This is a genomic window from Wolbachia endosymbiont (group B) of Protocalliphora azurea, from assembly GCF_947251865.1.
Lineage (GTDB): Bacteria > Pseudomonadota > Alphaproteobacteria > Rickettsiales > Anaplasmataceae > Wolbachia.
Window position 1 is genome coordinate 1,441,785 of record NZ_OX366394.1, and the last position, 57,671, is coordinate 1,499,455.

General features: G+C 34.3%; 45 protein-coding genes, 4 tRNA genes, 1 other RNA gene and 4 pseudogenes (2 of these 54 cut by a window edge). 17 read left to right on the top strand and 37 right to left on the bottom strand.

Annotated features, from left to right (window positions below):
• The 3 genes from OPR35_RS06870 to OPR35_RS06880 form a co-directional block, all read right to left on the bottom strand.
• Positions 1-381 carry the 5' portion of a hypothetical protein gene (locus OPR35_RS06870; RefSeq protein WP_265024827.1) on the bottom strand. It extends 63 nt beyond the left edge of the window, so 381 of the gene's 444 nt are visible here — the first part of the coding sequence; it begins with the start codon at positions 379-381; the stop codon falls past the left edge of the window.
• The gene (locus tag OPR35_RS06875) at positions 368-1,714 is read right to left on the bottom strand and encodes an IS110 family RNA-guided transposase (RefSeq protein WP_265024826.1); all 1,347 of its coding nucleotides are present in this window, start codon (positions 1,712-1,714) and stop codon (positions 368-370) included. Before OPR35_RS06875 ends, OPR35_RS06870 begins: the two co-directional genes overlap by 14 nt.
• Positions 1,715-1,932: 218 nt before the next feature.
• Entirely contained in the window at positions 1,933-2,811 is an 879-nt protein-coding gene (locus tag OPR35_RS06880; RefSeq protein ID WP_265024825.1) for a hypothetical protein, read from the bottom strand.
• 65 nt (positions 2,812-2,876) lie between these two features.
• Between OPR35_RS06880 and OPR35_RS06885 the strand changes: the two genes are divergently transcribed.
• Complete coding sequence (locus tag OPR35_RS06885; RefSeq protein WP_264686125.1) at positions 2,877-4,289, top strand: IS4-like element ISWosp2 family transposase; 1,413 nt, start codon at positions 2,877-2,879, stop codon at positions 4,287-4,289.
• Here the strand turns inward: OPR35_RS06885 and OPR35_RS07410 are convergent.
• Positions 4,210-4,431, bottom strand: a pseudogene (locus OPR35_RS07410) (hypothetical protein); the annotation flags it as partial. The gene OPR35_RS06885 and the pseudogene OPR35_RS07410 sit on opposite strands and share 80 nt — an antisense overlap.
• Positions 4,432-4,730: 299 nt before the next feature.
• On the opposite strand from OPR35_RS07410, the gene OPR35_RS06890 reads away from it, so the two are divergent.
• The 3 genes from OPR35_RS06890 (at position 4,731) to wmk (OPR35_RS06900) (ending at position 7,775) form a co-directional block, all read left to right on the top strand.
• A complete protein-coding gene (locus tag OPR35_RS06890; RefSeq protein ID WP_264704331.1) occupies positions 4,731-6,398 on the top strand; it encodes a recombinase family protein in 1,668 nt (555 codons plus the stop codon).
• Positions 6,352-6,717 carry a hypothetical protein gene (locus OPR35_RS06895; protein WP_265024824.1) on the top strand — a complete coding sequence of 122 codons (366 nt, stop codon included), beginning with the start codon at positions 6,352-6,354 and terminating at the stop codon, positions 6,715-6,717. The genes OPR35_RS06890 and OPR35_RS06895 overlap by 47 nt, the downstream gene beginning before the upstream one ends.
• A gap of 125 nt (positions 6,718-6,842) precedes the next feature.
• A complete protein-coding gene (wmk, locus tag OPR35_RS06900) occupies positions 6,843-7,775 on the top strand; it encodes a WO male-killing family protein Wmk (protein ID WP_264730434.1) in 933 nt (310 codons plus the stop codon).
• A 66-nt stretch (positions 7,776-7,841) separates the two neighbouring features.
• Here wmk (OPR35_RS06900) and OPR35_RS06905 read toward each other — a convergent pair whose 3' ends face one another.
• Positions 7,842-8,759, bottom strand: a complete 918-nt coding sequence (locus OPR35_RS06905) for a patatin-like phospholipase family protein (RefSeq protein WP_264730432.1) — start codon at positions 8,757-8,759, stop codon at positions 7,842-7,844.
• Here OPR35_RS06905 and OPR35_RS06910 point away from each other — a divergent pair.
• Positions 8,758-9,279: a phospholipase D family nuclease gene (locus OPR35_RS06910; protein WP_264730430.1), complete on the top strand. Its 522-nt coding sequence runs from the start codon at positions 8,758-8,760 to the stop codon at positions 9,277-9,279. The two genes, OPR35_RS06905 and OPR35_RS06910, sit on opposite strands and share 2 nt — an antisense overlap.
• Here OPR35_RS06910 and OPR35_RS06915 read toward each other — a convergent pair whose 3' ends face one another.
• Positions 9,280-9,495 carry a hypothetical protein gene (locus OPR35_RS06915; RefSeq protein WP_264730428.1) on the bottom strand — a complete coding sequence of 72 codons (216 nt, stop codon included), beginning with the start codon at positions 9,493-9,495 and terminating at the stop codon, positions 9,280-9,282.
• A 150-nt stretch (positions 9,496-9,645) separates the two neighbouring features.
• On the opposite strand from OPR35_RS06915, the gene OPR35_RS06920 reads away from it, so the two are divergent.
• Entirely contained in the window at positions 9,646-10,878 is a 1,233-nt protein-coding gene (locus OPR35_RS06920) for an IS256 family transposase (protein WP_265024688.1), read from the top strand.
• Positions 10,879-10,911: 33 nt separating this feature from the next.
• On the opposite strand, the pseudogene OPR35_RS07415 reads toward OPR35_RS06920, so the two are convergent.
• Positions 10,912-11,046: pseudogene (locus OPR35_RS07415) on the bottom strand (DNA repair protein RadC); the annotation flags it as partial.
• A 104-nt stretch (positions 11,047-11,150) separates the two neighbouring features.
• On the opposite strand from OPR35_RS07415, the gene OPR35_RS06925 reads away from it, so the two are divergent.
• A protein-coding gene (locus tag OPR35_RS06925) for an IS630 family transposase (protein WP_230608967.1) occupies positions 11,151-12,153 on the top strand; the annotation gives its coding sequence in 2 pieces (ribosomal slippage) (positions 11,151-11,660 and positions 11,662-12,153; 1,002 coding nt in all).
• A 165-nt stretch (positions 12,154-12,318) separates the two neighbouring features.
• Here the strand turns inward: OPR35_RS06925 and wmk (OPR35_RS06930) are convergent.
• From wmk (OPR35_RS06930) to rnhA, 3 genes and pseudogenes are all read right to left on the bottom strand, one after another.
• Positions 12,319-13,257 carry a WO male-killing family protein Wmk gene (gene wmk, locus OPR35_RS06930; protein WP_264377092.1) on the bottom strand — a complete coding sequence of 313 codons (939 nt, stop codon included), beginning with the start codon at positions 13,255-13,257 and terminating at the stop codon, positions 12,319-12,321.
• Between the two features lie 68 nt (positions 13,258-13,325).
• Positions 13,326-15,116 (bottom strand): DNA mismatch repair endonuclease MutL, encoded by a 1,791-nt coding sequence (gene mutL / locus OPR35_RS06935; protein ID WP_264377091.1) that lies wholly within the window; start codon positions 15,114-15,116, stop codon positions 13,326-13,328.
• Between the two features lie 92 nt (positions 15,117-15,208).
• Positions 15,209-15,632, bottom strand: a pseudogene (gene rnhA / locus OPR35_RS06940) (ribonuclease HI); the annotation flags it as partial.
• A gap of 416 nt (positions 15,633-16,048) precedes the next feature.
• Between rnhA and OPR35_RS06945 the strand changes: the two are divergent.
• Entirely contained in the window at positions 16,049-16,942 is an 894-nt protein-coding gene (locus tag OPR35_RS06945) for an Rpn family recombination-promoting nuclease/putative transposase (RefSeq protein ID WP_264686103.1), read from the top strand.
• A 356-nt stretch (positions 16,943-17,298) separates the two neighbouring features.
• On the opposite strand, the gene OPR35_RS06950 is transcribed toward OPR35_RS06945, so the two are convergent.
• Both OPR35_RS06950 and OPR35_RS06955 read right to left on the bottom strand, forming a co-directional pair.
• Positions 17,299-26,529, bottom strand: coding sequence for an ankyrin repeat domain-containing protein (locus OPR35_RS06950; RefSeq protein WP_265024828.1), 9,231 nt, complete (start codon positions 26,527-26,529; stop codon positions 17,299-17,301).
• A 202-nt stretch (positions 26,530-26,731) separates the two neighbouring features.
• The gene (locus tag OPR35_RS06955; protein WP_264686106.1) at positions 26,732-27,979 is read right to left on the bottom strand and encodes a hypothetical protein; all 1,248 of its coding nucleotides are present in this window, start codon (positions 27,977-27,979) and stop codon (positions 26,732-26,734) included.
• A 723-nt stretch (positions 27,980-28,702) separates the two neighbouring features.
• On the opposite strand from OPR35_RS06955, the gene OPR35_RS06960 reads away from it, so the two are divergent.
• Positions 28,703-29,575, top strand: coding sequence for an ankyrin repeat domain-containing protein (locus tag OPR35_RS06960; RefSeq protein ID WP_265024829.1), 873 nt, complete (start codon positions 28,703-28,705; stop codon positions 29,573-29,575).
• A gap of 268 nt (positions 29,576-29,843) precedes the next feature.
• Positions 29,844-31,523 carry a recombinase family protein gene (locus tag OPR35_RS06965; protein ID WP_149168752.1) on the top strand — a complete coding sequence of 560 codons (1,680 nt, stop codon included), beginning with the start codon at positions 29,844-29,846 and terminating at the stop codon, positions 31,521-31,523.
• On the opposite strand, the pseudogene OPR35_RS06970 reads toward OPR35_RS06965, so the two are convergent.
• Positions 31,503-31,985, bottom strand: a pseudogene (locus tag OPR35_RS06970) (O-methyltransferase); the annotation flags it as partial. The gene OPR35_RS06965 and the pseudogene OPR35_RS06970 sit on opposite strands and share 21 nt — an antisense overlap.
• A gap of 251 nt (positions 31,986-32,236) precedes the next feature.
• On the opposite strand from OPR35_RS06970, the gene OPR35_RS06975 reads away from it, so the two are divergent.
• A complete protein-coding gene (locus OPR35_RS06975) occupies positions 32,237-32,515 on the top strand; it encodes a DUF2671 domain-containing protein (RefSeq protein WP_007302334.1) in 279 nt (92 codons plus the stop codon).
• Positions 32,516-32,543: 28 nt separating this feature from the next.
• Here OPR35_RS06975 and OPR35_RS06980 read toward each other — a convergent pair whose 3' ends face one another.
• From OPR35_RS06980 to ssrS, 3 genes are all read right to left on the bottom strand, one after another.
• Complete coding sequence (locus OPR35_RS06980; RefSeq protein WP_012481954.1) at positions 32,544-33,275, bottom strand: thioredoxin domain-containing protein; 732 nt, start codon at positions 33,273-33,275, stop codon at positions 32,544-32,546.
• Between the two features lie 14 nt (positions 33,276-33,289).
• Positions 33,290-33,751: a type II toxin-antitoxin system RatA family toxin gene (locus OPR35_RS06985; RefSeq protein WP_265024831.1), complete on the bottom strand. Its 462-nt coding sequence runs from the start codon at positions 33,749-33,751 to the stop codon at positions 33,290-33,292.
• A 17-nt stretch (positions 33,752-33,768) separates the two neighbouring features.
• Positions 33,769-33,930: non-coding RNA, 6S RNA (gene ssrS / locus OPR35_RS06990), on the bottom strand.
• Between the two features lie 117 nt (positions 33,931-34,047).
• On the opposite strand from ssrS, the gene OPR35_RS06995 reads away from it, so the two are divergent.
• Both OPR35_RS06995 and OPR35_RS07000 read left to right on the top strand, forming a co-directional pair.
• The gene (locus tag OPR35_RS06995) at positions 34,048-34,632 is read left to right on the top strand and encodes an MlaC/ttg2D family ABC transporter substrate-binding protein (protein ID WP_007302336.1); all 585 of its coding nucleotides are present in this window, start codon (positions 34,048-34,050) and stop codon (positions 34,630-34,632) included.
• On the top strand, positions 34,629-35,939 hold the full coding sequence (locus OPR35_RS07000; protein ID WP_265024832.1) for a bifunctional folylpolyglutamate synthase/dihydrofolate synthase: 1,311 nt from the start codon (positions 34,629-34,631) through the stop codon (positions 35,937-35,939). Before OPR35_RS06995 ends, OPR35_RS07000 begins: the two co-directional genes overlap by 4 nt.
• A gap of 5 nt (positions 35,940-35,944) precedes the next feature.
• On the opposite strand, the gene OPR35_RS07005 is transcribed toward OPR35_RS07000, so the two are convergent.
• The 3 genes from OPR35_RS07005 to OPR35_RS07015 form a co-directional block, all read right to left on the bottom strand.
• A complete protein-coding gene (locus OPR35_RS07005) occupies positions 35,945-36,331 on the bottom strand; it encodes a hypothetical protein (protein ID WP_007302338.1) in 387 nt (128 codons plus the stop codon).
• Between the two features lie 351 nt (positions 36,332-36,682).
• Positions 36,683-37,156, bottom strand: a complete 474-nt coding sequence (locus OPR35_RS07010) for a hypothetical protein (RefSeq protein ID WP_265024833.1) — start codon at positions 37,154-37,156, stop codon at positions 36,683-36,685.
• Positions 37,157-37,217: 61 nt separating this feature from the next.
• Positions 37,218-37,302, bottom strand: a tRNA-Leu gene (locus tag OPR35_RS07015).
• A gap of 62 nt (positions 37,303-37,364) precedes the next feature.
• Between OPR35_RS07015 and tldD the strand changes: the two genes are divergently transcribed.
• Complete coding sequence (gene tldD / locus OPR35_RS07020; protein WP_264684884.1) at positions 37,365-38,795, top strand: metalloprotease TldD; 1,431 nt, start codon at positions 37,365-37,367, stop codon at positions 38,793-38,795.
• 450 nt (positions 38,796-39,245) lie between these two features.
• Here tldD and OPR35_RS07025 read toward each other — a convergent pair whose 3' ends face one another.
• The 8 genes from OPR35_RS07025 to OPR35_RS07060 form a co-directional block, all read right to left on the bottom strand.
• Positions 39,246-39,404 (bottom strand): hypothetical protein, encoded by a 159-nt coding sequence (locus OPR35_RS07025; protein ID WP_019078626.1) that lies wholly within the window; start codon positions 39,402-39,404, stop codon positions 39,246-39,248.
• 366 nt (positions 39,405-39,770) lie between these two features.
• A complete protein-coding gene (gene petA, locus OPR35_RS07030) occupies positions 39,771-40,370 on the bottom strand; it encodes a ubiquinol-cytochrome c reductase iron-sulfur subunit (RefSeq protein WP_006014178.1) in 600 nt (199 codons plus the stop codon).
• A gap of 94 nt (positions 40,371-40,464) precedes the next feature.
• A complete protein-coding gene (gyrA, locus tag OPR35_RS07035) occupies positions 40,465-43,167 on the bottom strand; it encodes a DNA topoisomerase (ATP-hydrolyzing) subunit A (protein WP_007302341.1) in 2,703 nt (900 codons plus the stop codon).
• A 51-nt stretch (positions 43,168-43,218) separates the two neighbouring features.
• A tRNA-Val gene (locus OPR35_RS07040) sits at positions 43,219-43,291 on the bottom strand.
• Between the two features lie 64 nt (positions 43,292-43,355).
• Entirely contained in the window at positions 43,356-44,222 is an 867-nt protein-coding gene (locus OPR35_RS07045) for a tetratricopeptide repeat protein (protein WP_012481956.1), read from the bottom strand.
• A 27-nt stretch (positions 44,223-44,249) separates the two neighbouring features.
• Entirely contained in the window at positions 44,250-45,932 is a 1,683-nt protein-coding gene (locus OPR35_RS07050) for a recombinase family protein (RefSeq protein WP_265024834.1), read from the bottom strand.
• 322 nt (positions 45,933-46,254) lie between these two features.
• Positions 46,255-46,653, bottom strand: coding sequence for a DUF1284 domain-containing protein (locus OPR35_RS07055; RefSeq protein ID WP_029237639.1), 399 nt, complete (start codon positions 46,651-46,653; stop codon positions 46,255-46,257).
• Positions 46,650-47,177, bottom strand: a complete 528-nt coding sequence (locus tag OPR35_RS07060; protein ID WP_214303151.1) for a biotin transporter BioY — start codon at positions 47,175-47,177, stop codon at positions 46,650-46,652. Before OPR35_RS07060 ends, OPR35_RS07055 begins: the two co-directional genes overlap by 4 nt.
• Before the next feature lie 96 nt (positions 47,178-47,273).
• Between OPR35_RS07060 and OPR35_RS07065 the strand changes: the two genes are divergently transcribed.
• Positions 47,274-47,846, top strand: a complete 573-nt coding sequence (locus tag OPR35_RS07065; protein ID WP_052264977.1) for a nitroreductase family protein — start codon at positions 47,274-47,276, stop codon at positions 47,844-47,846.
• Here the strand turns inward: OPR35_RS07065 and OPR35_RS07070 are convergent.
• Complete coding sequence (locus OPR35_RS07070) at positions 47,822-48,967, bottom strand: glycoside hydrolase family 5 protein (RefSeq protein ID WP_265024835.1); 1,146 nt, start codon at positions 48,965-48,967, stop codon at positions 47,822-47,824. The two genes, OPR35_RS07065 and OPR35_RS07070, sit on opposite strands and share 25 nt — an antisense overlap.
• 72 nt (positions 48,968-49,039) lie before the next feature.
• Here OPR35_RS07070 and dapF point away from each other — a divergent pair, with 72 nt between their 5' ends.
• Positions 49,040-49,834: a diaminopimelate epimerase gene (gene dapF, locus OPR35_RS07075; RefSeq protein WP_012481958.1), complete on the top strand. Its 795-nt coding sequence runs from the start codon at positions 49,040-49,042 to the stop codon at positions 49,832-49,834.
• Between the two features lie 6 nt (positions 49,835-49,840).
• Here the strand turns inward: dapF and sucD are convergent, their stop codons facing one another.
• The 9 genes from sucD to hemF all read right to left on the bottom strand — a co-directional run bounded on the left by sucD (position 49,841) and on the right by hemF (position 55,420).
• Complete coding sequence (gene sucD, locus OPR35_RS07080) at positions 49,841-50,722, bottom strand: succinate--CoA ligase subunit alpha (RefSeq protein WP_007302348.1); 882 nt, start codon at positions 50,720-50,722, stop codon at positions 49,841-49,843.
• 3 nt (positions 50,723-50,725) lie between these two features.
• Positions 50,726-51,886 (bottom strand): ADP-forming succinate--CoA ligase subunit beta, encoded by a 1,161-nt coding sequence (gene sucC, locus OPR35_RS07085; RefSeq protein WP_007302349.1) that lies wholly within the window; start codon positions 51,884-51,886, stop codon positions 50,726-50,728.
• Positions 51,887-51,916: 30 nt separating this feature from the next.
• A complete protein-coding gene (gene rpsU / locus OPR35_RS07090; RefSeq protein ID WP_007302350.1) occupies positions 51,917-52,117 on the bottom strand; it encodes a 30S ribosomal protein S21 in 201 nt (66 codons plus the stop codon).
• A gap of 198 nt (positions 52,118-52,315) precedes the next feature.
• A tRNA-Pro gene (locus OPR35_RS07095) sits at positions 52,316-52,389 on the bottom strand.
• 122 nt (positions 52,390-52,511) lie between these two features.
• Positions 52,512-53,207 (bottom strand): 16S rRNA (uracil(1498)-N(3))-methyltransferase, encoded by a 696-nt coding sequence (locus OPR35_RS07100; protein WP_007302351.1) that lies wholly within the window; start codon positions 53,205-53,207, stop codon positions 52,512-52,514.
• 32 nt (positions 53,208-53,239) lie between these two features.
• Positions 53,240-53,311, bottom strand: a tRNA-Glu gene (locus OPR35_RS07105).
• A gap of 60 nt (positions 53,312-53,371) precedes the next feature.
• On the bottom strand, positions 53,372-54,109 hold the full coding sequence (locus OPR35_RS07110; RefSeq protein ID WP_265024836.1) for an ankryin: 738 nt from the start codon (positions 54,107-54,109) through the stop codon (positions 53,372-53,374).
• A gap of 96 nt (positions 54,110-54,205) precedes the next feature.
• Entirely contained in the window at positions 54,206-54,454 is a 249-nt protein-coding gene (locus OPR35_RS07115; protein ID WP_019078621.1) for a hypothetical protein, read from the bottom strand.
• Between the two features lie 141 nt (positions 54,455-54,595).
• Complete coding sequence (hemF, locus tag OPR35_RS07120) at positions 54,596-55,420, bottom strand: oxygen-dependent coproporphyrinogen oxidase (protein WP_265024837.1); 825 nt, start codon at positions 55,418-55,420, stop codon at positions 54,596-54,598.
• Between the two features lie 159 nt (positions 55,421-55,579).
• On the opposite strand from hemF, the gene OPR35_RS07125 reads away from it, so the two are divergent.
• Positions 55,580-57,671 carry the 5' portion of a response regulator gene (locus OPR35_RS07125; RefSeq protein ID WP_007302355.1) on the top strand. 389 nt of this gene lie beyond the right edge of the window, so only the first 2,092 of its 2,481 coding nucleotides appear in the window; its start codon is at positions 55,580-55,582; its stop codon lies off the right edge, out of view.

The window sequence follows — 57,671 nt, forward strand, 5'->3', positions numbered from 1 at the left end:
CTTAACTGATATAAGAGTATCTGGCCTCTGTGCACGATCATTCCATATGGCATACGATAAAACTACTGTGTCTCCATCGGTAATACGCTTATAACCTCTACAATGCATATAATCATCTAGTTGGTTATTTGCTTCCCGCTTTTTACGCTGTAATTCACCAGCACCAGCAAACTTCAACTCTATTCCTATTGGGTGAACACCATCTCTACTGTCTGGAGACCGTAATAATACCAGATCTAATCTCTCTCCTCCTCCCAGTTGAAATTCAATAATTACCCTAGCTGGATTATCACAAGCGTAAAATAATCCATGCAGTATGGAATGAAATCCAGCCTCTCTAGCGTTATCCCTATTTACTATCCACCTCCTAAGAAACTCCATTAATCAACTCTTCTTGTTGAACTAGTGTGTAGCCAAACTCCTGCGCTTTTTTGATCAAATTTTTCACAATTTTCTCTTTGTAGCGTGTTTCATAATAACTCATTCCTTTTTCCACATACTCTTGTCCATATTTCAACATTTGGTAAAAAATACATGCTAATTTTCTTGCTGTGGCAGTAATTGCTTTTATTGCTCCTAGCCGTCTTTTTAATCTCCTACAATATGCACCTAATGCACTTTTGCTATTTCCCACAGCATAAGCAGCCATTCGCAGGGCATTTGTAGCGCGATTAATGACTTTACGAGTTTTTGTCCCAAATACTTTTTCTCCTGTGATCTTGTTAGCAGGGCTAAGTCCTAACCATGAAGTAAAGTGCTTTTCTGATTGCCACTTATTATGGTTAATGCCAACTTCTGAAATAATAGTTTGTACAGTTAGTATATCAAATCCAGGAATTTTAGTAAAATCTATTCCGGTTATCCTATACAATTTCTCACGCAAGGTGAAGTTTGGTCTGCCTTTTCTAGACTTGTTTTTTTCCTTACCTAACTCTTTACTCTCATCGGACTTTGTTTCAAATGTTTTATAGTAATTTTCTATGCTTTTATCACATTCAGTTATTTGCTCTTGAAAAAAAGTATATGCTGTATATTCTTGTTTCAGTACAAATAAATGTTCTTCTCTATAATCGCCTGTTAATGCTTTTGCTATAGTAGCTTTATCGTTCTTCATATTCACACTTCTGAATTCAGCTAGCTTCTCGGGATTCTTTTCACCTTCTACTATTGCTTTAATAATTTGCATTCCTGTGACGCCAGTGATATCGCTTATTACTTTATGTAAATGAATATTCATTTGTACCAACACCTTTTGCATACGATTAATATGTGTAGCAGCATTTTCAATTAAGTTTTTACGTTGCCGCACATAACTACGCAATACACACATTTGATTATCTGGCCTAAATGATCCTTCGATTAACCCATAACTGTGTAGTTGTTGAAGCCATTGGCAGTCCTGGACATCTGACTTTCTTCCAGGTACATTTTTTACATGTCTTGCATTTGCAAGTTTTACTTCAAGTCCATATGATTCAAGTACTTGAAACAAAGGAATCCAGTACACTCCGGTTGACTCCATGGCTACTGTAGTAACTTCACACTTTTTTAGCCATTTTGCTATGTTATGAAGATCCTCTGTAAAACAGCTAAATTTTTGTATATGCTGTTCATCACTTCCTTCTGGCACACACACATAATGTATAGCTGAACCAACATCTATTCCTGCTGCGTTAGGGTTCATTATTTCTAATTTACTTTTTGTTTTTTTCATGGTAACTCCTTCATATAATTTATAGCAGGGAAACACTTCAGCTTGGGACGGTTGATATAATACAATCTCCTAACCGAGGTAGTCTAAGGACTCCATCAATGATTTGACCGTTCCTCCAAAACCATGCTAAACGACGGGCACTTATGGCACCAGTGAAGATTCCGGTTATAACTGCATGAGGCGCTTCCTTCACAACTATACTTAAAACTACTAGAAACTTAAATTGATGAGTTTCTTCCTGGTTTGACAGATTCATTTTGTTCGATGCTTAACGGAAATAGCACATTAGAAATTGCTTGAAACATTTGTGCATGACGATTTTGTACTTGCCAACCAGTATTCATCATTATATCTGCAATGCTGTGCACGTTACTGACACCACCTATCTGTGAAAATTCACCTAGAAAAGATCCACCTACTTTACTTTGTAAATAGAGGGCAGGTGAGTGAAATAGTGTTACACCAACAGTTAAACCAAGATCATCCTCAGCTCTTCTTGCCGGATCCAATTCACATACTACTTCATACACTCTAGTGTCTGGCCAATGTGATAGATCTAGACCTTGCTCTGGAAACTGGTGAGTTGCTAACATATGACGTACATTAAGTACAATAACTCTTTTCTCTCTTCCTAATGATGCATATAAAACCATAGTTAAGGCACGATCTCCGACATTTACCTGTGTGATCCCTCCTTGCGGATCTAGCATTTCATCGTCATCATGATAGTGGAATAAGTGTTTGGTTACATCTACCCAATTTCCTCTTGTTAACATAATCCTTTTTTTTGCAAATGCGGTATTTCCAAAGGTAAACCCAGTTGTGTAGAGGAATATTCTCCTATCTCTAGCACTAACACCACCCCTATTTCTAACACCAGGTACAGCAGGTACACCGAAGGCTGGATATAGTAAATAGTCTCTAACGCTCTCTTGAATTCTGGCCACAGACCCATTAAATAGCCTTTCCATTAAAGAAGATTCTCTTTCCAAAAAGTTTTGAGTGCTAAGCTGCAAACGTTCGTTGTTGTCTAAATCAAAATTTAACCCTACACAAACAGCATCCTCCGACGAGGTGTGTATCTTACTATTACCCACAAATATAAATGGACATAAAAATAAAGTATTACAACATTAAAGTTTGCAAACATTGAGGGTAAAAAATGGCAAACAGGAATAATGAATGGGCTGAAAATGAATTTGGAGATGCTGTACTTGGAGATAAAAGGTTAACTGACCGATTAGTAAATATTGCTGATAGTTTTACAAGTTTACCTGAAAGCTCAATCAATCAGGCGTGTGGAAGTTGGTCAGAAGCAAAAGCAGCATATCGTTTTTTTCAAAATGAGAACGTGAAAGAAGGCGATATTCTAGCTTCACACGTTGCTAAAACAGTTGAAAGAACAAAAGCCCATAAAAAAATTTTTGTGATCCAAGATACAAGTTATATTTCATACACAGACCATGAAAAAACAAGTGGATTGGGAGTTATTACAAGAAAACATAGTCAAGGTATTATAATGCATACAGCTCTAGCTGTTAGTATAGAAGGTTTGGTACTAGGGATACTAGATCAAAAAATTTATTCAAGACCTGAAGAATCTGAAAACATAAAAAAAAAGAACAATGACAGTATCCGCATTGAAGATAAAGAGAGTATAAAATGGTTAGAAACTTTAAGCAACACAAACAACATTATTGATTCAACTCAAACTGAGACTATAACTATATGCGATAGAGAAGCAGATATATATGAGTTTTTTGAGCTTGCACATAATCTTAATTCGGCAGTGTTAGTTAGAGCTTCCAAAGATAGGGCAGTAAATAGAAAATCTCGATATCCTGAAAAAGGTGAGCAGAAGTTATGGGAATTTATTAAATCCTCTCATTGTGCAGGTACGGTAAAAGTTGAAGTTCCTGCAAAAGATAATAAGCCAAAAAGAACAGCACATTTGGAAGTTAGATTCGGAAAGTTTATTATGCATCCATCTAAGAATAGTATTAGGCATAAGAAAGAAGAATTACTTAAATTACCACACTATGCAGTTTACGTTGTTGAAAAAGACTTTCCTTCTGAAACAAGTCCGCTAGAGTGGATGCTTTTAACAAATCTTCCAGTCAATACCTTTGATGAAGCTGTTGAAAAAGTTAGGTGGTATTGTCTTAGATGGAAAATAGAAATATTACATAAAATTTTAAAATCTGGTCTCAAAGTTGAAGAATGTAGGCTTGGAACAGCAGAAAGGTTGATGCGATATTTAACAGTAATGAGTATTATTGCTTGGAGAATTTTCTTTATTACAACAATTGCAAGAACTGATCCAACATTACCGTGTACTACCTTATTAGCCGAAGAAGAATGGAAAGTTCTATATGTAAAAATACATAGAAAACCATGTTCAAATGCAACTCCTACTATAAAAGAAGCTGTTTCATGGGTTGCTCAACTTGGAGGACATTTGGCTAGAAAAAATGATCTAGAACCAGGACCCATTACTATTTGGAAAGGATGGAGACGTCTCTTTGATCTAGCAGAAGGATGGCGACTTGCTCACGAACTTTATATTTGTGGGTAATAGTAAGAGTAGGAATCAATATGGAGAAATATTTTTTTTCATCTGACAATCTATCGTTAAACTCTCTCATAGCATGCCATGACTTTTCTGATACTTCTTTTGGAGGAGATTCTAAAAATACTGTATCAAATAATAGAGTGTTTACACTACCGACAATGTTGCAAAAAACATAAAAATAAAACTAGAGAAAACCATTTCTCGAAAACTTCTGTGTCCAGAACCAAGAGTCCGATTTACTTATAGCGCTAATAATCAATTAACCATCGGCTTTAAGGAATGATATGAACATATTATTTCAAGGAAAAGTCATGAGAAACAAGAGATTAGCTATCCAAATTAGCTGTAGCTATGAACCTAATCGGTTAGCAGAACAATGCTTATCAGATGCTTATGAAAAGGTAGTGTCAAAGGAAATAAGTCAAAAAAACTTAAAACATAAAAATGGGATTCAAGGAGGGTCAAATGGTAACAGTATGTTTATATGCGAGAGTTTCTTCGGGGAAACAAGTAGAAGGAAATACGATAGAAAGTCAAATTGCAGCTTTAGAGAAGCAAATTAATCTGGACGGATACAGATTGTTAAGTGAGTATAAATTTATTGATAACGGCTACAGTGGATCTCATTTAGTCCGCCCTGATTTAGAAAAATTACGTGATAAAGTAACAGAAGGTAAAATTGATAAGATTTACATTCATTCTCCTGATCGTTTATCTAGAAAATATGCATATCAAATGGTGCTGATTGAAGAATTTGAAAAAGCAGGAGCAAAAGTGGTTTTTTTAAATTATGAGATTAACGGTAACCCAGAATCTCAATTACTGTTACAAATGCAAGGTATGATAGCAGAATATGAACGTGCGAAAATTATGGAACGAAGTCGTCGTGGTAAAATCTATGCAGCTAACAAAGGCTATGTAAATGTAATGGGAGGAGCTCCTTATGGTTATCGTTATATAGATAAGCATATGGGAGGAGGACAAGCTTTATTTGAGATTAACGAAAAAGAAGCTGATGTCGTTCGTAAAGTATTTTTGTGGATAGGCAGAGAAAGAACAAGTATTGGGGAAGTATGTCGTCGGCTAAATACTATGTCCATTAAGACACAAAAAGGAAAAGAACGCTGGAATAAAGGTACAATTTGGAGTATGTTGAAAAACCCTGCTTACAAAGGACAAGCAGCTTTTGGTAGAAGAAGGTTAGGAGTAAGATTAAAGCAAGTAAGACCACAGAAAGGCTCTTGTGAGCAGCCAAAAAGTAACCACTCTGTCTATCCTGTTGAAAAAGCAAATTGGATTTATATTAAAGTGCCAAATATAGTAGATGAAGATATATTTGATATTGTTCAAGAACAATTAGCTGAAAATAGAAAAGTAGCAAGGACAAGAAAAAGAGGAGCAAAGTACTTACTACAAGGTTTAGTCATATGTAAGCGTTGTAATTACGGATGTTACGGAACTTGCATGAGAAGTAGACGAGAAGAAGAAGGTGGTCATTATGCATATTACCGTTGTAGTGGTAAAGATTCTTACCGTTTTGGTGGTAATAAGATTTGTGACAATAAACCCATTCGCTCAGATGCATTAGAAACAGCTGTGTGGGAAGAGGTTAAGCAGTTATTGAAAAATCCAAACAGGATTTTAGAAGAATACAAGCGTAGGCTTTCAGAACTAAAAAAATCATCATTGGATCAAAAAAGTGACCTGCTAGAGAAACAAGAAAATAAATTAAAACGTGGTATTGCTAGACTTATCGATAGTTATGCTCAAGAATATATCAATCAAGAGGAATTTGAACCACGAATTAAAGCAATGAAACAAAGCTTAAAAACAATTAAAGAAGAGAAGAAAAAGATATTTTATCAAAAGGAATTAGAACAGGAGGTAACTCTGGTTGTGGCCAATTTAGAAGACTTTTCTTCCAATATTACGTTAAACCTTGATAACGCAGACTGGTTAACTAAACGTGATATTATCAGAACATTGGTCAAGAGAATTGAAATTAACCTTGAGGACGTAAATGTGGTATTTCGCGTAAAAGAGCTACCGAACTCTTCTGGACATAATGGAAAGGAAAATAAAAATTTGCAACATTGTCGTAGGTGTATTTGAGATAACATTTCCTACAAGTATTGGTAGCCTAAAAATTGTAGTATACCATAATGCGGAAAATGACAGTCAAGTAGAGGTCAGAGTAGCAGATAAAGAAATGTGGTCTGAACTACAAAAAAAAGGGGAAAATATAGGAAAAGGTTGCTTTTTTGGAGGAATGACAGTCACAGAAGCGGTAGAAAAAGGAAGTTTCCCTAGGAGTGGCAAGTGGAATAAAGAAAAGGCAAAAGAAGAAATAAAGGCAATTAGTAATAGTGAAACATTATCATGGGTTGATAAGGTGTGTGGAGGTAGTAAAGAAACTTCCCGGAAACTTTAAACAATGAGGAGGGGAGGGTTTTCTTCCCTTCTTACTTACAACCACAAAATTGCAACTTCTTTATAAGCTAAATTTTAGGTTATAGTAAAATAACAGATGGTTTATTTCGGTAAAATTGTTACGATATGGCAAATATCTCTATAAGATATAAAATAGCACAAAAAGTAAGAAGCTGGAGATTAAAACAAAAGTATACCCTAAAAGATTTAGTAGAGAAAACAGGCATAAAATATCATACATTACTAAGATATGAGCAAGGAACATGTGGCATTCCAACTGAAAAATTAAAAGTCATAGCGGAAGCATTATCAGTTCACATTGGTAGCTTATTTCCTAGACAAAAAGTACTGAGAGAAAGTTGTTCTTTTAACAAAGAATGGATGTACAACTTTATAGCAAAAATAAAGGGACAAGAATCATGCAAGTTGATTCGCGACTTAACTGGGTTTATTCAAGCTGAAGAGGAAAATAATGTAAAAGCTGCAAGGGTAAGCATGGCCAAGAACTTAGCGAAAGTAGGGTTTGATACTGATATTATCTATCGGGGAACTGGTTTGTCAATTGATGAATATGATGAGGAAAAAGGCTCTGAGCATTCAAACGAAGGACAAGAGATAAAAAAATGGAGAATAATAAGAGGGTATACTCAAGAAGAATTAGCAAAAAAGCTAGATGTAGGACCCTCACAGATACATCACTATGAACAAGGGAGTGCTACTATTTTAAGTGAAAGATTATGGGAAATAGCAGAGAAGTTATCAGTGAATGCTGAAGATCTGATGAAGAAGTATGAAGAAGATAATTGCAAAGCAGAAAACGAGCTATTAAGTTGGGTGAAAGAGTCTAAAAAAATTGACAATCAAGAATCACGAGATGAACTAGGCATATGGGTAGAATTTTTATCGCAAAGAAAGCAAATTTATAAAGAAAAGATTTACAAAGCAGAGGCAATAAAAGTTGCGAATAATCTACGTATGTTGGACGTTTCTATTGATGCTATTTCTAAAATAACAGATTTATCTATTGAGGAGCTTGAAAATTATGCTTTCAAAACTTAATCTGGGTTAAAAACAGCAGTAGTTTACTGACTCATAAATAATATATTAAAATATTAGAGAGAATAGTTATATATTTAATATTTCTATACAGAATTTTTCTATCACTTTTTGATTGTCCTCTACCATTGCCTTTGCCTCCTCCTGCAGAGATTTGATATTTTTTGATGTAATATTATCCATGTCAGGTGATGCTATTTTCAATTGCGATTGTATGCGTATATATTTATCAGCTATAACTTGATCAAGTTGGTAATTTACTGCATCTAAACTTGAAGCAAACATCACATGTAGTAGTGGCTTGATCCATCCTATTTTTCCAAATCTCCTTGAATTAAAATACTCTATGCTTCTATCTGTTCTGCCAGTACCAATTGATAAAATTATAATATCATCATTTGGAAATAACCTCTTACCACTTGCATATGCACAAGCCGCTGGATTATTTGCAAATACTCCGCCATCCACTAATACCATTTCCTTTTGGTTGATTTTAAGATATTTAGGTGCAAAGTAAGTAGGTGCTGCAGTTGTAGATCGTAATGCATCTTTCAATTTGATAAAATTTCTATCTTCTCTCCAGCTTTTAAAGAAGAAGGGATAATTGTTCTTAATATCGTAGCTTGTAAGCATTAAATTATTTGTTGCATCTGCAAGAGTAGAATCACCAAAATATCTATTCAGAACGCATTCAATATTTTTGCATGAATACTGTGCACAATTTAGCCAGGAAAATATTGATCTTCTGAAAAATGAAGACTTAAAGATATGTGACCCGTCTTTCTGATAGAGATCAACTAAGTCGAGAGCAGAGTATTGTTTATTACATAATCCGGCAACGATAATACCACCTGTAGAAGTTCCGACCATTAAGTCAAACATTTGAGAGATTGGCTTTTTTGTTCTATACTCTATTTCAGCTAGAACAATAGCAGGTATAATACCTCTTATGCCTCCACCGTCGACTGAAAGAATATATTTGGCCATGTTTAGATATTTATTGATTTTTTTAACTTGTTTGCTTTTATCAGGTTGTGTTTCTTGTCCAAGTACTACTGTATGTTTCACTCCTAGAGAAAATTGCACCAATCTAATAATTGATTCTGTGGGTCATGCTAAAAAATCCGTGTTGGTTCAGGCATACCAATTTACCTCGAAGCCTATTGCTGAATCCTTGGTTCAAGCTAAAAAGCGTGGAGTTGATGTCATGGTTATTCTCGACGAATCGCAAGTTAGCTCAAAGTATAGTGTTATCAATGAGCTGTTTGAGCAAAAAATCCCAATTTGGGTAGACTTTAAACCAGCGATTGCTCATAGTAAAATAATGATTATTGATGATAACAAAATAATAACTGGCTCTTTTAATTTCACCTATGCAGCTGAATCAAGAAATGCTGAGAATCTACTGATTATAACAGGGGATCCTCAATTAGTTGAGCAATACATCGAAAACTGGAAGGATCGTCAATCTCAATCTGATGCTTACACACCAAAAGTAGAAGAATAATTACTTTAAATCAGCTTTAAGTTCATCCAATTCCTCAGAAAGATTCTTTACCCGTTCTTCCAGACGATATACCGTAACGGCCAATCCATTGTTCTGCTCTATAAATTTATCATGCATGTGTACCCGTAAGTCTAGCTTGGCGAGCCACCAAATTGTTGCTATGGTCTGTATTACCATCGTTATTATTACTGTGATTGGGATTTTTTGTTTTTGCATGCTTTTCCTGATTGTATAATAAAAGACTTTCAATTATTTCTTGTTTGGTAGTGTTCATAAGCGTCAAGTTAAGTGCAAGCGGGAATGTTCAAAAAAGTGTGTCAAACCGAAAAAAAAGTAATAAATTGATATAAAAAATGGAGGTTTGATATGAGTCAAGCAAATAGAACTACTGGTTTGGTAGATTATAAAGAATTAGAAACAAATATCCTGTCATCTATACGAGAAGGAAGACCATTGACAGGAAGAGATGGAGCATTAACACCGTTTATAAAAAGGCTGCTAGAGGCAAGTCTGGAAGGTGAAATAGAAAGCCACATGTCAGCTAAAAGTGAAGAAAATAACCGAAGAAATGGAAGGAATGCAAAAACTTTACGTACAAGTTCAGGCTCATTTGAACTATTAACACCAAGAGACAGAGAAGGAAGCTTTGAACCGCAAATAGTCAAAAAAAGGCAAACAAGCCTACATCCAGAACTTGAAGCAAAGGTCTTAAGTACATACGCCAGTGGCATGGGATACAGAGACATAGCTTCACACGTTGAGGAAATATATGACCATAAAATATCAGCAGCAGAGATATCCAATATTACTGATAAACTGCTACCAATAATCAATGAATGGCGCAGCCGTCCATTGCAATCAGTGTATCCAATAGTGTTCATGGATGGCATGTTTTTTAAGGTCAAGGAGGACGGACATTGCGTAAGTAAATGCATGTATAATATATTGGGTATAAATCAAAATGGCAGAAAAGAAGTATTAGGTTTTTATCTGGCTGAAAGTGAGGGAGCTAACTTCTGGTTGGGAGTTTTAAATGACCTCAAAGAAAGAGGAGTAGAAGATATTCTGATTGCATGTGTAGATGGGCTAAAAAGCTTTCCTGCAGCCATCAACAGTGTATTTCCCAGTGCAGAAGTGCAGCTATGTATAGTACACCAAATAAGAAATTCTCTGAAATATGTATCCAGTAAAGATGTAAAAGTTTTCATGAATGATCTGAAAAAAATATATCGTGCTTCAAGTAAAGAAATTGCTGAGAATTATCTGCTTGAGCTGGAAGAAAAATGGGGAGAAAAGTATCCTTTAGTTATAAAATCCTGGCAGAACAATTGGGAAAACTTATCCAGTTATTTTAAGTATTCTGGGCCAGTTAGGAAGCTGATTTACACCACTAATCCAATTGAGGGGTTGCATAGACAAATCAGGAAATTTACTAAAACTAAGGGTTCATTTACTAGTACAAATGCCTTGTACAAACAGGTATATTGTGCTATAAAAAAGGTAGAGCAAAGGTGGATTATGGCTCTCCCTAATTGGGCTTTAACTATGTCTCAACTTGATATTTTCTTTCCAGATAGATTGAAAATTGAGTTGAACTAAAAATGCGGCTTGACACACTTTTTTGAACGTTCCCATAATTCGAGCTTCTTCCCTGTCATGCACTGCACTTAGAAACGTTTCTATTACTTCACGATCAAGTAGAGCTTTACCGTTGCTTTCTAATGCTCTGAATTCTATTTCTTCTCTACGATCTTTCTTATTATTCATAAAAATTACCCTTCACTAATAATACCAATTCCCACTATGCAAAGAACAGATAGACAATAATGGGAAAGAAGTGATAATAAAGTAGATAAAATAGAGAGGTATAAATGGCATTAAGGTCAAAACTATTAGACGAAAAAGTTGTAAATTTGGCGAAAGAAATGTTAAAAAAGGTCAGAAATAACGCATATGTTTCAAAAAAGTTACAAGCGGTGATAGCAGGAAAAGAAAGTAGTATAAGCGCTGTGGCAAGAATATGTAAAATTTCAAGGACTGCTTTGACTGAATGGATAAAGCATCTAAAATTTGGTAGAGTAGAAAGATTATTTGCCCCGTCTCAGCGGCGAAGAAAAAGCAAATTAAAGAAAAATCAACGTGAGCAAATTGAAATATGGGTAGAAAGAAATCCAAATATTACTATTAAGGAAGTGCAGATAAAAATCTCAGAGGAATTTGGCCTAAACATTAGCAAATCAACAGTGCACCGTGAGATACAAAGGATGAAATTTTCTTATATAACACCGAGGCCAATGCACCATAAACAAGATAAAAACAAGCAAGAAGAGTTTAAAAAATACTTCAATAAAATAGTCAATTCCCACCCTGAAAAAGAGGTGTTTTTTTGATGAATCACGATTTGGAACTCATTCAAAAATCGGACACGGATGGTTTAAAAAAGGGGTCAGAACGCAGGTTAAAATGAAAATTGGTAGACAAAATTTCTATATCTACAGTGCGGTAAATCCAAGAAGTGGTAAGAAAATCAGCCTACTTGCTCCATATGTAAACACTGATTGTATGAATATATTTCTGGAGCAGATGTCGAAAGATTTAGGCACGAAAAAAGCCTTTCTTGTAATGGATTGTGCAAGTTGGCATAGATCAAAAAGTTTGAAATTTCAGGAAAACATTACCATTATATACTTGCCTCCTTATTCACCGGAACTGAATCCTGTTGAGAGGTTGTGGCAATATATCAAATACAATACTTTACGTAACAGAGTCTACGATACCATAGGCTTACTTGCAGATGTTCTGTGTAATTTTATTGTCAGTATTTCCAGCACTACTATTAAACGAGTTTGTAATGTTTCTTATTTGTTCGATTAGTAATGGAATTTGGTATAACAAAATGTTTTTATATATTTACTGCCATTTTTTAGCAGTCTTGGCATAAGGCCATAGCTTTTGAGTGAAGTCAAATCAATTTTTCAATCTTTTTTACTTATTTTTTCATCAAAAAGTAAAGATATTAATAGATACTGATTTTTTATTTTAAATTTGTTGAATTTCGTCTAAAGAGATGCCTACTGTTTTTAAAATAATATTGATAGAAATTCCTTCCTTAACTAAATTCTTTGCAATTTTCATCCTTTCTACTCTCTCCACTTTCTCTTTGCAAACTTGTATACTTTCAAACAGAGATTTTATTAGTACATTACGTAGTTCTTGGCTTTTAATCTTTTTGTATTCTTCTATTAACTTTGATAGCTCTGCTTCACTATTCTCATTTTCTGTTGTTTCTGGAAGTAGGTCTGTAATACTAATTGATAGTACCTTTGCTATTTCATCTAACATTTCAAGTGAAACAGCAGCTCGTCCTTGTTCATATTCATATATTCTTTGATTTATTATACCCACTTTACTTGCTAAATCTTCCTGAGTGTATCCTCTTCTCAACCTCCATTCTTTTATTCTTTGACCTACTTTATACGGAATAGAAATTTTTTTCTCATCATTATCATATTCATCAATAGATAAATTGGTTGTTCGAGAGATAACATGAGCAGAAACTCCTTCCTTAACTAAACCCTTTGCCACCTCTACTTTTACTGCCTTTCCACTTTCTTCCTCACTAATACGGATGAATTTGGTTAATAAATAAAACGTTTCACGTAATTCTTGATCCTTAATCTCTTTATGTCTTCTTACTAGATTTAATACCTCTTCTCCCTCGTACTTTTCCTCATTTGATACTTCTTGTCCGCAAGCTAGATCTCTAGCAGTTGTTGATAATGCTTCTGCTAATTCATATAACTTCTTAATTGAAATTCTGCGTGTTCCTTTTTCATATTGCAGTATTACCTGATATGTTGTATCGATTTTTTTTGCTAAATCTTTTTGAGTATAGCCCTTTGCTAATCTACGATTTCTTACTTCCTGTCCTATTACTTTGTAATCTAAAAAATTAGAGCATTTATTCTCTTTTTTCACATTTTATACTCCATAACCAGAAGAGCTGTTACGTATACTTAATTGGCAACCTTTTTGACAAACTGAACTCATCTCCTTTCAAACAATTTTTCTATATCACTTAGTTTCATTTCTATATACGTTGGTCTTCCGTGATCAGAATATGGAGTTTTCTCAATTTGTCTTAGTATCTCATTCATCTCTTCCAATTTCATTTTTCTTCCTGCTCCGTGGCAAGCGATTATGGATGATATTTTGTTCACCTTATCCTCTATTGGTAGCGTATCTTCTATTTCCATTAACTTATCTACTATATCAACTAGCATCTCTTTTATATCTATTGTTCCCAAGATTGCAGGTATTTCTTTTACCCTTACTTTATCTTCTGATTCTATTTCAATACCAAAACCCATTTCAAAAAGCTTATCTTTATAAGTTTTAACCATCTCCATTCCAGCTTGGTTTTTAATTTCAACTATTTCAGGAATGAGAAGTTTTTGTCTTTTTATGCTTGTTAAGCACTCGTATATCAATCTCTCATAGGCTGCATGTTGATCTACTATAATCAGCCTATCTCCAGCCTCAGCAATAATGTAAGTATTGTAGACCTGACAGCGTGCATATCCTAGAGGGTGATCCTCTATCAAATCAATTTGCTTCTTTTCTAGAACCATCGTTCCCTTTTGGGTTGGAGATTCTCCATATTTAAACGTTTCTGGTAAGCTTTGCCTTCTTTCATCTGGTGCATTGAATTCTTTCATTAAATGATTTTCTAAAAGACTTGGCCTCTTTTCATAAAATTCTTTTTGATCTTTTTTCTCTTGACTATCAACCTGCTCTTGGCTTTTACTATCATTAAAAATTAGCTCCTCTTCAATACCTTGATCACCCGCTGCAAATCTCGTTGATAGTGTTTTTATTATCCCTCTTCTCACTATTTCATATATTAGCCTTTTATTCTGAAATCTTACTTCCGATTTATTTGGATGCACATTTACATCTACTTGGTCATATGGTACTTCTAAATGCAACACTGCAAAAGGATACCTATTGTTTGGAATAAAATCGTGATACGCATATCTAATTACACCAACAAGTAGATTCTCTTTTATTGGCCTTCCATTAACAAACGTATAAATTTGAGTTGAGTTGCCACGATTGACATTAGGTTTACAGATGTGTCCCTTAAGTTTGATGCCTTCTTCTTCCTCTTTAACTTCCAGTGAATTGCTTTGAAATTCTTCTTCTATTTCACATAATCTGTTGAACAGCGAAGTTTGCTTAACATATTTTAAGAGCTTTTTATTACCAGAAGTGAGAGTAAACCCAATACTATAATTAATCATCGCTAAGTTATTCACAATATCAACAATACTTTGTGTTTCTGCCCTTTCGGTTTTTAGAAACTTTAGTCTATTTGGTGTAGCAAAAAATAAGTCACGAACTTCAATATATGTACCTTGCAACAAAGAACAAGGGGTAATCTCTCTTATTTTTTCTCCTCCCTCATATCTTATAGACCATGCTTCCTTTGCTCCACTTGCCTTAGACGATAATTTCATTCTACTTACTGCTGCAATTGAAGGCAAAGCTTCTCCTCTAAAGCCAAGATGTTTGATTTCTATTAACTCACTATCGCTTAATTTTGAAGTAGCGTGGCGCATAAACGCAAGTTCCAAATCTTCCTTTTCTATTCCATTTCCATCGTCTGTTACAGTTATAAGATTACGCCCACCACTTTCTATTTTGATCTCTATCTCTGAACTTCCAGCATCTATTGCATTTTCTACTAATTCCTTTACTACACTCGCTGGCCTTTCTATTACCTCTCCCGCTGCTATACGATTTATAGTTTTTGTGTCTAAAAGAATTATTGCCATAACACTCCCTCCAATCTATAAAACTTAGAGCTCCCTCTATTTTTTTGTGATTTCTTGATCTCACAATCTCTATATTTTAGCTTTTTAGATTTCTTTCTAGCAAGTCTATCTGCTTCTTTATTATAGGTATTACCACTGTGAGCCTTAACCCACTTCCAGTTAATATCATGCTGCAAGACAATTTCATTCAATTCCTTCCATAATTCCTTGTTCTTTACTGGCTTTTTATCAGCTGTCTTCCAACCATTTGTTTTCCACTTGTTGATCCACTCTGTTATACCTTGTTTAATATACTGACTATCAGTGTGTAAAACAACTTTGCAAGAAACTTTCAACATCTTTAGCCCGTTAATCACAGCCTTTAACTCCATTTTGTTATTCGTTGTGTTTTCTTCACCTCCAGAGATGCGTTTTTTGATAAAGATACTTTTATTTTCATACATCACCACGGCTGCCCATCCACCAGGCCCCGGATTTCCATCCATCTGTATATATTATAACCTTCTTTTTGTCCATATTGACAGGATATAGATTTAACATAAATTTGCTACTGAAATGTTGACACTAAGTTTCAAGATCTTTATCATGTAAAGGTGTGGGAGATTAATGAACCTGTCCTCACGATATTAGGTAAATCGTAATTGAGCTTTTGGGCTTGTATTTTTATTAGGAGGTTAATCTCTCACACCCAAAATAAGTGTTTTTAAAGCTCTTTATAGCTCATGAATTCATTTGCTGGGGTTTATGGAGGGAGTTGTAAAAGATGATAAAATAAACAGCTAAGGTGCGCAGTAGCATTCTATGGTCATCTATGAAGGTAGTTTTTTGCCAACTCTTGAAATTTAGCTAACTTTAATAGACTTTAGCACAAAAACGTTGAATATTTCTTCACAATTGTGTATAATTATTAATGCTTTTTAAGTCGATTCCCTATGGCTCTTTCAAAATTTTTAGATCCTAAGCTTGATTTAACATTTAAGAAAATATTCGGTACTGAAAAAAATAAGAATATCCTTATTCACTTTTTGAATGATATTTTGGGGTTTACTGAAATAAATACTATACAAGAAGTTGAATTCCTTAGCACCATTATGGACCCTGAAATTGCCTCTGATAAGCAGAGTATTGTTGATGTTCTGTGCAGAGATTCCACTGGGGCCAGATACGTGATTGAGATGCAACTCGCTCGTGATAAAGGCTTCGAAAAACGGGCTCAATTATATGCTGCTAAGGCTTACTCAAGGCAGGCTGATAAAGGTGGTAAGTACATTGATTTAAAGAAGGTTTTCTTTATTGCTATTTCTAATTGTAATTTATTTCCTGATAAGCTTGATTATATATCTAGCCATACCATAAGAGATGAAAAAACTAATGAGCATGACTTAAAAGATTTTCAATTTATCTTCATTGAGTTACCAAAGTTTCCCAAAAGTAGAGAAGAGCAGCTAGAAAATGTAGTAGATCGTTGGCTATTTTTCTTTAAATATGCAGAAGAAACAACTGATGAAGATTTAAGAAAAATAGCAGAAAAATCACCAATAATAAAGCTAGCATATGATGAATTAGATAAGTTCCATTGGAATGAGAAGGACCTATTAGCTTATGAAGAAAGGGTAATGGATTTACAGAAAGAAGCTGCTATCTTGGAACAAAAACTTGATGATGCTAAACATGAAGGCATCCAAATCGGCCATCAAAAAGGTAAAATTGAAGGTAAAATTGAAGTAGCAAAAAACTCGCTCAAGGCCGGTGTTTCTATAGATGTTATAGCTCAAATTACTGGTCTCTCTCATTCTGAAATTTCACAACTCAAAGAAAAAACATAATATCCCTACTTATTCACTTCAACATTGATGAAAATCTTTCCTAAGTTAGACATATCCCCTAATTAAGAATCTAGTGAACTGTCTAAAATGGCTATAAAGATTGCACATAGAATTATATAAATTACTATCATAACATTACCCAAACTTCTATATCAAAGCTACGTGCTGTAAGTTCAATATGGAAAACACATTAACCACTTATTTACCAATTCTAGTCTTGTATTTCTTATTCCTATTTCATCCATTTTAGTATTGGGATCATCAAACTTAGTCTGGTATCCCTAATTATTTTGGCTACCCTCACTTTAAATTTTCCACTACTTGGCATATTATAGCTCCACCTCTTATATTATAACCTACCTATTGAGATTACCTCCAAGTTTGGTTACTCCTATCTCAGAAAGACAATTTGATACTTCTGAATAGCTGTGAACTGAAGCATTACTTAAATAACTTTGAGGCTCTAAATTCATTTGCTTTGCACCATCAACTTCTAATCTACCATCTCCGTTGTGTAATATCTGCTCTATTGATTGACTTAGCAGCCCATTATTAAATTGAGCTATAAACTTGTCAAACTTTTTAGAACTTAATTTACCAGGACATCCTGCTTCTCTACTAGGACATGCTTTCTCTAAATACGAGCTTAAAACTCCTGAGATCTCATTAAATTGACCTCTTACGACTTTTCTAACAATATCTTTCTGCATTCCCATATAATCAATATTTAATCGATGCATTGATACACCACTTTTTAATCCAGCTTGCTCTACTACTTTCTCAAATCCCTTTGTAATATTGAGTGCATAGCCCTGTGCTTCTAGTGGAGATATAGACTGATCTACTGTAGAAATATACTTCTGACCTGTAAATCTTCTAATCAATAAGTCAAATAAAATTATTGTACCATTAAAGTCAACCTGTGATAGATAGTGATCTCCCATTTCTAATATTGTATTTCTACCCTTAGGCTTAAATTTAACAGGTGCTTGCCTTTCACACATTCGTTTTAGATTTGCATTTACATAATCGACGTTGTCTCGAAAGAAACCTCCATTTTTTTGTCTTTTATCTGTATCATCAGATGGTAATGTGGTACCTGTGAGACTACTATTACTTATCGACGCTTTGGCAAATTGCCCATCAAATTGTGATACTGAACTTGCAGTCCCCTCAGATTGAGAACTCAATAATCTACCTACAGAGCTTTTCACCAAAGAAATACAATAATTTATCCATGAAAATGGTCTTATACCACTGCTTGCTGCTATTTCAGGTTGATTACTTGAATTTATAGCAAGAGGTTTACGTGATAAGTGATGACGACTATGATCTCCATGATGATGACGGCGTTTGCGTCCTCCTCTTCCTTCACTGAGCTTTTCTTCTAAATATTCCACAATCTTATTGTGCCCCTTATCTTTAGCAATATCTAGAGGTGCTCTACCGTCAGCAGTTAAAGCATTGACATCAGCACCCTTTTCAACAAAATATTTAACTACATTTAATGAACCCAATTGAACAGCCCAATGAAGAGGTGTCCAACCTTCATTATCTTTGACCTTAATATCAGCACTGTTATCTAAAAGAAGTTCAATTATATTAAAATTATTCTTTTGAATGGCCCAAAATAAAGGAGTCCAACCCTGCCTATCTTGAATATTAACATTAGCACCTCGTCTGATACTTTCTCTCACTTTTTCAAGATCTCCTTTTTCTGCAGCAATTAATAATTCTTTATCTAGATTTAATTGTTTTTGTTTCAAAACTTCTACTATATCTTCGTAACCCTTTTGAATAGCTAGGTCTAAGGATGTCTTGCCGTACATGTCTGTAGCCTTTAAGTTAGCACCCCTGTCAAGAAGTAGATTTACTACATTCAACCTGTTTACATCAACAGCAATATGCAAAGGTTTCCTATTGTATGCATCTTGAGCCTCAATATTAGCACCTTTGTCAAGAAGAAATTGAACCATATTTGAATTACCTTCTTGAGCTGCAAAGTGCAAGGGTGTTCCTTGATATGTGATCTCATTATTAAACTTGGCACCCTGAGCTATAAGGAACTTGACCGCATCCCATTTACTTCCCTGAGCGGCATAGATTATAGGTGTCCAACCATTATTACTATCTTGAGTATCTAAGCTAGCGCCTCGAACTACAAAATCCTTAACTTCATTAAGATTACCACCTTGTACTGCAGTTAACAACTGCCTATCTAGACCTAATTGTGTTTGTTGTAAGTATTCTACAACATTATTATATCCTTTATCTCTAGCAAGATCTAGCGGTGTTTTACCATTCCTATCTTTAGCATTGACATTGGCTCCCTTACCTACCAGGTATTCTATTATATTAAGATGGCCATTCCAAGAAGCCCAGTGCAGAGACATCCAGCCGTCTTTGTCAACCTCATTAACACTTACTCCTTTATTAAGAAGAAGTTCTATAATATTTTTATTATCGTGCTCAGCAGCAATGTGTATAGGCTCTCTGCCATAAACGTTTTGAGCATTAATACTAGCCCCTTTGTCAATGAGAAACTTTGCAACTTCTAAACAGCCTTTCGACGCTGTATAATGTAGCGGTGTCCAACCATAGTTACTGGTATCATCAACGCTTACCTCCTTACCGAGAAGGAACTCTATAATATCTTTGTAATTCTTTTCAGCAGCAATGTGTATAGGTTTCCTACCAAAAATGCCCACTTCTATAGCATTAACACTAGCACCCTGACCAACAAATTTTTTGACTTCAGAGAGATCTCCATTTTCTGTGGCAGTCAATAATTTTTTGTCTAATTCTGTTTGTTTTAAAAATCCTACTATGTCTGTATAATTCCCTTGAATAGCCAAGTCTAAAGGTGTTTTTCCATCGCTAGTTTTAGCTTCAATATTAGCCCCTCGACTTGAAAGTACTCTAACTATATCAAGCCTGTCTTTGAAAACTGCATGATGTAAAGGTGTCTGGTCATCTTTGATTTTAGCTTCAATGTTAACACCTTTATCTATAAGAAATTCAATTATTTTAGGTGTAGTATTATTGTGCTGAATAGCCACATGCAAAGGTGTTAAACCATCATTAGTTTTAGCTTCAATGTTAGCCCTTTTATCTATAAGAAGCTCAATTATTTTCAATTGACCATAAGCATTTGCTATATGTAACGGTGTTTCTCCAATATTAGTTTTAGCCTCAATATTAGCATTTCGATTTAAAATTGCCCTGGATGTATCAAGCTTATTATCGTTATCAGAAGCATAGTGCAAAGGTGCCCAACCACGCCTATCTCTAATATTAACATCTGCACCCATACTGAGAAGATTCTTAACTTCACTAAGATTATTTCGTCTCACAGCATCAAACAGTTGCTCTGTAGATAGAATTGCTTTTTCTTTATTAAATTCCACTATAACATCTTCTGAGTTACAAATAGAAGCTATACACTTTGAGTTAGAAACTATTGCATCATTAAAAGCAAACATCATTTCTCTTGCCGGTTGATAAGTATTCCAGTTCTCTACTTTTACAAGAGTGTTATTTTTATGTGATAGCAATAAGGTATCATTTATAACTCTCATATTGAAATCTAATATAGACTTATCTTTCAAATCAACTAAACCAATATCATTCTTGTTAACAGGTTGATTATGATAAATCTGTAACCCTTGCTCATCTGGCTTATAATATCTGAAAGAACTAAATTCATCAGCTCTTTCTCCAAATTCTTCTGGTTCCATAATTTTGTCGCTCAACTCTATGGATAAATCCCAGTTTTTATGAACAGAAGAATAGTAATCCGATATTGATAATGCTCCTCTATCTGATAACAATAGCAAATCATTATTTAGCTTCAAAAAAAGAACTTTTTCTGAGTCAAATGTGAAACAATTATGATGATTTAAAAGGTTAGTACCATTAACACTAAATCTTCCATCTACTTTTAAGCTATGAGAGCAATAATCTCGCTCTAATTCTCCATTCTGAAGTTTGTAATATTCTTCCCCATTAAATGTAACTGTAACATCTTTATAATTTGATAGCAGGGTTATATTTAGGCCATTTTTGTTAATCTTTATTTCTCCTTTATTATCTTCTATAAATGGCATATCATTTAACGTACTATTTAGTAGACTAAAATCTAATATACCATTTGCTTGAGCAATCATAATATTAGCGTTTCTGTTATCGAAAAGATAAAGATGGCTTATATTACTTGGAGCTTTCCAGTAAAAATTATGGTGATCCTCATCAGGGTAAAAAATATGATTACTAGAACTACCTACAACACCATGATAATTAGTGTTTAATAATTGCTTTGTAATATTAAAGTTTGAATTGTCCATTTTTTGCAGATTATCCAACTTATTATCTAATTTTGTTATGTGCACATTTGTTACTCTATCAGTATTAATGTCTACTTTTGTTGGAGTTACAAACAAACCATCTGCTGTTTTTACTGATGTTTGTTTATCTACACTTATAAAAGCTCCACTTTTATTGTAGATATTTGTTATATTATTAGCATGAGTCATACTACCTATATCACTAAAATTTATTGGCAATAACACCAACCCTTTTCCACGAATAGAGTCACCAAAATAACCTTTTATTGTAGTAAAGTTTTTTGCTGTTATTACATCATTTCCACCTTTACCGTCTACATAACCTGCATGAGAAACTTCTATATGATTAGCTTTGCTACTTCCAATGACAGAGTGTATATTCTCTGAATCTGCAAAATTACCTCGTGTTACAACTATATTATTTTGTCCAGTAGAAGATCCACCTAAATTACATACAAAATTATCCTTTGCTATGTAGAAGAAATTTGTTCCTTGTTTATGAATATCACAATTACTTAACTGATCTGTAAAATAATACCTGTTCTGTACACTAGACCCCTGATTATCGATTCCATAACTATTAAGTAGTATATTCTTACCATTAAAAATAACATCAATAGTATAATTAGAAGTCACATTTATAAAAGCATCATTATTAGGTATGTAAAACAACATATTTGCAGGCAGCCTAGAAGAACTGCTTTTACTATACATAATTGCATTCTGGCAACCAGGCAGATACTCTTTTAAAGAAACTTTTTTCACTGTTGTAGACAATACCATATTCTCATACTCTGATCTGTAACCGCATTGTGCCACACCTTCTACTCTTTGTAAGGTTTTTTCACTTATCACTGTTAGATCAACATCATCCCCTTTAGGACCACAAATAGCACTATAATTTTTCATTGTACTTGGAAGAAGCCTGCTAATATGGTTGTTACCACTCTTTACATTGAGAGAGATATCTGAAACACGTGTTATCAATCGAAAATCAAATTTATTATCAACTATTCTTGTGTGACGGAAACAAGGAGTTATTCCCAAATACGCAGAAGCATCATCTGATTGCATCACCTCTCTTTTTCTCCTGAAAATAGACCCATCAAGGTATTTTTCTTCTGTAAGAAGTATAGAAGGTAATGATATGGCTATTTTATCATAACTACCCTTAAATTGATCTAAGATCTTTGATATATACTGTTTATATATTTCTTCTGCTTGCAGATCATTTCCTATATAATCTGGTAGTTTTTTACTAAGAAAGAAATCCCAATAAAGATCATGCTTTTCCTGATCTGTAAGACTCATTTGTTCTGTTAACTTTTCTACTTCAAGCTCTGCTTCTACAAATTGTGATATGATAATAACAGCAACTGAAATAGCAGCTCCAACCGGACCGGCAAATTCTCCTATTACTCCAGCTTCCATACCTATAGCCGACATTGTTTCAGTAACAACTGCAGGTACATCTGCAGCTATAAAAATGGAATTAGTTGCGATGTTTAGGTCAGCAATCTTTACATCTACAGGATCTGTTGCATTTTCCCTTGCTTTTATCGACTCCGCTAACCCTAAAAATGCTGCAAAGTTACCTATAGCACGTCCCATAACTGGAGCAAATCCCTTTAGCATCTGAGAATCAAGCTTTGTTCCTAACTCTAACATTTTTCCAGAGATTTTTTCACCAATCTTTGGCATTACCCAGAGATTTAATGCATCATAACCTAGCCCTTCTACATCTCCATTTGCTATATGTTTACCAACTAAAAATACCGTAAAGGCAAGACCTGCACCTTCTGCTACTTTCCCTATTTTTTCTGCTACTCCAGACCTTCTCAGGATATTTTTCATTTCTTCTTTATTTTCTATGTTGTCCTTCATCTCCTTCACAATATCCCTAATCTCTGGATCTATTGAACTTAGATCTATATTTTTAACTTTTGCGATAAATGCTTCTTCAACATTTTGGTCTATAGTTTCACCTCTAGATATTCGCTCAGAAACCTTGAAAAGCTGATCATAAAACTCAATATTCTTTACTCTTTCTGCTACCTTGTCAGCATTAAACAACTCTTTGATACGTTGTTCTTTTTCCTCTTCTGTAATCTCTTCTTCATCAAACGAATCCTTGCAGGCCATATTTACACTTCTTTCTCTTCTTGGTTTTTTACTTGGTGGATACTCTGGTGATGAAGGTTCTCTTTTTTCTCCTTTAGAACACTGCCCTACAGTAGGTAACATATGAACTGAACTATGAACTACACCAACAGGAATAAATCCTTCCTTAGCTGTCCTACTTGTTAAAATAAGTTTATTTGGATTATTAGATCCTTTATCGAAAACAACACCGATAAATTTCACCTCATCACCATCTGTGAGTGTTTTATAGGTAACGCCCTCTTTATACTCTTCATTTATTTGATCATTTGCTTCCCTCAATAAAGCTTTAGCTCCTTTGCCCTGCCTTGATGTCTTAAGTTCTAATCCTATTGGAGTGTACTCCTCAGCATTTCCACCTTGAGCTACAAACTTAATACCATGAACTAGCATATCAATGCGTTCCCCTCTACCAGTTTGAAACTCAGTTAAAACTAATGCTCTAGTTTCTGGTGATTCTTGTAATTTTAGGTCGCTATAATAACTAAATACTCCATTCAATATTCCCTGGAAATGAGCTTCTTTATTAACGAGACTCTTAAAAGGGAATATTCCTTCTCCAATTTTTTCTAATAATCCACTATATCCTTTTATTGATAAGGATTGGATATCTAGTGCTTTATCAAATGTTTCTTTTAACTCATTAGGATAAGGAACTTCTTTGAAAGTACCTTGAAATCTCTCAGCTCCGTTGTTGTACTCTTGTAAAGAATTATATTTTTCAGTCCAAATAGTAAGATATCTTCTAAAATCTGACTTGTATCTAGTATCAAAATTAAGATTTAATTCGACTATTTCCCTATTCCCTATTTCTCTATTTAATCTATCAAGAGGGAGTACTTCATTTAGCATGTTCAGAACATCTTTTCTGTTAGCTTCAATAATATTTATCACATAAACCAATTTCTCTGTATTTTCTGGAATAAGCACCATTGTTACAACTGCATGGCTTGCATCAAGATTAGCCGATAGTCTTTCTCTGGCTCTTTCAGCTGCTGGACGTCTAAGCCTACGAAGATTAGGATGCACTTCAGTAGGTATATTGCCTCCATAGATAAAAATGTATTTTTTTAAACTTGTTCCTGAATCTTCACTTAATAATAACAATTGCCCTAGTAAAAACCTACTAAAATAATGATTATCTCCCTTTTCCGGTGTACCAGGAAACGTGTGATAGATACGTTCCATATTATTTTTTATTCGTTTTTTTAGCGCATTTGTGTAGATTTCTTGCGTATCCCAATCATCAGCAGACTTTAATATATCTTGAAAAAGAGGAATTACTCTCCCCTCACGGCTCGACCCTCCGATATTAGAAATAGGAGATGAACTATCAAGATTGACACCAACACATAAAATTTCGTCCGCAGTGGTTAAAACCCGCATAACATTTGGTTGGAAGCCTTGTGCATACCTCTCTGCTTGTTGCAAAGCCTTATCTGGAGTGGCATTAGGACCTGCCCCTGCTTTTAATTCAATAATAATGGGAATAGAGTTTAATGCACGATCAGGACCACGAGCTAGCAGGATAATATCTGCATAACCCCTTCCTGCAAATTGCTCTGGATAAACTCTAAGATTATACCTATAGTGGAAATTCATGAAAACGCCTACCATAAATCCATGATGTGCTGCTTCACGTGCTCTGCTAGCATAGATTAGTGAGTCTGCATATTCGGAGTGAATTGTGTAAATCTTATCAAGAATTCTCCTTAAAGATGCTTTAACTGTTCGCTGATTGGAAATAGCTAGCTTCGCTATATCGACTTCGGGATCCCTCCATAACCCTTTTCTCACTTTTTTAAATTGAACTTCAGAATTATGTTCTATGTCTACTCCTTTATCTTTCACATCAACAACTATTTCTCCCTGATGACCGGCATCTTTAATGATTTTTATTGATTTAACTTTAATTTTATCTAGGTTATTTTCAATAAGAGAGTAAAGCTTGCCTAATACCTCCTTCAATTCACCTTGATCAAACTCTTGAGTGTAAGAATGAGAACCACTTTCTGATATAACAAATAATTTTACTTTATCGATCACATCTTTTTGACTCTTCATTTCACCATTTTTTATAATAGCTACCTTCAAAGTCTTTGCACCGTCAAAGCTAAAATAAATCTCCTTGATGTCTAGCTTTTTTGCCATCTCTGTATCCAACAAAGTAGAAAAACTACCTAGGAAGAAGTGTGTAAAAAACCCTGCTTTTTCTACAGAGTGTAAATAAGATGGAATCTGATCCACAAATGACTGAAATCTCGGTTCAAAAGATTTAAAATCCTCATCTTGCCGGCTTATACCAACTTCTTTATCTGCTTCCTCTATCAATAACTGTATTAACTCAAAGTCTTGTGGTCTTACTTTACCCATGACTCTTTTTAAGCCTTTTGCAAGCTCTTTATCATTATCAATAATATTCCTTTCAAGACCAAAATTATAATGGTTTCGTTTACCTGGTGCACCAACATGAAATAATTGTATTTGAATATCCCCATTACCATATTGAGTCTCAACTTCACCAGAAACACTAATCGTTGCGCTAAGCATTCCACTCATTGCTCTTATTTCAGGTTCACCTCCCCAAGTATCAGGGTTCCTCATGTTTTCCAAGTAACGCTCAAAATCACCTTCAACAAAATCTCTGAACTCATTTCTATAAGAACTTATGTGATCAACTACTCGATTACGAAATAAGTTTCTTACTAAATTTGCAAATGTATCATCATAATTCGCAGCACCTAAATTCCGAACCAAACCTCTAATATGATCTAAATTTTGGGTTACAGTTCCATCATTTCCAAATAGTACTTCATACCTTTGTCGAAATAAAGCATCGTCGTTTCTGACGGGTATTAAGTAAGCCATAGTAACAGACCAAAACAAGCAACTACCGTCTCCTGGAACATCGATTCTCTTAATCTGACTTCCACTTTCGGAATCAACATCAGATCTCCGATAACGCTTAAGTTGAGAAAATTCTCTAGCTTGCTCTATATATTGCACTTCATCCGATAATTCAGTAATCTTTGAATTAATATCTTCTTTTTTTAGATGATCTGTTGGATATTGTATCTTGAACATAAACCCCCTTTATTATATTATACTAAACCCACTATACCAAGCTTATTGTATAACCATCAGAGATATCAATAATAAAAGCTATTTTTGCCTACATGCTGACTTGTGTATATAACATTTGTATTACAATGCAACATCTTTTTGACAGAAGCTAAAGTAGTAACAAGAAACCACCACCTACTTTATAGAATTGCCTTATAATACCTTAATTGCCTAACCCTAATTGCTCACATGCTTTGCTTAATTCAACTTCAGTTAAGCTAGTGAACTCTTCATCTGTAGACTTTCTATATGCTAGAAACTTATTCAATGAATCAGCATCTCTTTTTTCCAATATAGATCGTATGTAGCCTGCCTGTTTAGAACACATAAACTCTTTAACCTGATCAGAATTAGCTTTATTTAATAACGCCCATACTGGTTCCATACAGCCCTTTTCTACTAAAGGTGTTAATAAAACTGTACAGAAAAGAGGTGATTTATCCTCTAGTTCCTCTCTTATCACTAAAGCACGATGGCTATCAAATCCTTCCTTCATCCACATATGCATAAAAAGCTTTACACTTTCACTTACATAAGGCTCTGAATGTTTTTTGATTTCCATGTCTAACCAGATATTATAATCATCTTCTGGAACATCATTTGGCTTTAAACAATCAAATAATTCCTGAAATTTATCAAAGCGAAGTGCACCCTGTAGTGTATTCAAACTACCATAATAACCATTTTCAGCTAAGTCTCTTTTTAGAAGTTCTGGATATTTATCAGGACTTATTTGACTAAAACAAAACTCGAATATTTCAGGATAACTATTACAACGACTACCTGCTGCATACACTGCTGTCTTCATGAAGATCTCATCCTTTTTCTGTGAGCCCATTTCATCTTCAGGTAATGACTTTATTTTATTCCAGAAGAATTCTACTGCTTCCGCTTGTTTCAAATCTATAGCACATTTAAGTCCATATTCATATGGATGACGACCATCTAGATTTAGTTTAGAGATGTAACCGCTAACAAAATGTGACCAAAAACCTGTTAAAAGGTCGCTTGTTAAAGATTTAACTAAGTGACCATACTCCAACAGACTACTTTTACCTTGAGCTGATAATCTTTTTTTTCTTTCCTCAAATAAAGCAATAATATCTTCCTCTAAGCAGCACCTACAGGCAATTTCATAGCTAGGGTTACTAAAGGGACTGCCTGGCATTATCAGCTTTTTACCTATCACCTGCCTATCAAGTTTAACTTTATGTAAATTGTCTACTTTCTTCCAACAATCCTCATTAGATAGCACTTGTGAAAGAAAATTGTGCCTCTTTTTACCACCCCTTTTGTGCAAGTCCCAATTTGCATAACACCAGCGCTCAATTTGAAAAAGCTTAGATGCTCTATAGGGATCATCCTCTTTAATAGACGAAAACAAAACTTTTGGAATATCTGAACGCAGCATAATTACCCCTCTATGAATGGAAAAACATGGAAACTGTTACGTCTAACATACACTATAGTAACTTGATACCATTTCGAGTAAGATATCCCTTTTCTAAGTTTTGTCAATCCTCAATTTGAAAAATTTTTTTAGACTTGAATAACTCTCAACAAAAGCCTCTTAATATGAGAGATACATGACGTTTTGTTTATTTTAAATTCTGTTTTTTATAAGTCTACCTTAGTTATTATTCTAAAATAAACTAGTATTAATTTAGCAGAATGTATTATTAAGATCTTAAGTAAGATAACCATTTCCAGAACTCAAAACCAGCTAATGAGAGAAGAGTTTGTTTTGGGATGCGTTGGACTACCATTTGTACCGTACGAACTTTTTTATATTCTGACTTTGATATACGCTAAAACTAGCCACATTAGCACATTTCATCCATGTCTACATACGAACTGTTTTGCCTAAGATTATGGAAATAATTTAAATTTTCTATTTTTATAACCCTATTTTACGAGGCTTGTTCTCACAAATGTATGACCTTTTTTGAAGGAGTAAATAATTGAAATCCTTATGACACTAAGTTGAAGTATTTTTCTATCAAATTCGAAATAAAAGATATTTTTCTATACCTATGTACAACAAATTTGCAGTTTCGAGAAACATATAAAACTCTTGCTGATCATATCAAGTATGTAATAATCAAAGCATAGGTTTTTAAAATGAGGTAAAATTATGTGTTCTAATCAGTTGAAAGAACAAGATTTTTATGCAACATGCACCATACCAATTTATCAAGTTGGTGTGAGTGTGAGAACTACGCTGTCATATTTAGCTACTCTCAGTAGTTACTTAAAAATAGATGAACATCATGTACAAGAAAGTAATAGTAATACTGAGTTACATTGTGCTGCTTTTCATGGTAACTTAGAAGTAGTTCAAGCTCTGTTAGAAAAAGGAGCTAGTGTTGAAGAACGAAATAGCAAAGGCTGTACTGCTCTTCATTGTGCTACTGAAGGTGGTTGCTTAGCAGTAGTTAAGTACTTTATAAATGAAAAAAGAATCAATGTTAACCAAAAGAACGATGATAATGATACTCCTTTACATATAGCTGCTGAAGATGGCCACTTAGAGGTAGTTCGATTTCTGTTAGAAAAAGGAGCTAGTGTTGAGGAACCAGGTAACGAAGGGCGTACTGCTTTGCATTATGCTGCTAGAGAAGGTCACTTAAGAATAGTTCAATTTCTGTTAGAAAAAGGGGCTGATGTTGATGCACGAGACAACCAAGGTTCCACTGCTTTGCATTATGCTGCTGAAGGTGGTTGCTTAGCAGTAGTTAAGTACTTTATAGACGAAAAAGGAATCGACGTTAATCAAGAGAACGATGATAATGAAACTCCTTTGCATATTGCTGTTAGAGAGGACCACTTAGAAGTAGTTCGATTTCTATTAGAAAAAGGAGCTAGTGTTGAGGAACTAGGTAGCGGAGGATGTACTGCTTTGCATTATGCTGCTAGCGGTGGCAATTTAGAAGTAGTTCAACTTCTATTAGAAAAAGGGGCTAACGTTACCGCGTTTACACTACCGACAATGTTGCAAAAAACATAAAAATAAAACTAGAGAAAACCATTTCTCGAAAACTTCTGTGTCCAGAACCAAGAGTCCGATTTACTTATAGCGCTAATAATCAATTAACCATCGGCTTTAAGGAATGATATGAACATATTATTTCAAGGAAAAGTCATGAGAAACAAGAGATTAGCTATCCAAATTAGCTGTAGCTATGAACCTAATCGGTTAGCAGAACAATGCTTATCAGATGCTTATGAAAAGGTAGTGTCAAAGGAAATAAGTCAAAAAAACTTAAAACATAAAAATGGGATTCAAGGAGGGTCAAATGGTAACAGTATGTTTATATGCGAGAGTTTCTTCGGGGAAACAAGTAGAAGGAAATACGATAGAAAGTCAAATTGCAGCTTTAGAGAAGCAAATTAATCTGGACGGATACAGATTGTTAAGTGAGTATAAATTTATTGATAACGGCTACAGTGGATCTCATTTAGTCCGCCCTGATTTAGAAAAATTACGTGATAAAGTAACAGAAGGTAAAATTGATAAGATTTACATTCATTCTCCTGATCGTTTATCTAGAAAATATGCATATCAAATGGTGCTGATTGAAGAATTTGAAAAAGCAGGAGCAAAAGTGGTTTTTTTAAATTATGAGATTAACGGTAACCCAGAATCTCAATTACTGTTACAAATGCAAGGTATGATAGCAGAATATGAACGTGCGAAAATTATGGAACGAAGTCGTCGTGGTAAAATCTATGCAGCTAACAAAGGCTATGTAAATGTAATGGGAGGAGCTCCTTATGGTTATCGTTATATAGATAAGCATATGGGAGGAGGACAAGCTTTATTTGAGATTAACGAAAAAGAAGCTGATGTCGTTCGTAAAGTATTTTTGTGGATAGGCAGAGAAAGAACAAGTATTGGGGAAGTATGTCGTCGGCTAAATACTATGTCCATTAAGACACAAAAAGGAAAAGAACGCTGGAATAAAGGTACAATTTGGAGTATGTTGAAAAACCCTGCTTACAAAGGACAAGCAGCTTTTGGTAGAAGAAGGTTAGGAGTAAGATTAAAGCAAGTAAGACCACAGAAAGGCTCTTGTGAGCAGCCAAAAAGTAACCACTCTGTCTATCCTGTTGAAAAAGCAAATTGGATTTATATTAAAGTGCCAAATATAGTAGATGAAGATATATTTGATATTGTTCAAGAACAATTAGCTGAAAATAGAAAAGTAGCAAGGACAAGAAAAAGAGGAGCAAAGTACTTACTACAAGGTTTAGTCATATGTAAGCGTTGTAATTACGGATGTTACGGAACTTGCATGAGAAGTAGACGAGAAGAAGAAGGTGGTCATTATGCATATTACCGTTGTAGTGGTAAAGATTCTTACCGTTTTGGTGGTAATAAGATTTGTGACAATAAACCCATTCGCTCAGATGCATTAGAAACAGCTGTGTGGGAAGAGGTTAAGCAGTTATTGAAAAATCCAAACAGGATTTTAGAAGAATACAAGCGTAGGCTTTCAGAACTAAAAAAATCATCATTGGATCAAAAAAGTGACCTGCTAGAGAAACAAGAAAATAAATTAAAACGTGGTATTGCTAGACTTATCGATAGTTATGCTCAAGAATATATCAATCAAGAGGAATTTGAACCACGAATTAAAGCAATGAAACAAAGCTTAAAAACAATTAAAGAAGAGAAGAAAAAGATATTTTATCAAAAGGAATTAGAACAGGAGGTAACTCTGGTTGTGGCCAATTTAGAAGACTTTTCTTCCAATATTACGTTAAACCTTGATAACGCAGACTGGTTAACTAAACGTGATATTATCAGAACATTGGTCAAGAGAATTGAAATTAACCTTGAGGACGTAAATGTGGTATTTCGCGTAAAAGAGCTACCGAACTCTTCTGGACATAATGGAAAGGAAAATAAAAATTTGCAACATTGTCGTAGGTGTATTATCTGCAACGATTAGCCCATCTTGTTTAATGTATGACTCTGCCCAATCTAAATACTTAGGATAACTACTTTTGTCAGCATCGATGAATATCATGTCAAATGGTGCCTTTGCTGATAATTCATTAATTTTTTCCAGTGCATCACCTTCTATTAGAGTAATTTTATCACTTAGATTAAAAGCACTAAAATTTTTTTTTGCTATTCTTGAGTGTTGAGGATTATTTTCTATTGTATATATATGACCATCTTTCGGTAAAGCTTTTACCATACAAATTGACGAATAACCATATAAAGTGCCAATTTCAACTATGCTTTTAACTTTATGGATTTTGATAAATAAATTTAATAATTTTCCTTCTTCAGGAGTGATTTGAATACGTTGTTTCTTATCAAGAGTACAATGTTCTTCTATTTTTTTATACTCTTTTGCAAATAAGCTTCTTATGTACAACGATTTTCTGCTAAAGTTATGACGCATTAAGTTTTATAATATAAACTAAGGAGGTTTAATCTATATAAGATTTATAGATATAACAATAGAGTTAAGAATAATAAAAATTTTTATTTTAAGTTGTTATTTTATAAAGTAAAATTTTAAGTGACAAAGATTATTATATATTTTACTATGGTTAACTAGTATAATAACCAATTGTTATACTAGAATTAAGGGATCGTTTATTTTACATCTCTCTTAAAATGTAATTTTTATAATCAATTAGAGGGGGTTATATGTCTTATAACATTGCTAACGAAGTTGAAACGTTAAGCAAGAAATCTAATAATAATGAAGGAGTGAAATTACTGCACAATCCAGCTTATCGCGAGAAGTACAAAGAACGCTTTAACGAAGCTCAGAAAAAAGTTATGGATATGGTCCAATTTTATGATGGAACGATAGTATTAATAGAGAATAAAATTGCTATGTATTATTATGCTTGGCACAGTAAAAAAAGAGAGTTTGAGCGTAAAAAGCAACAAACAGTATCAAAAAATAATGATTCAGCATAGGGTTTTTATATGGTAAGCTACAGTGTTATTACTTCACTATAGCTTTTCCATATAACTCATCTATTACATTAGTGAAGTATTCCAGCTCTCTATACCCTTCATGTTTGATTTTACCATTCTCTACATATGATTTGTCATCGTTAATCTTGATGATGAATACAGGAGTAGCTGTGATATCAAGTTTATTAATTGCAAGTGATTTATCATTTATAATTTTGTCCATCATCTTTTTATCATTAATGCATTGGTTAAATACATCTTGCTTCAAATTGCTTAGTGCAGCAATTTTTTGTAGTATAGTTAAATCACTAAAATTAGAGTAGTTCCACGAGTCTATTGCATTAAACACAGCTTTGTTAAAATTAAAATAGTCTTCTTCTTTTTCATAGCAATAACTTAGCATTGCAGCTTTTAATCCTCTGTAATCTAGAGGAAAATGACGGAATATGTATAACATCTTACCTGTATCTATGTACTTTTCTTTGATTTTAGGAAAAACTTTCTTATGAAAAAGAGAACAGTGATAACAAGTGAGCGAAGCATATTCTATCATTAAAATTGGTGCTTTTGGATCACCTAATAATTTATCATCAGGCAGTAGTGACAGTAGTTCTTTTGATGTTATTTCATCAGTTTTTTGAGTGTTGGGTAAGTTTTGTTCAATAGCTGCATAAGAACTAACACTTATAAAAATAAGTAAGAACAATAATCTAAAAATCATTACAATGGAAATACTTAACTTATTAAAGAATTTATGCATTTATATAAATGATGTCAAGATAACTTTTTCTCGGCAACACTTTCTACTCTGTCTTTAAATGCAGCAATTATTTTACTTTGTGTGTATTTATAAACTGAGTTTAATAAGGCGGAAAACAAATTGGATTTAAATTCAAACTTTATATAGAACTCTACCATAGTTTTACTTTCATCTATAGGAGTGAATTTCCATTCGTTGTATAAATGTTTAAATATTCCATTTGACGACACAGCTTTTATCCAACTTTTATTTGCTCCATTTGGAGAAAGAAAGGTCACTTCTGATGTGTAACTTCCTTTAATGCCATGAAAAGCTGCAAGGAGGTCCACAATCATTTGGCTATCAGTTTTTTCTTTTATATAAACAGCTTTGCACCAAGGAACAAAATCAGGATACTTCTCAACGTCAATTACAACTTGAAATATCTCATGAGATGAACAGAAAAAAACACCTTGTGCTTTATATTGGTGTAACATAAACCTAAATAATGGAAAAGGGATCCATATCTACCGTCAGTCTTAGTAGATTCCTGAGACCTAAAGTTAAGGTGGGCATCACGTACTAATTTCAATGAAATTAACAGAGGCAATTCCCTTGATCAGAAATTATCGCTCGGGAAATTTAACTTAACTCATAACGCATAGCACAGACCCCTAAATTAATTATAGATTATTTATATAGAGTATGTCTATAGATATATTAAAACTAGCGATCATTATTTTGCCTTTGTTAAATTTTGCATTTTAAGTATCATAGCTAATAAATATATCTTATGAATCTTATTAAGTTCTTAACCATTTTTATTGTAATCTCCTCAAGTGCTTACGCGAATTGTATAGGGCACAAAACTTTTGTGCTTGCCATGAAGCAGCAAGTAGACAACACGTCTATGAAAGGGAATAGAAAAAATCTAGAACATGTACAAGAAGAACTTCTGAAAATTATTCAGAATAATGTTGACCTCAAAGGAATATCTCGATTTGTCATAGGGAAATATTGGAATTTATCTACTCAGAAAGAAAAAGAAGAGTTTCTAAAAGAATATGAAGTATATCTCGCGCGCTTGTGCGCTAAAATTTTGTATAAATACATAAATAATAGTGAAATGATCATAATGAGTACAAAAGCAGTTGACGATGAAACTTGTCTGATAGGAACAAGATTTTCTTATGGTGATGAGGAATTTACAAACATTGACTTTAAAGTGACTAAAAATGACAATTCTTTCTTAATAAACGATGTTGTAATGAGTGGGATAAGTATTGCTATTAATCAACGTTCTCAATTTAGTGAAAAAATCGACACGCACGGCATGGCAAGTGTAATAGATGAATTAAAACGTAACAATAATTTATGATATACATGCCTCATTGGCCTAAGCCGATTGGCAGTAGGCCAAAGGATTTTTCTCTTGATCGCATAAAAAGTTTTCTAAATAAACTGGGTAATCCCGAGAAAAAAATACCGCCAATAATTCACATAGCTGGCACTAATGGCAAAGGATCAACACTATCCTTTATAAGATATATAATGCAAGCAGCAGGGTATAAAGTTCATACGTACACTTCTCCACATTTAGTGAATTTTAATGAGAGAATAGTTGTTGCAGGCAATGATATCGATGATAGTGAATTACATAACTCACTGGAAGAATGCCGTATAGCAGTCGCAGAACAACCCATCACTCTATTTGAAGCCGCAACGACTGCAGCCTTCTTAGCTTTTTCTCGTCATAAAGCTGATATTACTTTAGTTGAAGTGGGTCTGGGTGGAAGGCTTGATGCAACAAATGTTATAGATAATCCGATTCTAACGATCATCACTTCCATTGCACTTGACCATACAGAATATCTTGGTCCTACCGTAGAAACCATAGCAGGTGAAAAGGCTGGAATAATGAAACCTAATGTTCCTTGCGTAATAGCACCACAAGAAAAATCTATAATGAACACGCTAGAACAACACGCAATAAACAAAAAATCTCCCTTATATAGAGGAGGATTTGAGTGGAATTGCGAAAAACAGAATAACAGGATGGTCTTTCAATCGACTATTCAATCAATAGAATTTTCTTTGCCATCTTTAAAAGGAGATCATCAAATAATCAATGCAGGAAACGCAATTGCAGCATGTAGCATTTTAAGTGGAAAATATGGCTTTGATATTGGAGAAGAGGACATTGCTTCAGGTTTACAGGGCACTTATTGGCCTGCGCGGCTAGAGTCTATAAAAAAAGGTAATTTAATTTCTTTATTACCAAAAGATTGGCAATTATTTCTAGATGGCGCACACAACAATGATGGTGCCAGAGTGTTAGCTAAGTGGATAAAAGACAATTTTGCTGAAGGTATCTATATGATCTTTGGTGTTACTCGTAACAGAAACGTCGCAGAGTTCTTAGAGCACTTAAAGCCATACATCAAACTACTATGCGCCGTTTGTGTTAAATCTGAACCTAAAGCAACAAGTACAGATTTAATTAGAGAAGGAGCTCATAATATAGGAATCAATGCTATCGAATGTGAATCAATCAGAGATGCTATATCAAATCACATACTAAAAGCTTCTATACAAAACGTCAAAACCATACTAATCTGTGGCTCGCTATTTTTAGCCAGAGATTTGAGTATGGAGAATAGCTATCAATTAATCCAAGAACAATAAATGCACTACACAACTTGCTCTCTTCCATGAGCGTGAACACTATCGGGATTTACAATGCTGCTTGGCTTTTCGGTTAATGCTCCTATAGGTACATTTTGTTCATCACCTCTTCCTTCAGTTTTTACAAGATTTACAACTTTTCTCTCGTAGATCTCACTTGCTAATTGTAATAATAAAGTACAACCTAGTACTATAGCAAATCCAATGAGTACTTTACTGTCTACGCAACTAGATTGGTACTGCAACACCAAACCTGCTATTAATAAAATAGGAGGAAGATAATTTGAAATTTGGGAAGTAAGAATTAGATATTTAAATGCTTTACTTTTGAACATTTCATCTATATAAATAGTACCTTCAAAAATAAACGTTAGTGCGGTTGTGTGTCCCACGCTGGCTCTCTAAAATTACTTTAGCTACAAATATTAAGAAATTTACTAAGTAAAAAAAGACAAAAGAACCCCCGTATAGCGAGTTTTAATAATTTAAATTGATAATGTACTAACAAGCGCGATTTGGCTGAATGTAGAAAAAATAAAAAAGACATGCAGCCGCTATAATTTTTATGTAATTTGCCAATAAATATTTGAGTTTTTTACTGAATTTTGCTGTTAAATCCGCGGAGATTAAAAACAAGGGTAAATACTCTTGCTATCATAGTAAGGGAGATGGCGTAATTTGTCAAGTTAAATAAGCTAAGTTATTAACATGTAATAATTAGGCAGCTATTGCAGATTGAATGTTCAAATGATCACTAACTTTGAGGTTTTGGTTTCATCTATTTGCGGCTGACTAATCATAGTTCGAATGAAATTGGTTGCCATAAAGGTACAACCTAGAATAAAAAAAGCAACGGAAATAAAGGGGATAATAAGAAATTCAAGAGGTAATATAGATGTAATTCCTCCTATTAAAAATGAAACGTTAGATGCAATGTCGAGGCAGATCTTCATTAATTTCTCTTGCCGAGAGGTATCGAGTTGCTTATTAAGGCCACACTGCCTAAAATGATCAGTTAATGACCATATATTTAAAGCAAGCGAAAGTGCACTTAGTATAGTGCTGACAATAGTAAAATACAAGCTTAAGGAAGAAATATTTAGGGCTAATGCTGCTATGTACCCACTCAAAGAAGCAATAGATAGTGCAGTAACCAAGCGTTTTGAATAAGTTCGTATTTTTTTCCTGTAAATAAGCCTCTCTTTCTCATAACTCATAAACTTAGCAGTAAATGCATATTATATCATAACATTAATTGATTTGAAAATCAATACAGAGTGCCCGGGAGAAGACTTGAACTTCCACAACTTGAAAAGTTACTAGCACCTGAAGCTAGCGCGTCTACCAATTCCGCCACCCGGGCTTTTTGTGATTTACTATGTTAAAATAAAATAATATACTCAAGTAGTTTTTAGCTCAAAGGTAATGCCAAATCTAGATCAAATATTTTTTGCTCAGAACAATGTTAATATTAATAATGTATATAAAATAGTCAACAACGCTTTGAGCAATAGTGATGGTGGTGAGCTATTTTTAGAGTTTTGCCAATCAGAATCCCTGATTTTTGATGATAATATATTAAAACATATGGATTTAAATATCAGAAGAGGATTTGGTCTCAGGTCTTTTTGTGAAGATAGTACGTCTTTTGTTTGCTCTTCTGAGATTAGCGAAAAAGAAATTAGTAAAGCTGCTTCTATGGTAAAAAGTTCAGCATCTTTAAGCAAAACAAATTCAGTAAACTTAAATGAGGAGGCAAAAAGCCTGTATTCAAAGATTAATCCCATAAATGAAATGGATCTGAGCTCAAAAATTAAACTACTCAATGAGATTAATGAGTATGTAAGGTCGAAGAATAACTGCGTGAAGCAGGTAAAAATAACTCTAAATGGAGAATGGCAAGTTGTACAAATAATAAAAGATGATCACAGGTTAAGCGATATCAGGCCTTTGGTACGTTTTAATGTACTAGTCATCGTAGAGAAAAATGGCCGAGCAGAGAGAGGTTCTGCAGGGCACGGTGGAAGAGACTCTTATAGTAAATTTGTTTCTGAGAAGAAGTGGAAAAAAGTTGCAAACCAAGCGTTAGAACAAGCGCTAGTAAATCTTGAGGCAATTCCAGCTCCGGCTGGAGAGATGACAGTTGTTTTAGGTTCAGGTTGGCCAGGAATATTATTGCATGAAGCTGTAGGTCATGGACTTGAAGGTGATTTTAACCGTAAAGGAATCTCGGCATTTTCAAATTCTATGGGTAAACAAGTGGCAGCCAGTAACATTACTGTAATTGATGATGGAACTCTACCTAATTTGCGTGGTTCTATTAGCATAGACGATGAAGGTACTTTACCTGGCTATAATGTGCTTATAGAAGATGGAATTCTAAAAGGATATATGCAAGATCATATGAACGCTAAACTTATGGGTGTAAATCCAACTGGTAATGGTAGAAGAGAAAGTTACAAAGAAGTTACTATGCCACGCATGACAAACACCTATATGTTGCCAGGAAAACATCCACCAGAAGAAATAATATCTAGTGTAAAGAAAGGTCTATATGCAGTAAATTTTGGTGGTGGGCAGGTTGATATAACATCAGGAAAATTTGTTTTCTCGTCTTCGGAAGCTTACCTAATAAAAAATGGTAAAATTACACAACCAGTCAAAGGAGCAACGATAATTGGTGATGGGCCAACAGTGCTAAAAAAAGTATCAATGATTGGTAATGATCTAAAGTTAGATCCTGGTGTTGGTACGTGCTCAAAAGACGGGCAAAATGTGCCTGTTGGAGTTGGTCAGCCAACACTCAAGGTCGATGCAATAACTGTTGGTGGAACTGAATATGTAGATAAGGGCTAAGCGAACTCAGCTCATGCTGTACAATTGTACAAATATTGTAACCATTATTCAAGTAGCTCATATAGATGCAAAAACTACTTAACAAATCTCTCTGCCTTCCTTGCCATAACGTGTATAACAATCTCACAAAAAATAATATCATAGAATTCAATAGGTGGTCTTTAAAAAATCCTTAAGGAAAGTAAAATCTGTTTAAATAGGCCGATATAGATGGTTTTACGATATAATAAAATTATTATAAACAAGAACTTATAAACTCTAGCAAATGAATTTGTGAGTTTAGTGGTGTTAGGAATACCTGGCTCTTTTATGTGGATTGACATTCTCAATAACCTGCTCTAGAGATAGATTATATAATTTTGACAAGGTTCTTGGCATGTGATATTTTTCTCGAATATAGGTAATGGCATAAATGACTTTATATCTATATCCAGCTCTAGGGGAAGATCTTCAATGTTTACGTCCATCCCTGACAAAGGATATTCTATGTCCATGTGCAGCTTTGGGGGATAGTTCTACTTTGAAGATTTCTTTCACTTTTACTATTGCGACTCCCAATTCCACTGAAATCACTCTTTCCCTTAATTCATATTGATATGGTGACTCCATTTATTCCCTCACTTTCAGCTTTTTCTTGCTTTACCATATCTCTTCCCCTCTTGTCTCTATCTTTATGTATTAAGCTATATAACTCAAAATCTTGATAAAATGCAGAAAAGTTTTTTTAATTTCAGCTCCATCCTCGAAGAGTTAGAAAATAACTTTAAGCAAGTTAGTCAGAATTTTTCTGACGCAAAGGAACAAGTTTTAAATTTAGCTGTCAACTCTGAAAATTTGGCAGGCAAGTTTCTTAATTATCACCCGAATATGTGCATAGTATAAAATTAGCTTGATAGACTTCAAGAGCTTTGCCTATGAAGTCAGTGTGCTTCTTGAAATGCAATATACTTTTATTACTTTAATTATGAAAATCCGTTAAGCCTTCTTGCCAATTACTACAATATTTTCACTTGGAAAAAAGTAGTCAGGTATAGCCATGTTCTTTGGTGCAGGACCGCCAATTACTCGGCCTGATGTGTCATAATATGAACCGTGACAAGGGCAGAACCAACCGTTGCCGTCTTTTGTAGCGTGATCAACTGGTACACATCCAAGATGGGTGCATATTCCAATCATAATTAACCATTCATCTTTTCCTTTATATACTCTTTTTTCATCTGATTCAGGATCTCTCAAATTTTCTGCATTTATGGCTCTTGCAGCCTCAATCTCTTGTTTTGTGCGCTTGCGGATAAATACTGGCTTACCTTGCCATTTTACCTTTTTTCCTTGTCCTTCTTGAATATCAGATAGATTAACCTCAACCGTAGACATCGCTAAAACCTCAGCAGAAGGATTCATAGACTTAACCAATGGCCAAAGACCGCTTGCAGCTCCTATACCTGCCATGGCACACGTAGTTAATGTGATAAAATCTCTTCTACTCTTATTTTTGGCAAAATCTTTAACAAGAGATGTTTTTTTATTCTTCTCATTCGTCAATGATTTTTTATTTTTAGTTAACTTCTTATCCATCAATCTCTACTTGAACATAGACACATATTTTAATTTAAATATTATAGATTAATCAATAGAAATTTGCACTATTTGTTTAACCTTTGCTATACAGTTAAGAAGAAACAGAGTTGTCAATTTCGGAAATACTATCTTCAGTGGAATCGGGATCCTCAATTTTCGCTACTGACACCACCTTTTCTCTACTCTCTGTTTTAAACAGAGTGACTCCTTGAGTGCTACGTCCTGCAATTCTGATATCATTTACTGAAATACGAATTAACTTTCCTTTATCTGTAATAAGCATGATATTATCACCCTGTTCAACTGGAAAGCTAGCAACAACATTACCGTTTCTGTCGGTAGTCAGGATATTTGTAATACCAACACCACCTCTATTTGTTACCCTATACTCGTACGCAGAAGTTCTTTTACCAAAGCCATTTTCAGTAATAGTTAATATGAACTCCTCATTCATTGCAAGTTTTAAGAACAGTTTGTTATCTATTCCTAAATCATTCAAAGTCTTTTCCAATTTAGAATCAATGAAGTTATTAATTGCAGTCCCCAGTCTTTTTGCAAGTGGAACTTTTAAGTAAAGTTCTTTTGTTTCTGTTGCTACACCTATCCCATTTAATATGGTCATAGATATCACGCTGTCATTCTTTGCAAGTTTGATACCTCTTACGCCATCTGAATTGCGACTTTTAAATTGACGCACATCACTTACAACAAATCTGATGCTTTTTCCAAGTGTTGTTGAAAGTAGAACATGATCAATTTCGCTACATACTTTAACTGATATTAACCTATCCCCTTCGTCGAGCTTTATTGCTATTTTTCCATTGCTTGGAATATAGTGAAAATCTGCTAAGGAGTTACGCCTTATGTTCCCATGAGCAGTAACAAAAACTATATTTTGATTTTCGTCATTCTCACTTGGAAGCGGCATGATGTTAGTTATAGTTTCACCATCGCTAAGCGGGAATATATTAACAAGCGCTCTTCCACGTGCAGTTGGCTCTGCAAGAGGCAGTTTATAAACCTTTAATCTGTAAACTCGACCAGTATTAGAAAAGAATAAAAGGCTAGTATGAGTATTTCCAACAAATAATTTTGTGATTACGTCCTCCTCTTTTAACCCCTGTCCTAGCTTTCCTTTTCCACCACGATGCTGGGTTCTATAGTGAGAGAGCTTCACACGTTTGATGTAACCATTCATAGTTACGGTCACTACCATATCTTCTTGTGGAATTAGATCTTCAGCTTCAATGTCCGTATCTGATTCCTCTATTGAAGTTTTTCGCGGCACAGCAAATCTGTTCTTTATTTCTTGTAGATTGTTTTTTATTTCTTTCATCAACTTCTCTCCTGAGCCAAGAAAAGCGATATATTCTTTTATCAGGTTGATCATTGAACTTAGCTCAGCTTCTAATTTGTCTTTTTCAAGGCCTGTTAAACGTTGCAATTTCATGTCAAGAATAGCTTTCGTTTGCAGCTCAGTTAATCTATACACTCCGTCTTTCAAAAAGCTCATGCTGTCTGAGATTAATCCAATAATTGTGTTTATCTCAGCTGAAGTTTTCCATTCTTTATTTAAAAGTTCTCTACTTGCTTCCGCAGGATCTTTTGCACCACGGATGATTTTTATCACTTCACCTATGCTCAAGACCGCAATGTAGAGCCCTATATATATATGAGCTTTTTCCCTCGTTTTTCTTAGACGAAATTCTGTTCTCCTGATTAATACTTCTTTTCTAAAATCAACAAAAGCAGCTATGATTTCTTTTAATGACATCAAAGCAGGCCTGTTATTGTTGAGGACTAGAGTGTTAACACTAAAACTACTTCTTAGTGGAGTTAGTCCTAATATTTGATTAAGTATAAAACTTGCTTCAGCATTTCTTCTGAGGTCAATTACTACCCTAATACCAGACTTATCAGACTCATCCCTAATTTCTGTTATGCCATCAATTCTTTTTTCTTTTACAAGCTCACCTATCTTCTCAATTAATTTTACTTTATTTACCTGGTAAGGTATTTCATTAATCACTATTGCTTGCCTATCTTGTGGCAGGTCTTCTATGTGAGTCTTGCCTTGCACAACAATTGAGCCACGACCAGTTGCAAATGCTGATCTTATTCCAGACCTTCCAAGAATCATTCCCCCAGTTGGGAAATCCGGCCCTGGCATCACTTCAAGTAACTCATCCAAAGTAACTTCAGGATTATCTATATATAACATACAAGCATCTATTATTTCTCCAAGGTTGTGAGAAGGAATATTGGTTGCCATACCAACTGCAACACCGCTTGCACCATTTACCAATAGATTCGGAAATTCTGCAGGCAGTACAACAGGCTCTGTTTCATTTCCATCATAGTTTGGCCTAAAATCAACTGTATCTTCGTCAATATCATTTAGTAAAAAATGCGACACTCTGTGGAGCCTTGCTTCTGTATATCGCATTGAAGCTGGCGGATCTCCATCTATCGAACCAAAGTTACCTTGCCCATCAATCAGTGGTAAAAGAAGAGAAAAATCTTGAGCCATCCTGACCAAGGAGTCATAGATAGCCATGTCACCATGTGGGTGATATTTTCCCATTACATCCCCGACTATACGAGCTGCTTTTTTATACGGTTTACCGGCATCGAACCCAGCCCTCGACATTGCGTATAATATGCGCCTATGAACAGGTTTAAATCCATCTCGCACATCAGGTATAGCTCGACTTATGATCACACTCATTGCGTAGGAGAGATAAGAATCCTCTAGCTCTTTCACTATTGAAACTGGTACTATGTTGTCTTGCATTTTCTATACTTTGATTGAAATAATTGTAATATTAATATTCAACTAGGCTAATGGGCAATGACAGACTTGAACTGCCGACCTCCTCGGTGTAAACGAGATGCTCTACCAGCTGAGCTAATTGCCCCTCTAGATATAATTCTATAGTTCAATGTTGTTGTTGTAAACAAAAATAGCGATACAAGCAACTCTTATGGAATCGCTGAGTGCGCACTATGGAGTTGTATAAATTTTAGCCTTGCTGCTACCTTGTATAAAGGTATTCTTTCACTTGCATTTTTTGACATGTTCAACAACTTTGAATAACATGCTGTGGCATTTTTAAAATCTGAGAGCTTATCTAGAATAACAGCTAAATTATAGGTATAAAAAATATTGTTTTGATCTAAAGAAATTGCTGCTTTCATATATTCTTTAGCTTTTATGTAATCCCCTTTTTTCATATAGATCAAACCTAAATTTGCTGATAAAGGGGCGCTATTTCTGAGTGTATCATACAATTTCAACATTTCACTCAATGCTAAATTAGGATCATATTGTGAAATTATCGTCAGAAAATTCTTTAATACATAAGGGTTGCTAGGATATTCTTTTAACAGTCTTGTGTAAATCTCTACAGCTTTTTTAAATTCTTTGTTAGCGTAATAGATATTCCCTAGTCCAATTAAAGCACTTTCATGATAAGGAAATTTTGCGATAATCTGATTGAGGAGAGAAGTAGCTGTTTCACTATCTCCTAACTCAAAGGAATCTTTTGCTTTTTTTAAAATAGAGTATATGTCAAAATTCTTGCCAGAATTCTGCGAAATTTTGATATTAAATTTGTCACTTTTTCTCTCGATAACATCAAGATCTTTATATTTTTTATCAGCTTTTATATGCTTGACAACACTATCAAAGACCTTCTGTATCTCCAAATTTTCACTAGCATAAGTAACAGAAGACCTCCATAAAATCACAACGCAAATTAACATGCAGACAAACATAGATCCTAGTGTTGTGGCATTGGCTGCAGCGCGTAACCAGTAAATCTTATTTCTTTGAACTATACGCAACACATTACAAATTCATAAATGCTAAATTACTTATCTAATATAATAATAAATACACCTACGACAATGTTGCAAATTTTTATTTTCCTTTCCATTATGTCCAGAAGAGTTCGGTAGCTCTTTTACGCGAAATACCACATTTACGTCCTCAAGGTTAATTTCAATTCTCTTGACCAATGTTCTGATAATATCACGTTTAGTTAACCAGTCTGCGTTATCAAGGTTTAACGTAATATTGGAAGAAAAGTCTTCTAAATTGGCCACAACCAGAGTTACCTCCTGTTCTAATTCCTTTTGATAAAATATCTTTTTCTTCTCTTCTTTAATTGTTTTTAAGCTTTGTTTCATTGCTTTAATTCGTGGTTCAAATTCCTCTTGATTGATATATTCTTGAGCATAACTATCGATAAGTCTAGCAATACCACGTTTTAATTTATTTTCTTGTTTCTCTAGCAGGTCACTTTTTTGATCCAATGATGATTTTTTTAGTTCTGAAAGCCTACGCTTGTATTCTTCTAAAATCCTGTTTGGATTTTTCAATAACTGCTTAACCTCTTCCCACACAGCTGTTTCTAATGCATCTGAGCGAATGGGTTTATTGTCACAAATCTTATTACCACCAAAACGGTAAGAATCTTTACCACTACAACGGTAATATGCATAATGACCACCTTCTTCTTCTCGTCTACTTCTCATGCAAGTTCCGTAACATCCGTAATTACAACGCTTACATATGACTAAACCTTGTAGTAAGTACTTTGCTCCTCTTTTTCTTGTCCTTGCTACTTTTCTATTTTCAGCTAATTGTTCTTGAACAATATCAAATATATCTTCATCTACTATATTTGGCACTTTAATATAAATCCAATTTGCTTTTTCAACAGGATAGACAGAGTGGTTACTTTTTGGCTGCTCACAAGAGCCTTTCTGTGGTCTTACTTGCTTTAATCTTACTCCTAACCTTCTTCTACCAAAAGCTGCTTGTCCTTTGTAAGCAGGGTTTTTCAACATACTCCAAATTGTACCTTTATTCCAGCGTTCTTTTCCTTTTTGTGTCTTAATGGACATAGTATTTAGCCGACGACATACTTCCCCAATACTTGTTCTTTCTCTGCCTATCCACAAAAATACTTTACGAACGACATCAGCTTCTTTTTCGTTAATCTCAAATAAAGCTTGTCCTCCTCCCATATGCTTATCTATATAACGATAACCATAAGGAGCTCCTCCCATTACATTTACATAGCCTTTGTTAGCTGCATAGATTTTACCACGACGACTTCGTTCCATAATTTTCGCACGTTCATATTCTGCTATCATACCTTGCATTTGTAACAGTAATTGAGATTCTGGGTTACCGTTAATCTCATAATTTAAAAAAACCACTTTTGCTCCTGCTTTTTCAAATTCTTCAATCAGCACCATTTGATATGCATATTTTCTAGATAAACGATCAGGAGAATGAATGTAAATCTTATCAATTTTACCTTCTGTTACTTTATCACGTAATTTTTCTAAATCAGGGCGGACTAAATGAGATCCACTGTAGCCGTTATCAATAAATTTATACTCACTTAACAATCTGTATCCGTCCAGATTAATTTGCTTCTCTAAAGCTGCAATTTGACTTTCTATCGTATTTCCTTCTACTTGTTTCCCCGAAGAAACTCTCGCATATAAACATACTGTTACCATTTGACCCTCCTTGAATCCCATTTTTATGTTTTAAGTTTTTTTGACTTATTTCCTTTGACACTACCTTTTCATAAGCATCTGATAAGCATTGTTCTGCTAACCGATTAGGTTCATAGCTACAGCTAATTTGGATAGCTAATCTCTTGTTTCTCATGACTTTTCCTTGAAATAATATGTTCATATCATTCCTTAAAGCCGATGGTTAATTGATTATTAGCGCTATAAGTAAATCGGACTCTTGGTTCTGGACACAGAAGTTTTCGAGAAATGGTTTTCTCTAGTTTTATTTTTATGTTTTTTGCAACATTGTCGGTAGTGTAAAGATATTATTAATTGGCAGATACTATTTAGAATGAGTTAAAAGAGCACTTCTACACATTCCATATGGTTGCCAATTACACTCCTCACATGCGTAGTCAAATTTCTCTAAAGACATTTTCTTTCTAATTCTTTTTACTGCTTTACTCCAGGTCAAAATCTCGCCAATTTTTATTCCTAAAATTTCCATATGCCTTCTATCTAGCTCTAAAACTTTAGCTTGTGTGGTACATTTACCTTGTTTAGTCTGGTTTGGGCAAACACTACAAATAGTGTCAAGATTATCAACTACTTCGATTTTAGTATTAGGATCACTAATTACTTTACTTGCTATCTTTTTGTAATTTTCTACAAAGCTCTGAGAATATCCATACCCTTGAAATGCAAGAGTGCACATAAAATGATGAGGACGAAACCTTATCACTTTTTCAAATACTGCAAAGCTGCTACAAGTAGAAAAATTTTTACCAAACCAGGAAGGATGAATGGTAAAACACCTACCATTATTGCTTGTTTCAGACCCACGTAAATAGTAAGCCAACTAATACCACAAATAAAGATTACGACTGTACCCGCCAGACAACTTAAAGAATTACACATAAATGATTTATATTTAGAGTTCAGTAATTCATTTACTTTGTTCATTACCATAACAGCAGCTAAACAGCCAATTAAATATCCACCTGTTGGTCCAAGAAAAATGTGATAACCACTAGAAAAATTCGCAAAAACAGGAAATCCTGCTGCACCAAGTGATAGATATGTAAGCACAGAATAGAATGCTGTTCTGCGGTTAAATTTAAGCCCAACAAGCATTAATCCTAAAGTTTGCAATGTGATAGGCACAGGCTGCAATGGTATGCTTATTTGAGCCATCAAGAATAAAAGTAAAACACAAGACAATATTTCAGCCAGTGTTGACCTACTGCTTGATTGTGTTATAAACATATCTTCCCAATAAAAATAACTTACTAAATGTAATATATGTGTATAAGAGGTTTTGCAATTTAAATTTTGCTTATATTGCGCTACAATGAATTATTTATGCACTATTTAAAAATGATGAGTAAACAAGATCTATTATCGTTGATGAAAGAAAGACACAGCGGACGTTCATACGATCCTACAAGAGCAATATTTCAGAAAGAAATGGATATTTTAATAGAAGCTGTAAGGCTAACACCCTCGTGTTTTGGTGATGAACCTTGGCGATATGTGATATGCAACAAACAGAACAATCAAAGCGCATGGAAAAAATTGCTCGGTTGCCTTGATGAATCTAATCAAAAGTGGGCAAAAGATGCACAAATACTAATTATATCTCTAAGCGCTAAGAACTTCCGTAAACAAGGTAAAGGAGAAAATCTTTGGGCTAAACATGATACTGGTGCAGCAAATTATGCACTTATGCTGCAGGCTGCAGCTATGAACTTAATGGCTCATCAAATGGGTGGATTTGATAGAGATAAAATAGTTAAGAGATTCAATATACCTGATGATTTTAATGTAATGTCAGTGATAGCAGTTGGTTACGAAAAAGAGGGTGCTGAAGTCAAAGAAAAACAAAGAAGATCAATAAAAGAAATATTCTTTTATGACGAATGGCCAGCGAGCTGACTTGACCATTCTTCTCTTAATATCTTAAAAATTGAATTATTTGGCAAATAATTTTTTTTCATCCTACCCTCTTCAATTGCTTGCCAGTCTTTCCATGAAAGCCTCTCGTTTCCAAGTTCATAGTCCATACCATCCCATATATCTTCTCGAAAGCCATAAACAGCAAAATGCCAATTATATTCATTAAAAATAGAAGTAAGATCTCGAAAATAGTGCTCTAATCCTTTTGAGCAGCGGTGCCCGCCAAACTCTCCAGCAAGGATCTTATAATCTGGTATATTATACCTCTTTTGGAAAATTTTTACAGGTTCTATATATGATTTTAACTTATCTTTATTCCAATACTCTACTTTTTTTGCATCAAAAGATTGAACATGTCCAGGGTAGGCGAAGTTACCTTGGTTTAATTTTAAGTTTGTATAAGCAAAGGGCTCATATATATGAAATGAATAAAGAACATTTTTATCACTAACTGGTTCAAATTTGTTAAAAGTATTAGAGTCAGCATAACTGCTGCTATCAAGTATTATTGGGGTCTCTGAGTCAACTTGGCGGATACTGTTTACCACGCTGCTATAAAAGCCAAATAGATTCTTCTGAACTTTGCTTTGTTCTACTTTATAAATAGCCGAGTCTGCAGTATTATAAAGCCTTTCTGGATGTGGTTCATTTAAGATATTATATCCAACAATAGCAGGATGATCTTTAAGCTCTTTCGCAAGATCTTGCCAAAATTTTGCTGCTTGTTTTTGAAAAGCTTGATCTGACCATAAACGTAAATCATCTTTATTGTTATTATTTTGCTTCCATCTAGATCCAGGTAAGCTAAGCATCGTTAACACTACTGGTATTTTTTGTTGATGAAAAGCATCTAAAACATCTTTCAGAACTTTCAGGTCTTTGGAAATCAGGCCCGGATAATTGTCTGCATTGCCTAAGAGGAAGTCACGTTGCGTAGTTTCAAATTTGTCAGGAGCAAGACGAATAAAACCAATTTTGTATTCCTTTGCTGCTTTGATTAAGTCACTATCAACTTTTCTATTGAAAACATTTGCTCCCTTTCTGACTCCAGTTTGCCAAAAGAGCATTTTGCTGTTCTCCGGTATTGACTTAGCACTCACATTACAGAAAACTATAGAATACAAAACAGCTGTAATTAGAAGAAAAATTTTCACTTATATAATTTTGCTATAATGGTAAGTAACCTAACAGACAAGATCCCGTTTGTAAAGATGCATGGTACTGGCAATAGTTTTGTTATCATAGACTCACGTTCAGCAAATAATTTAGACTGGAATTATAGACAAATTGCTGATCAAGGCAGTTGTGATCAAGTGATAATTATAACAATGTCTAATGCTGCAAACTGCTTTATGCATATCTACAATGCTGACGGTAGTCGAGCTGAAATGTGTGGAAACGCAGCACGCTGTGTTGGATATTTGATAATGTTAGAAAAAGGTACTGAATATATCACTATTGAGCTGATAAATAATCGTATCTTAGAATGTTTTAAAGTAGGTGATAAATCAATAAAGGTCAATATGGGTAAACCACTGCTTAAATGGAATGAAATTCCTCTTTCTTGTGAATGCGATCCCCTTTATCTACCTATAGAGCTTGAAATGCTGAAAGAGCCAGTTGCAGTAAATATTGGTAACCCTCATATAGTTTTTTTTGTTGATAACATAAGCGAAATACCATTGCAGAATTTAGGACCAAAGCTAGAAAATCACGAATTATTTCCTCAGAAAACAAATGTTAGTATTGCACAAATAGAAAAATCTGGAGAAATAAACTTAAGAGTTTGGGAAAGAGGAACAGGTATTACTGCTTCATGTGGTAGTGCGGCTTGTGCAGCATTTGTTGCATCTATACTTCGTAAGTGTTTGGCTACTAAACAAACTTCAGTACATTTACCAGGAGGTCATTTACTGATTGAGTGGTCAAAAAATATACTGATGACTGGGGATATAGGGTTTTTATGACCTAGGCTAGGCACTGACACTCATTACTTCTAACACCTTTTTACCAATCACAGCAGGGGTTTCTGCAATCGCAATCCCAGCACTGCGCATAACCTCTAACTTTGCACCAGCACTTCCACCGCTGGAAGAGATGATTGCTCCAGCGTGTCCCATACGTCTTCCTGGAGGTGCCGTTTGGCCTGCTACAAAACCAACGATTGGCTTTTTAGTTTTTTCTGTTTTCACAAAATGTGATACATCTTCTTCTTCGTTTCCACCTATTTCACCAATAACTACAATACCATGAGTATCGTCATCTTTTAAAAAGAGCTCCATACAGTCAACAAATGTCATACCATGAACTGGATCCCCCCCAATTCCGATACACGTGGATTGACCAAGACCAACAGCAGTTGTTTGTGCTACCGCTTCATAAGTTAAAGTTCCAGAGCGAGACATAATTCCTATATGTCCACGTTTGTGAATATGTCCTGGCATAATTCCTATTTTGCATTCTTCAGGTGTAATAACCCCTGGACAGTTTGGGCCAATCAATCGACTGTTTGAACCAGCGAGAGCATGCTTTACCTTTACCATGTCAAGTATAGGAATGCCCTCTGTAATACAAATTATCAATTCTATTTTTGCATCTATTGCTTCAAGTATTGCAGCAGCAGCAAATTTAGCAGGTACATATATAACTGTAGCATTTGCACAGGTTTTTTCTTTGGCTTCTGCTACAGTATTAAAAACCGGTAAATTAAGGTGAGTGCTACCACCCTTTCCAGGAGTTACACCTCCCACCATTTTCGTTCCGTAATCAATTGCTTGCTCTGAATGAAATGTGCCTTGTGCACCAGTAAAACCCTGGCATATTAATCTTGTATCTTTGTTTACTAAAACGGACATGCTTTATTTTACCTCTTTTACTATCTTTTGCGCAGCATCACCCAGTTCATCTGCAGCAATAATATTTAATCCTGACTCTTCTAAGATTTTTTTTCCTTCTTCAAAATTAGTACCTGATAATCTAACCACTAGAGGAACTTTAATGCTCATTTCTTTTGCAGCCGCAACAATTCCACTTGCGATAATATCGCAACGCATTATACCACCAAATATGTTAACCAGAATTCCTTTTACGTTGCTATCAGACAATATGATTTTAAATGCTTCAGTTACAGTTTCTTTACTCGCTCCACCACCAACATCCAAAAAGTTAGCAGGCTCTGCTCCATAGTACTTTATTATATCCATTGTTGCCATAGCAAGACCTGCACCGTTCACCATGCAACCAATATTGCCATCCATTTTGATGTAACTAAGTCCATGTTTTGAAGCTTCTATCTCTTCTTTAACTTCTTCATCATAATCACGAAGCTGCACGATTTCTGGATGACGATATAAAGCGTTGTCATCAAAATTAATTTTAGCATCAAGTGCAACAAAATCCCCAGAATTTGTTTCAACTAGTGGGTTAATTTCTATTTGGCTTGCATCAGTTGTAATAAACGCATCATATATATTTTTTGCAATATTTGTTATTCTTTCTATTTGTTCTGAATTCAAATTAAAATTATTGGCAAGTTTACTGTTATCAAGATTTGTAAAACCAGTAGCAGGGTCAATATCAAATTTCACAATTTTTGTAGGAGAATTTTTTGCTACCTCTTCAATATCCATACCACCTTCTGAGGAAAATATAAATACTAACCTACTGAGCTTTGGATCAACTACTAGACTCAAATAGTACTCTTTTTTAATGCTTGAACCTTCCTCAATGTATATTCTTCTTACCTGCTGTCCACTAGGCCCTGTTTGATGAGTAACTAAAGTTATGCCGAGCATGTTCTTTACAAACTGTTGAGCTTCTTCAACTGACTTTGCTAGCTTTACACCACCAGCCTTACCCCTACCACCTGCATGAATCTGAGCTTTAACCACAAACACGTCAGATTTTAGTTGATTTATTTGAGTTTCTACTCCTTCTGCAGATGTAGCAACAAAACCCTTTGGTACCGGGACATTAAACTTGTGTAAAATTTCCTTTGCTTGATATTCATGAATATTCATAAGATAACTAATTATTAACCTTAGTAAAAACTACCAACCATAACGCTGTCTTCTGCATTCTTGCTGATACCTCTTTTTCCTTGCTTCAGCTTTTTTTTTAGCTGTTTTCTCTGATTTCTTTTCGTGATATTTTTTTTTCATTTTGAGCCCTCTTCCTTCCTTTTGAATTATTTTTCTCAACACTGGAAGAGCTCTATCTACATCACCATAATGGACTGATACTTCAATCAAACTCTATACCTCCTTCGGTAATCACTTCAAAATCCATTTATAAATTAGAAAATTAACATTGTCAATTATTTTATAAACTTGAGCGATAGAATATGATATGCAGTGATTTATATGAAAAAAGCTTCATTCTGCTGTCAATCATTTACTTGCTGATAAAAATTGCTCTTAGGTTACAGTGCTCTTGTAATTTTTCTAATCTCGGGGCGGAGAGATTTGAACTCCCGACCCTTTGGTCCCAAACCAAATGCGCTACCAGGCTGCGCTACGCCCCGACTTCTTTACTAAGAGTATCGATAGTTCGGAAAAATGCAAGTTTCATTTATTTCTTTTAGGAAAAATATAATGCAGATTTCTTTATATAGAGTGTCAAGTTGCACTAGCCATATTAAAAAATCTAGCTATACCAATTGGTGAAGGTTAATGCAGCAACTACAGCAGTATCAACTCTCAAAATTCTTTTTCCTAGACTCAGTTTCTGACAAAATTTATTGGCAGAATCAAGTTCGCAAGATGAAAAACCACCTTCGGGGCCAACAATAATAGCAACGTTTTTCTTGCCTTTTAGAACTTTATTAGGAGGTTGTCCTTCACCTGTTTCATCACACAAAACAAAATTTTTATTCTGGGAATCGGATAATTCACAAAAATTAATAGGAAGAAAAATCTGTGGTATACTTGTCCTACCGGATTGTTCCGCAGCTTCAATTGCCTGTAATTTCGCTCTACTTAGGTTAATGTTTTTTACTACTGTACGTTCTGTTGAAATAAATTGAATGCAGGTTACTCCCATTTCAGTTGCTTGTCTTACTATGTTGCTTAAGGCGCCGCTTTTTACCAGAGCACAATACAAATATAGATTTTTTTCATGTTGTTGTTGTTTAGTGCGTTCTTTTATTATAATTTTTGTCGATTTACTTGATATATTCACTACTTCTCCTAACCATTCTCCATCCTTTCCATTAAAAAGATAGATGTTATCATGCTTCTTAAGCCGCATTACATTGTAAATATAGTGACTTTGTCGTGGATGAAGCGCCAAACTTACATTTTGTGATAAAGCTTCTTCAACATAAAGCCTAATTTTTTTCATTCAAAACTTTAGTTATTTGCATTCTGTTTGAGTGACTCTTACGGGATTTGAACCCGTGTTACCACCGTGAAAGGGTGGTGTCCTAACCACTAGACGAAAGAGTCGACTTGAATCTAACTGAGTTATATCGATTATACATATAAAGTCAATTCAATTATTTTGAATCACACAGTTAGAGTAGTGATTTTATATCGACAGCCTCCTATTACCCCATGTTCAATGCTTACTGAACCTATCTCAGATTTAGGAGCTTTAGATCCTAATTCTAATTTTTGTTCAACTTTTGTATCTGAATCATAGCCAGAATCGTATCCAGAATCTCTACGCTCAAAATTTTGCCTTATTTCTTTTACGTTAAAGCCAGCCTTGGTCTTGATTTGCTGACTCGCTGGCTTATTAGCACTTTGCTCATTTAGTTTTACTTGCAAATTATTCACTTTATCCTTCACTAATCCATGATAAGTCCCAGAATTATCTTTTATATGTTTTGCTTGTCTTTCTGATCTCTTTTTCGATAAATCTACTTTAGCATAAATAGGCTCTGGTTGCTCTTTATGATTTAAGCTAGTGGGCTTTTTTTGCTCTGAGAAATCATCTACATCTTCATAAATAGGTTCTCCTGATATACTAGAATAACCACTATCTTTCAATGATAAATTTTCAGTAGATCTTTTATGCAAATCATATACTTCAGCATAAATGGATTCTTCCGATACGCTCAACTCTTCTAATGAGTTACTAACCTTAGCGTCATATACCTCATCATAAATGGGCTCTTTTAAAAGTAAAATATCATCATGCTCAAAAATCCTAGGAGGTTTTTTAGGTGAGTTGGCCTTAAATTTTATCTCTACTTCCTCTTTAAGCTTGTCACAACTTTCCGTTTGTTTCAAAATCTCCAATATTTCTTTTCTTTCTTTTTTTATTAGCTCACCAAGCACTAAACAACATTTTTCTTTATGATCTTTGAGACTGTCCTTATCTCCGTACTGCATAGCTTATGATGCTATTTTGTATTGAAGGATTACATTTCCTATACTATTATTTATCTCATTAATATTTGCTCCAGCACTAATAAGTAACGTCATTACATTATGATCAAGATTTGTTACTGCATACTCTAAAGCTCGATTTAAAGTTTGATCATTATTCAAGTCAAATGACCCCTTGTTCCTAAAAGGATTAATTCTAGAAAAGAGTTTTTCAAAGCTGTTTACTATATTATGAAGACTTAAAGCTAGCCTCACGCCTCTTATATTGCTATTTCTAGCGGATTTAATTAAAAAACTATCTACTTATACCCATGATTGTACCCCTCTATACAAAAGCTCACCATATGTGGTACAATCTTAAACTATAACGATTTATTTTATATTAATAATCGCTTTTCACACCCACTTAACAAGAGGAGGCATCGACATCATAATTGCATCGGGGTTACCATTAGTCATTAAACCAAACCTTGTACCACGATCATAAAGAAGATTGAACTCCACATATCTGCCACGTTTTATCAATTGTTCTTCTCGTTGTTCTTTTGTCCAAGATTTTTGCATATGTTTGTGTATGATGTGTAAGTAAATTTCTAAAAAGGCTTCACCTACTGCTTTTGTGAACTCAAAATCGTTTTTCCAGTTGCCAGAAGTTAGATTGTCATAAAAAATTCCACCAATACCACGTGGCTCTTTTCTATGTTGTAAAAAAAAGTAATCATCACATTGCTTTTTAAATTTCGGATAATATTCGATGTTGAACTCATCGCAAGTTGCTTTAATTGATTCGTGAATATACTTGCAATCTCCCTCATCCTTATAAATTGGAGTAAAGTCCATTCCTCCACCAAACCATTGTTTTGAGGTATATATCAATCTTGTGTTCATATGTGCTGCAGGGATAAGGGGAGATTGCATGTGAGACACTAAAGATATACCGCCTGCCCAAAACTCTCCATTGCTTTCACTTGCACCAGGAATTTCATTAATGGCTGAGTCTTCGAGCTTTCCGTATACTCTTGAAACGTTTATTCCAACTTTTTCAAAAATATTACCAAAGATAATTGTAGATTCACCACTTCCTCCACCTGGTCGGTTCCACTTTCTTTTTTCGATTTTTGGTTGTGTGAATGACTGTACCTCAATTGATAAGAAAGATTCGGTGATCTTGTTTCTCAGTGCGCAAAACCATTCAAATGCTTGTGTCTTTTGTTTTTCCATAATGCCTTCTGTTGGCTTATTAATATTATTGTACTCTATATTTACAGGACTTAATTAGATTGGGATAGTAACTACTCATCAAGGATGTTAATAAATCTATAATAATTAAATCAATATAGTAGAATATTTTTATATGTGCAAGGATGCCAAGCAATAATAATGAGTAAAAGATACATAGATAACAAAAAAGAGAACAGAGTTGACTTCATACTAAGAAATTATGGGATGTCAATTATTGTGATGGCAGTTATTATGTTCTTACCTCCAATAGCAATATCAGTACTCTATTTTTCTAATGTATATAGTCAGCATGTTAATATAGAGATTAATTTATTAATTAGCATTCTAATGACTCTCTTTGTGGTATATAATATAAAACGTTACAAGTATCTACTTAATATCATAGAGTTTCAAAATGCAATATTTGCAAATGCGCTGAATCATAATACAGAGTTTTGTCTCATTTTACATAAAGATGAGGGTATTATTTATGCTGATGCGAGGTTCTACGAAAGGTTCAAAGATCACATAAACGATGATGTTACGCTAGATAAAATTCTTGAAGCAGGAGATGTGTCAGAAAAAGACAGAAAATCACTCTATCATGCGTTAAGAAATAACACTTCTGTAAAAGTATGCATTTCCTTAAGCAAGAAGAGTAGAATATCTAACTTTCTTTTGCTCTCTGAACCAATACCGGATAATCCACAAATTGCTATAAATAGTAATAAGACTTTAAATTTATCATTAGCCCCAATAGCAAGACCGAATGGGTATTTTGTACTGAAGGCAACACAGGTAAACAAAGAGCAGGTATATGAAGAGTTGATAGAGAAACACAATATAGCAACTTACGTTGCAAATACAAAAGGAGGTATCTTATCTGTAAATAAAAGATTTTTAGACATGTTTGAACTAAAAAAATTGGAAAAAGGTAGCTCAATCAATGATTTTATATCTCAATCTAAGTATGACGATACAATAACCAAAAATGAAATTATGTTTTTTACTATAAGCGGTGCTCCATTTAAGGCTTATATGAGTACTGCTATATTTTGTGATAAATACAATCATAGCTATATACACGGCTTTATAACACCAACTGAATCAAATATTGTTGATTATCAACTACACCCTTGTTTTACAAATTCGTCAATTGCTATTGCACAATGCGATATAAATGGCAATTTTATAAAGAAAAATATAGCATTAGTAAAACTTGCGGGGTCAAGTAATGATTCTATCTTTGCATTGATATCAGATGGTTATCATATGAAAGTGCGTGAATATTTTTCAAGTAATAGGATAAATAATGCGTCCTTTGATGTGCAGCTCAATGGCGGTAATAACATGAAAATATATTTTAATAAGTTTCTTCATAATAAAGTGATGTTCATACTTTGTTATTTTATTGATAATACTGAACGTAAAAAACTAGAGATAAAACTTGAGCATTATCAAAAGGTGCAAGCTATAGGGCAATTAGCAGGTGGTATTGCACATGATTTCAATAATATATTAACCGGAATAATAGGATTTTGTGATTTGCTTTTACTCCAGCACTCAGCTAGCGATCCATCTTTTGGAGATATAATACAGATACAGCAAAATGCAAAACGTGGGTCAAATTTAGTAAGACAACTGCTTGCTTTTTCAAGAAGACAGACTTTGCAGCCAAAGATTATTAATGTAAATGGTACGATAGCTAATCTTTATGAAATGATCAAAAGATTAATAGGTGAAAATATAAAATTTAATATTTATTATGGTAGCGATTTGGGTGCTGTTAGGGCTGACCAAGGACAATTAGAGCAAGTTATGCTTAACTTAGCAGTTAATGCTGGTGCTGCTATGGAAAAGGGGGGAGAGTTAACTATACGAACCTTTAATCAAAAGGTTGATTCATTAAATTCTACACCTCAGGATATGTTTTCTCCAGATAAGGAAACGATTGAACATGGGAATTATGTTGTGATTGAAGTGATTGATACTGGATGTGGAATGACGAGTGATATAATTGAAAAGGCATTTGATCCATTTTTTTCTACCAAAGATATTACTTCTGGTACAGGTCTTGGCCTCTCTACTGTATATGGCATTATTAAACAAACCGAAGGATACATCTATGTTGCTAGCAAAGTGAATCATGGAACTAAATTTAGCATATTTTTGCCCATAGTTTACATATCGGATGAAAATGATAAAGAGGAAGATAGTAAAGAAATAGAGAAACCGGTAGAGATTAAAGGTA

Bases quoted from the DNA above. Each gene is read 5' to 3' on its own strand.
- OPR35_RS06945 (WP_264686103.1), top strand. From the start codon at position 16,049: ATGGCTCTTTCAAAATTTTTAGATCCTAAGCTTGATTTAACATTTAAG.
- wmk (WP_264730434.1), top strand. From the start codon at position 6,843: ATGGCAAATATCTCTATAAGATATAAAATAGCACAAAAAGTAAGAAGC.
- petA (WP_006014178.1), bottom strand. From the start codon at position 40,370: ATGGATAAGAAGTTAACTAAAAATAAAAAATCATTGACGAATGAGAAG.
- OPR35_RS06905 (WP_264730432.1), bottom strand. From the start codon at position 8,759: ATGGCCAAATATATTCTTTCAGTCGACGGTGGAGGCATAAGAGGTATT.
- OPR35_RS07000 (WP_265024832.1), top strand. From the start codon at position 34,629: ATGATATACATGCCTCATTGGCCTAAGCCGATTGGCAGTAGGCCAAAG.
- mutL (WP_264377091.1), bottom strand. From the start codon at position 15,116: ATGGCAATAATTCTTTTAGACACAAAAACTATAAATCGTATAGCAGCG.
- OPR35_RS06960 (WP_265024829.1), top strand. From the start codon at position 28,703: ATGTGTTCTAATCAGTTGAAAGAACAAGATTTTTATGCAACATGCACC.
- OPR35_RS06950 (WP_265024828.1), bottom strand. From the start codon at position 26,529: ATGTTCAAGATACAATATCCAACAGATCATCTAAAAAAAGAAGATATT.
- OPR35_RS06975 (WP_007302334.1), top strand. From the start codon at position 32,237: ATGTCTTATAACATTGCTAACGAAGTTGAAACGTTAAGCAAGAAATCT.
- OPR35_RS07065 (WP_052264977.1), top strand. From the start codon at position 47,274: ATGCACTATTTAAAAATGATGAGTAAACAAGATCTATTATCGTTGATG.
- OPR35_RS06955 (WP_264686106.1), bottom strand. From the start codon at position 27,979: ATGCTGCGTTCAGATATTCCAAAAGTTTTGTTTTCGTCTATTAAAGAG.
- OPR35_RS07025 (WP_019078626.1), bottom strand. From the start codon at position 39,404: ATGGAGTCACCATATCAATATGAATTAAGGGAAAGAGTGATTTCAGTG.
- OPR35_RS06985 (WP_265024831.1), bottom strand. From the start codon at position 33,751: ATGTTACACCAATATAAAGCACAAGGTGTTTTTTTCTGTTCATCTCAT.
- hemF (WP_265024837.1), bottom strand. From the start codon at position 55,420: ATGGAAAAACAAAAGACACAAGCATTTGAATGGTTTTGCGCACTGAGA.
- OPR35_RS07050 (WP_265024834.1), bottom strand. From the start codon at position 45,932: ATGGGATTCAAGGAGGGTCAAATGGTAACAGTATGTTTATATGCGAGA.
- OPR35_RS06965 (WP_149168752.1), top strand. From the start codon at position 29,844: ATGGGATTCAAGGAGGGTCAAATGGTAACAGTATGTTTATATGCGAGA.
- OPR35_RS06895 (WP_265024824.1), top strand. From the start codon at position 6,352: ATGGAAAGGAAAATAAAAATTTGCAACATTGTCGTAGGTGTATTTGAG.
- dapF (WP_012481958.1), top strand. From the start codon at position 49,040: ATGGTAAGTAACCTAACAGACAAGATCCCGTTTGTAAAGATGCATGGT.
- sucD (WP_007302348.1), bottom strand. From the start codon at position 50,722: ATGTCCGTTTTAGTAAACAAAGATACAAGATTAATATGCCAGGGTTTT.
- tldD (WP_264684884.1), top strand. From the start codon at position 37,365: ATGCCAAATCTAGATCAAATATTTTTTGCTCAGAACAATGTTAATATT.
- OPR35_RS06995 (WP_007302336.1), top strand. From the start codon at position 34,048: ATGAATCTTATTAAGTTCTTAACCATTTTTATTGTAATCTCCTCAAGT.
- OPR35_RS06890 (WP_264704331.1), top strand. From the start codon at position 4,731: ATGGGATTCAAGGAGGGTCAAATGGTAACAGTATGTTTATATGCGAGA.
- OPR35_RS06980 (WP_012481954.1), bottom strand. From the start codon at position 33,275: ATGCATAAATTCTTTAATAAGTTAAGTATTTCCATTGTAATGATTTTT.
- OPR35_RS07100 (WP_007302351.1), bottom strand. From the start codon at position 53,207: ATGAAAAAAATTAGGCTTTATGTTGAAGAAGCTTTATCACAAAATGTA.
- gyrA (WP_007302341.1), bottom strand. From the start codon at position 43,167: ATGCAAGACAACATAGTACCAGTTTCAATAGTGAAAGAGCTAGAGGAT.
- OPR35_RS07010 (WP_265024833.1), bottom strand. From the start codon at position 37,156: ATGAGTTATGAGAAAGAGAGGCTTATTTACAGGAAAAAAATACGAACT.
- OPR35_RS06910 (WP_264730430.1), top strand. From the start codon at position 8,758: ATGTTTAGATATTTATTGATTTTTTTAACTTGTTTGCTTTTATCAGGT.
- OPR35_RS06885 (WP_264686125.1), top strand. From the start codon at position 2,877: ATGGCAAACAGGAATAATGAATGGGCTGAAAATGAATTTGGAGATGCT.
- OPR35_RS06875 (WP_265024826.1), bottom strand. From the start codon at position 1,714: ATGAAAAAAACAAAAAGTAAATTAGAAATAATGAACCCTAACGCAGCA.
- OPR35_RS06920 (WP_265024688.1), top strand. From the start codon at position 9,646: ATGAGTCAAGCAAATAGAACTACTGGTTTGGTAGATTATAAAGAATTA.
- OPR35_RS07060 (WP_214303151.1), bottom strand. From the start codon at position 47,177: ATGTTTATAACACAATCAAGCAGTAGGTCAACACTGGCTGAAATATTG.
- sucC (WP_007302349.1), bottom strand. From the start codon at position 51,886: ATGAATATTCATGAATATCAAGCAAAGGAAATTTTACACAAGTTTAAT.
- OPR35_RS06915 (WP_264730428.1), bottom strand. From the start codon at position 9,495: ATGCAAAAACAAAAAATCCCAATCACAGTAATAATAACGATGGTAATA.